Source organism: Bacillus sp. AFS029533 (assembly GCF_002585125.1).
In the GTDB taxonomy this organism is placed as follows: domain Bacteria; phylum Bacillota; class Bacilli; order Bacillales; family Bacillaceae_G; genus Gottfriedia; species Gottfriedia luciferensis_B.
On sequence record NZ_NUQC01000022.1, the window covers coordinates 115,344 to 173,014 of the forward strand.

Below are 57,671 nucleotides of genomic sequence, written 5' to 3' on the forward strand. Positions count from 1 at the left end.
ATTTTACTAAAAAAAGTTGTCTCTTATTATAGAAAAAAACTGCTTTTAAATAAAAACATATATTACGAATTCCCTACTCTCCCCAAAGCTCTGCCATATAAAAATAAAAAAGCTAAATGACATCCTTAAAAAAGAATGCACCTAGCTTTTTTACACACGTGTTCAATTAACAAGCGTTTCAAACCGATACCCTTTTCCCTTAATCGTTTTAATATATTTAGGATAATTCGGAAGTTCCTCAATTTTATGTCGTAAACTATGAATATAAATATCAATTAATCTTCTATTTTTATAAACAGAAATGACATCCATTAATTCTTCTCTTGTTACAATAAAGCCAGCCTTTTTTATTAAAAAAAGTAAAATTGCATATTCTCTTCCATTTAATTCAATCCTCATTTTGTTTTTATAAACCTCTTCTCGATTTAAATAGAAGGAAATCTCGCCAAAATTCAAAACTTTTTCTCGGTCTTCTTCAATTTTTTCGTTACCTGCCCTCCTCATTACTGCTTTTATTCTTGCGGATAAGTCTCTAGGATGAATCGGATATTTAACATATTGATCCGCTCCCGCTTCAATGCAAATCGCTGCTTCGTATGAATCGTAAGTTTCAACTAATAAGATGATTGGTATTTCTGTTATCCGTCTTATTCTCATGATTAATGGAATAAACTCGTCCAAAACTTGGCTTTTCATTAATACTATGCAACCTTTTAAGAAACCTAAATGAGTTTCTTCATTAAACTCTCCATATCGATATGTGCTGATTTTAATTAATCCGAATTGTTTACTTTGTTGAAGCACATGTTCAATCTCGTTTTGATCTTGGATGATGACAATTTGCTCCACCGTATATCTCTCCCATTTTTTACTGTTTATACGGTCATTTTAATTGGTTATTAACAAAAAAGGGGGACTTTCACTATACCTTTACAAATTCTTTACGTTGCGTTAAAAGCAAGTTAATCTTTGTGGGATATTGTAAGAAATGTAGCAAAAACAACGAAGGGGGAAACTGTAGATGTATCATAGAAAAATACTTTTATTAGTCGTCGTAATCACAGCTATGTTATCTTTAGCAGCTTGTGGGATTGCCTATCATCCTAATTCAAATACATCAGAAAAACAATTAACTGGTAGCATACTAATCGATGGTTCTTCTACCGTTTTCCCGATTATGCAAAAAATAACGAAACAATATAGATCTGCACAACCTGAAGTAACTATTTCATTAGGTAATAGTGGTACAATTGATGGCTTTAAAAAATTCGCAAATGGCGTAACAGATATAAATGACGCATCTCGCCCAATAACAAATAAAGAAGATGCAATCGCTAAACATAATAACATTGATTATATTCAATTAAAATTAGCTTACGACGGTCTATCAGTCGTAGTAAATAAAGACAATGATTTTGTTAATCAATTAACAGTTGAACAATTAAGAAAGTTGTGGTCAGTAAAAAGCAAAATAAAAACATGGAACGAACTAAACTCAGCTTGGCCAAAGGAAGAAATTAAATTCTTCAGCCCTGGTACTGAGTCAGGAACTTACGAATACTTTAATAAAACCATCTTAAATCAAACTGGCGAACGGAAAGATGCAAAAACGTCTGAAGATGACAAAAATCTTGCAGTTGATGTTGCTAGTGAAAAAGGTGCAATTGGATACTTTGGTCATGCTTACTATGAAGAAAACAAAGACAAATTAAAAATCGTACCAATCGTTAATCAAAAAACAGGTAAAGCAGTTTTACCAACTGAAGAGACAATCAAAAATGGGACTTACCCATTTTCTCGTGAACTCTACACATATGTAAATATAGACTCACTTAAACGTCCTGTTGTTTTAGACTATTTGAAATTTGCTAATGAAAATGCTCCAATATTAGCTGAGCAAGTTGGTTATATCCCATTAGAAGATGATCAATATGAAAGCAATATTAATAAGATAGAAGAAGCTAGACATAACTAAACTTACTTACCCCCCATTTAAATATAAAAAAAGCTACGATTCTTGTTTGAATCGTAGCTTTTTGTTTAATTTATAGATCAATTATCGTCTTCTTATTAACAATTCTCTCTTTAAGTTCTTCACAAAGTTCAATAACCCTTTGCGTTTTCTCTTCATATTTCATATTCAATACATGATAAAGTGTAAGATCACGACATTTTAAAAATGAAGGAATTCGGCTATACCATTCTTCATCTAATACATACTCGGTTTCATAACCTTTTCGAAAGATTTCTAACTGTCTTTTTGCGAATTTAGATTTTTCTTCAAATGATGCCTTACTACCCCAAGCAGTATAATATAAGACGATTGCGATATCTGAAATGAAATAATTATATTGCAAATCATCGAAATCAAATGCCGTTATTTCACCTTTATCATTTAGGAAGAAATTGTGGAGATGTAAGTCACTATGAATTAATCCATATGAATCTTTCTTTCTTTCATAAGCTTGGATTTCTTCAATTAAATCCTTCGTAAAAATGCCAAGTTCTTCATCAGCTAACATTTCATTTAAATACGCTTCTTCGTCCCAATGCTCACGAAGGTTTGTTACAGGGTAATCCACTGTTAAGGCGTGGAGCTTTCCGATCGTTTTTCCCCATGCGTACATTAAGTCATCATTCCACACAGCTGGGTTTGTACGATCAACTAATTGCCCGTCTGCCCATTCAAACATTGATGCATAAAAACTTGTGCCATCACTTGCATGTTGGACTTCTACTAAATTACCGTTTAATGAAGTTAAAGAACCTGCTGCATTTGCTCCGTTTTCTCTAGCATATTTTAAAAATTTAAGCTCTGCCTCAATTTCTTCCTTTGAGCGATGAGATGAATGCGTTAATCGTAAAATGCGATCCGTTCCATCTGCCAGCTTACCTTTAAATAGATAGTTCTCAAATTCTCCGACTGGTTTTTCATCTACTGTAATACCAAATTGTGCTGCTGCATTCGTTAAAATTTCTTTTGTAAAAACTCTTTCAACTGCCTGTTCCATTTTTTAATCCCCCGAAACGTAAGAATAAATATCTAAATTACTTATTCCTCAGTTTCCAAGGATTTCCTGCAACTTTTTTACTAATCATTCATATTTCGGTATTCATTTGGGGTCATCCCAACAATTTTCTTAAACACTTTTCGAAAGTATTTGTCATCCTGATAACCAATTTTCCCAGCTATTTCATAAATTTTTAAATTGGGGAACTTCAATAATTCCTTTGCTTTTTCGATCCTAATTGAAACAATATAATCTGAAATATTCACACCGTAAATTTGTTTAAACTTACGGGATATATATTCACGACTTAAATAAAATTTCTCTGAAAACTCCTGGAGTGAAATTTCTTCGGCATAGTTAAGCTGAATATAATTGGCGATTGCCTCGATACTATTTAGTTCTTGGTTCGTTTGATTTTTCTCTTGAATGATCGATTGCACTCTTTCCCTTTGAGTTGCTACATAATCACCAATTTCAAAATGCCCTCTCGCATTCCAGAACAATTCTAGATTCACTTCCTGAATGGTTTGAAGCGATAGTTTATTTATCCAGTGATTAAGGAAAATTAGAAACTCCTGATGTAATGAAAGTAACTGTGCAAAAGGAAGATAATTCTTCTGTGCGATTCGTTTACTAAACAGTTGAATGACTTCATCGTAAATATAAATATCCTGTTTCTCAACCATTTGTTCAAATAAGTTGATGATTTCTACTAGATTAATCGGATGATACTCCTTTATATCTTCATAAGAATAAACTGGTACATCTCGCTTTTCTAAAATATTTACATGCTGTAGAACATTTACAACTTCCTCATACCCAGACTGGATCGATTCAATTGTTAACTTTCTACTGATTGCAAAATGAAACGGAAAAGGCACAACTGTCGATAAAATTTTAGCAATATGTTGGATACTGTCAGTGACTTGTTCTCCCCAATATATTAAACAAATCTCCTTTGTGCCTTGTAAATTACGAAATGCAATTCCTCCATTTTGACTTTGAAGAACTTCATTTACAATATTCAATAGGGCAAAAAAGCATAAATCCTCTGGCCAAATATCTTTGAATGTCTCTAGATTTCGTAATTTTAGTAAAGAAACATGTAAAGTTTGCCCTTCTTCATATCCTAATTGGTTTAGCATATTCTGATTAAATTCTTTCCCGTAAATTGCATTTGTTAATTGTTTATCTCTGTAAACAGGTAAAACTTCCTGCAGCAAACGAAAATCATTTAACGCATCAATTCTCTCTTTTTCTTTTTCATTCCAATCTGATACAACTTTTACTAAAGTTTCATTCAATATATCCGGATCAATTGGTTTCAATAAGTAATCAGACGCACCGAACTGAATGGCTTCTCTCATATAATGATAGTCATCATATCCCGTTACAACGATTACTTTGCAATTAATATTTTCTGAATGAAGCCACTTTAATAATCCTCTACCATCTAGTTCTGGCATCATTAAATCAGTAAAGATAATTGTCGGTCTTTCCTTTCTAATGATGTCTTGGGCAATCGCTCCATTTTCTGCTTCTAATATTTCAGTAACACCAATTGCATCCCAATCTGCAAGAAGTTTTACACCTTCTCGTACATGCTTTTCGTCATCTATTAGTAGAACCTTCATGATTAACTTCTCCTCTTGTCATTTCAATCGGTAAGATTATCGTTACAACAAAGTTTTCATGCTTCACACTTTCTATTTTTACTTCTGCTTTTTTACCATAATAAAAATGAAGGCGATCAGAAATATTTTTTAACCCGATACTCTCGTTCGTATTTAATCCATCTTCTGATAGCGACGAATTGATGTTTTCTAATTCCTCTTCTGTTGCCCCTTCACCATTATCAGCAATGACTATTTTTAAACGATTATCTTGTTGTCTATGAATCGAAATATTTAATTCACCAAGCTTTTGTTGTTTTTCAAAGCCGTGTTTAAAGAAATTTTCTACGATTGGCTGTAAAATCATTTTTGGCATTTTTACTTTGTTTAACCCTTCATCCACTTCCAGGTTATAGACAAATTTGCCATCATATCGTTCATTTTGAAGCGATAAATAATCTTTTATATGGTTTAATTCATCCTTAAGCGTCACAAAATCCTCATTATTTTTCATGCTATATCTCATGATTTTCGATAGTGACATAATTAATCGATACACTTTAATTCCGTCATTTTTTAGTGAAAGAGTTCCAATTGACTGCAAGGCGTTGTATAAAAAATGCGGATTTATTTGAGACTGAAGTACTTTTAATTGATTCGTTTTATTCTCTATTTGAAGCTTGTACTCTTTTATATATAAATCGTTTAACGTATCGACCATTGAAGTAAAATGTTTACCTAACTGCCCAAACTCATCATTTCCTAACGTATCAAAGGAAACAGCAAGTTCTCCCTTCTCAATTCGCTGCATATCTCGAATTAAGATTCGTATTGGTCGTGTAAATCTGAAGGATACGATAATGGTTAAAATGATGACTAATAAGACTGAAATCGCTCCTAGTGTAACTGTAATTTTTAATAACTGATTTGAATTATGATAGAGATTTTTATAAGGAATGCTTTTAATGACCGTCCATTGTTGATGATTACTTGTGATTTTGTCATACACATAAACACCACTAAAGTCCTTATCCTTCCAATCAAAACTTGCTTCACCCGATCGATCTGAGGTTATTTTTTTATACCATTTTGTTTCTAGCTTTTTTCCAATTAGTCTTTTTTCAGAAGAATACAAAACAACATTCCCATCACCAACAACGAAAAGATGTTCCTCTCCTTTTTTATAAATACGATCGAAAATCTCTTTAATTCTACTTAATTCAATATCAATCGATAAGAAACCTAACCATTGGTCTGAAGTAACATTATTCAAAAAATAATGAAATGATACAACCTGTTTAACTGGCTCGATTCGAAAATCGGATAAATTATTATAGTTTTGAATCGGATGAGTCGGTTGAATATAATACGAGTCCCTCGAATAACTTAAATTACGATATGCAGGAATTTGATTAAAATTATACAATTTCCCACGACTACTCACCTTTGCATTGTAGACGGTGTAATCATCCTTACCTTTCGTTAAATACAAATGTAACTGCACGAACTCTCTTCTAGAAAAATAAAGTCCTAATAAACTGCGTTGAATTTCAGCAGAATTTTGTTCGATGTAAGCAGTAGCACCATTTTCTAACACGGACAAAAACGGTCTATTACTATAAATGGACAATGGAATACCGTAAATCTCATTATAATAATTCAATAAATCATTCCCACTACGTTTCAATAAATCATGGTTTGTATTTACAAATTCCTTTGTTACTGTGTTCTTTGTATAAAAATAATTTGCGATAATTGATAATCCAAAAGGAATAATCGTGGCGATTAATAATAAGATTATTAGCTTACTTCTAATACTGTTTTTCATGATAACATCCTTTGCGGAAACGTTTGCACTTTCTACTATCTAGTTTATCAGAAAGTTTAAATTTTAAATATAGAAAACTGGAGGTTAGCTCTTATTCTTGATACGTGCAAGAGGGGTTCATTTTAATGGGAAGGCTTTTTCGCGTGTCTACTAAAGGAGATAAACATAAACTTTTTTTCCAAGGCTTTTATGATAATTCGCTTCCTTCTTTGACTAACCTGCCAAATACATAAATAAAAAAGCAACCGAATGGCTGCTCTTGTTGTTCAACTTAATCACGTCGATAGTGCAAGAAATGATATTCTTATTGCAAATAATATGTTACCAATTTGGATTATTTAAGGACTTGTGTTCATCGACATTCCTTCCATCGTCTTTGGCTAGTCATTAATACACTGGTTATTCAATACATATTATTCGACCATCCACACGACAACAAAATACACCTCTAAACTCAAAACAATCAGTGGGATCTAAATTTTCAATATCGTCTTCATCTAGCTTTCTAAGTTTATTTAGTATTTCTTGCATTCGTTGTATATCTACCTTTGTCACCTTATTTCCACAAGAGCAATTACATTTTCTCTTTTTCATTTAAAATCACTCCTTTATTTCAAATATATGTTCGAAATGAAGGAGGGCTTGTACAAACTACTATTAATGAAAAAAAGAGTCTAAAAAATTTATTAACTTTTGTACTTAGATCGATCTTATTCGAAATACTAATTTATTCCTTAACAGGGCATAAAAAATTAAAAACCCACAAGGAATTAATTCCTTGTGGGTTGCCTTAATCTATAGGGTATTTCAGGGAAGCCTAAAATTAAGAACTTATTTTTTTAATTTCATCCAAGTATCTTCAAGAGATTTTAACATTTCGTCAGCAGATTTTTGCTTTCCAACGTAAGCTTGCATTGATGCACCAAACTCATTTGTAGCGCCATCTGGGTATTTGAACCAGTTCCAAGATAATGTTTTACCTTCAGCAGAGTATTTTTGTAAGTCGTCTGCGATTGGTCCTAAGTTTTTACCTTGAATTGTTTTTAAAGCAGGAATGAACTTGAATTTTTCTACAATGTATTTCTTACCTGTATCAGAAGTAACCATCCACTCTAAGAATTTCTTAGCTTCTTCTTTGTTTTTAGAGTTTTTGTTAACTACCCAGTTATTTGGTACTCCCATTGGTAATTTGTCCATAGCTGCTTTGTCATCGTTGATTGGAATTGGTAACACACCTAAGTTCATGTTTGGAGTAATTCCATCAATCATGCCTTGAATCCAGTTACCTTGTTGGATCATAGCAGTTTTACCTTGAGCAAAGTTTGTAACTTGAGTGTTGTAATCAGTTGTTAAAGGATTTTTATTTCCGTATTTGATTGTTAAATCAAACAGTTTCATAAATTGTTTGAATTTCTCGTTGTCTTGAATTTTCACTTTACCAGAATTAACATCAGCCATGAATTTATCTGGATCTTGCTGTTGAGCGAAAGGAATATTTAATAAGTGAATTCCTAGAATCCACCACTCACCGTATCCAACTGAGAATGGTGTGATACCTGCTTTTTGAAGCTTTTCAGCTGCAGCAGTTAATTCGCTTAACGTTTTTGGTGCTTCAGTAATACCAGCTTTTGCGAATAAATCTTTATTGTAAATAAATCCATAACCTTCAGTATTCATTGGCATACCGTAAAGTTTGCCGTCAATTGTCATTGGTTTTTCAGTTCCTGGATATAAATCTTTTACCCATGATTGATCAGAAAGATCTTCTAATTTATCTTTCCAAGTTACTGCTTCTTGGAATCCACCGTTGTTAAAGATATCAGGCTCGTTACCTGAAGCAAATTGAGCTTTTAATGCAGCACCGTAGTCAGCACCGCCACCAACAGTTTGAATTTTAACTGTTACGTTTGGATTTTCCTTATGGTAATCCTTCGCCATTTGTTCTAAATCTTTCGCAATCTCAGCTTTAAACTGGAATACGTTTAATGTTACTTTTTTATCCTTTGAATCATTTGAACCTTTGTCTGAAGATCCTCCAGAACAAGCAGAGAATAACATCACTGAAGTTGTTAATGCTGCTGCTACCTTTAGCATCTTTTTCATCCTAAAAACCCCCGTCTCAATATTCTATATTTTGAATACGCTTTCATTATACCTTTAAAAATAAACAACTATGGATAGCCTATATTGACATGATGGGTGGAATATATTGATAGCTTCCACCCAATCACATTATTTAATTGAACCGCTCGTAATACCTTTAATAATATGTTTCTGTGCTGCAAAGTAGAAAATTAATAGTGGCGTTATGCCTAAAACAAGTCCAGATAACGCTAAGTTCCACTGTTTTGTATATGCTCCAAAGAAGTAGAATGTAGCAAGAGGAATTGTTCTTAACTCCATATCTCTTAATACAAGTGATGGTAATAAGAAGTCATTCCAAATCCATAAAGTATTTAAGATAACAATTGTAACCGTAATTGGTTTTAATAGTGGGAAAACAACTTTCCAGAAAACCATAGTCGGTGAACAACCATCAATAATTGCTGCTTCCTCTAACTCAATTGGAATTGTTTTAATAAATCCATGATATAGGAAGATTGATAATGCTGATCCGAAACCTAAATACATTATGACTAGTCCCCAATGGCTATTCATTAAATGAAGCGTACTTCCAACTTTCACTAATGGGATCATAATTGATTGGAACGGGATAACCATTGTTGCTACAAAGATAAAGAAAATGATATTTGAAATCTTACTTTTTGAACGAACTAATTTATAAGCTGCCATTGAACAGAAAAAGACGATTACAACATTACTAACAATTGTCACGATTAACGAGTTCATTAGCGCTTTCCAGAAATTCATAACTTCAATTGCTTGTTGATAGTTTGTAAAATCTAAGCTTTTTGGAAGCGAAGATGTATTTTGTAAAATATCAGCAAATGATTTAAATGAGTTACCTAACACATAATAAAAAGGAACTAAGAAGATGAGAGCAAGTATAATTGCCGCTATTTCTAATATAAAAGTAAAGCCTGTATATCGTTCTTTTAGCATTATGCCTCAACCTCCCTCTTCTTCGTAATGTAAACTTGAATTACTGAAATTAACGCAACGACTACGAAGAATACGATCGCTTTTGCTTCACCTAATCCATAACGGTTATTAACAAAAGCTTCGGTGTAAATGTTTAAAGCTAACATCTCAGTAGACTTAAATGGTCCACCATTTGTTAATGAAAGGTTTGTATCAAACACTTTAAATGACCATGAAATTGTTAAGAATAAACAAACTGTTACAGCTGGTGCTACCATTGGAATAATGATTTTACGTAACACTTGGAATTTATTCGCACCATCAATTTGAGCTGCTTCAATTAATTCCTGAGGTACACCTTGCAGAGCCGCTACATAAATAACCATTATATAACCTGCACCTTGCCAAACTGCTACGATGACAATTGCCCAGAACGCACCTTTTTCTTCACCTAAAAGTGCTCTTTGTAAAAAGTCTGAATGCAATAATTGTCCAATTGAAATTAAACCTTTATTAAAGATGAACTGCCAAATGAAACCTAATAATAATCCACCGATTAAATTTGGAAGGAAAAAGACCGTTCTTAAAATATTGCTAGTCTTTAAGCTTTGCGTTACGATCAACGCTAAACCAAAACCAATCACATTGGTTAGGATTACAGCGAAAAATGTATATTTACCAGTTAATATAAACGAATGGATAAAATCCGTATCTTTCGTAAAAATGTATTTATAATTTTCAAGTCCGACCCACTTAGCAGAATCAGCTACACCATCCCACTGAGTAAATGAATAGAAAAAGCCGATTAAAAATGGCGTTAACACGATCGCTGCAAAAACAATAGTTGCTGGTCCTACAAACGTAAGATAATTTAAAAAATCTCTTAATTTTTTAGATGACTTCTTTGTCTTAGCATCTGTTAAATTTGTATCAATCACTTTTTTCGTTTCAATCATCTGTAACACCTCCACTATCATCATAAAATACCTCCGGGGTTGTGAAAACGTATTCATTTGAACAGTAGGGTGGAATATATTGACCAACTGAAAATTTAGCATGAAGACTCCAATTCTACCCTCCCTCTAAAATGAACCATATAAATTCTTTTAGATGCATTGCCATTCTTTCAAAATAGCAATCTTTAAATTAGATATTCATAGACAAATTCAGCTAAATTAAGTGATTTTTTTACAAATCTCTAGTCAACTTCAATAGAATTTTGTCAAAACTAAGTAAAATTATTAGATTTTTCAGAAAATGAAGGGTTTTTGTATTAAAATAGCGAAATCAGAATGTGTTAAGAACAAAATGGAAAATTTAGGAGGAGGAGAACCCATGAAACACACTTGGAAAGTAGTAGCACTTAGTAGTGTACTTGCACTAGCGTTAACAGGTTGTGGCAAAGCCGATAGTATCAAAGTTGGTCAAGACGGCCAAAAAACACATAAGTTAGTATTTGCTACAACTGCAGATGGTGGAGCGTTTGGAAATTTAGAAAATGGAAAGTTTACTGGATTTGACATCGACGTTGTCGAAAGCATCGCGAAAAAGGAAGGCTATACAATCGAATGGAAAGACATGAAGTTTGATGGTATTATCCCTTCACTGAAAACAAAACAAATTGATGGCGCGGCTGCAGCCATTACGATTCGTGATGATCGAAAAGCTGTTACAAACTTCACCGATAGCTATTTTGAAAGTGGATTGGTGCTCGTTGTAAAAGATGGTAGTTCAATTAAAGACGTATCTGACTTAAAAGGCAAAACCATTGTCGCGAAAAACGGTACCTCCGGCTTAGAAAAAGCAAATGAACTTGCGAAAAAGTACGGTGCGAAAGTGAAGATTTTAGAAGATGAGCCAACGCTTTATTTAGACGTTCAAAATGGACAAAGTGACGCATTGATCAATGATTATCCATTTGTGGCGGATAAAATGAAATCAGGGACTGCAAAAGGCTTGAAAATTGTTGGCGAGCGCTTAACAGGGGAAGATTACGGAATTGCAATCGCTAAAAATGAGCCTAAAGTTTTAAAAGACTTTAACGAAGGATTAAAAGAGTTAAAAGAAGACGGTACATACGACAAGTTACATAAGCAATACTTCGGTGAATAACCAACTTCACAAAAAAGGCGCATAAGACCTGCGCCTTTTTTCACATCAATTGAATAAGGAGTGAAAATATGAGAGGTTTTGAATTGGTTTGGGATGACATGCCATTTTTGCTAGATGGTGCCCTTCATACGATCGAAATTGCGATCATCGCGCTATTTTTCGCAACTATTTTAGGTTTAATGTTCGGTGTATTTGCCATTAGTGGGAATCGGGTGTTAACAAATATCACACGAGTATATGTAAGTATCATCCGCGGAACTCCTCTGTATGTACAAGTCATCTTTTTGTATTTCGCGATTTTCCCACTCTTATTTAAAGGTGGACTACCAGCAATGGTAGTTGGGTCACTAGCCTTATCTGTCAATGGTGGTGCCTATTTGTCCGAGGTATTTAAAGCAGGGATTCAATCGATTGATAAGGGGCAAGAAGAAGCAAGTCGCGCCATTGGATTTACGAATGCACAAACGTTTCGTCTTGTCATCTTGCCACAAGCGGTGAAACGAATGATTCCAGCTTTTTTAAATCAATTTAGTACGACCTTAAAAGATACTTCATTACTAGCAGTCATCAGCATTGTTGAGCTCATGTACAGTGCACAAATTAAGTATTCGAATAACTTCGAGATTTTTGCCTATTTATTCGTAATTTCCTTGATGTACTGGGTCATGGTAACTTCGATGAATATGTTCGCTGAAACCGTCGAAAGGAGAATCCTGAAATGATGATTGTATTAAAAGACATCGAAAAAGCATTTGGTGAAAACGTCGTGTTAAGAAATATCAATCTAACGATTCCAAAAGGACAAGTGGTGTGTTTAATTGGAGCGTCAGGGTCAGGGAAATCGACACTACTCCGTTGTATCAATCAATTAGAAATCCCGACAAAAGGAGACGTGTTTTTTGAAGGAGAGCTAATAACCGCTCCTAATCATGACATGACCAAAACGCGCCAACAAATGGGTATGGTATTTCAGCAATTTAATTTATTTCCACACAAAACGGTGCTTGAAAATATCACACTCGCACTTTGTCACATCAAAAAAATGGATAAATCGGAAGCTGAAAGACTGGCCCTTGAATACTTAGCAAAAGTAGATCTCGTTGAGAAAAAGGATACTTATCCACGCAGTTTATCCGGTGGACAGCAGCAACGAGTAGCTATTGCACGGGCACTGGCCATGAACCCAAAAGTAATGCTATTTGATGAACCAACGAGTGCGCTTGATCCTGAAACGGTTGGAGAGGTTCTAACCGTAATGCGTAAACTCGCTAACGAAGGTATGACGATGATTATTGTGACGCACGAAATGGGCTTTGCGAAAGAAGTAGCCGACCGAATTTTATTTTTACATAATGGTACAATCGAAGAAGACGACATACCAATAGCTATTTTTGGTGGGGCGAAAAGCCAACGACTTCGTGCATTTTTAGATAAAGTGTTGTAACGAAATCGAAAGGATGAAAAAACATGACAAAACCAATCATCGGGATTACAACATCCTATGTGAAACATAACAATAATATGGAAGGAGTGTATATCCACCAGGATTACCACCAAGCCATTGAACGTGGTGGTGGCATTCCACTTCTACTACCCACAATTAGCGATCCAGATGCAATCAATTGCTATGTAAATCTTTGTGACGGGTTCATTTTCAGTGGGGGTGAAGACTTGGACCCGGTCTTTTTCGGGCAAGATCCACATCCGAAAATCGGCTTTTTTAAAACCGATCGCGATGAATTTGAGCTCACTTTATTTCACGCCGTTCGAAAAACAGGAAAACCAATCTTTGGTGTGTGCCGTGGACTGCAACTTATTAATGTCGCATGTGGTGGGACGCTCATTCAAGATATCGAAACACATTGCTCGCACATGATGCGACATGAGCAGACAGTTCCGCGCTCCCTCCCTTTTCACACTGTATCAATTAGAGAAAGCAAGTTGCATGAGATCATTGGCACAAATGAGATCAAAGTGAACTCCCTGCACCATCAGGCAATTGATGAACTTGGTGACGGTCTGGTAATCACCGCACGATCAAATGACGGGATAATTGAAGCAATCGAAGGAAGTGACGATCCACATTTGGTGGCGGTCCAGTGGCATCCAGAATCAATGAGCGAGAAACACGAAACAATGCAGCGTCTGTTTGATACGCTTATCAAAACAGCTTGTGAAAAAAGAGAAAGAGTTGTCCATAAGTCAGAGTAACTGACTTATGAACAACCTTTTTTTTATAAATTTTACAATCCTATGAACACTAAAAAACCGCCTTTAACAAGGCGGTCATACTCTTTATAACCTATCGCTAATACTTAGGATTCGCCCCAAATCGATTATCTCCCTCTTCACTATCCAAACAGAAGAAAACTATAAGAATAATCGTACCAATAAACGGAATGATTCCAATTAACAGCCACCAGCCACTTCTACCTGAATCATGTAATCTGCGGGCCCCTACTGCTAAAGATGGCAATATCGTCAAAAGTCCGTAAATTCCAGTTAATATATTATCGATATCCGCAATGCTTTGTAAAATCGAAAGTATAATAGTGATAATGGCATTAAACAGGAAAAACATCCAATACTCTGTTCTTCTAGCTCTTCCGCTGAATACTACGTAATTCTTTAATACTTTTAAATACCATTCCACGATGGATCCCTCCTAAGAAGTAAATACGGTACATTTAAGTCTATTCTTAATACCCATGTAACATTATTAATTTTTAATAATAGGACAATCAATTTTGAATTAACACAAAAAACCGCCTAAAAATAGGCGGGTATTAAGCTTAGATTATTTCGGTGCTGGGCCAAAGCGATCATCATTTAATGAACAGTTTATTGAGGAAATTTAAAATTATTAATGTATAATAACTTATTATTAATTAAAACATTTTTTGGGAGATTTATTTTGAAACCTATTTTCATAAAATATTTACTGTTAATTTTTTCACTTTTGTTTATTTTTAGGTTTACATTTTTTCCAGTCGCTTCTTTAGGAATAGGTGTTTCTGAGGGTGGATTAAATTTAATCCCATTAATCAAACTGTTTAATGAGTTTAGCAGCATTAAACAATTTATCGTTAATATCTTTGGAAACATCATTCTTTTTGTACCATTTGGGTTTATTTTGACATCCATTAAGAGATCAAAAAAAATTATACTGATTGGCTTATTTTTATCCATAAGCATAGAAGTTGTCCAATTTATGATGTCTTTTAGAACCTCAGATATAGATGATGTTATTTTAAATACGATAGGGACATACATTGGGTATAAAATTTCAAAGATCAATTTATTTAAGAAGTAATACATTTAAGTCTTTTCCTAATACCCAATGAACATTATTAATTTTAATCTTATCTTGGAACTGGTCCAAAACGATTCTCGTGATCTTCACTTTTAAAACAAGCAAGTATTAATAAAATAATTGTTCCTATAAACGGAATTAAACTAATTAAATACCACCAACCACTTTTACCAATATCATGTAATCTGCGAACACCGACTGCAATTAGTGGTAGCAAAGTAAGCAAACCATAAATTCCTGAAATCATGTTATCTGTATTTGCAAAGTTATCTAATAAACTAAGTAAAAAAGTAATAATTGCATTAATCAAGAAGAACATCCAAAATTCAGTTCGACTCGCTCTACCATGAAATCCTACATAATTTTTTAATACTTTTAAATACCAATGCACAACTAATCTCTCCTATGAAATTATTTTATCCAAAAGCTAGTGTATACTTCTTTTTTAATATTCCCATAAAAAAATCAAATCACATATTTCTTTTAAAAAAATTGAAAGATAATCAGTGAACAAATAAAAAAGGAAGTCCAAAATCTCGGACTCCCTCATCAAATAACTTATTTATTAACATGTGTTAACGTCGCACCATACGGAGTTACATCAAAGAAATCTCCATAACCAACAACTGTTCCGCTGCCGTTCGCAATTACTGATTTTCTAGATTTCCAAGTTTCTCTCCATTGTTTATTTACATCTGCAGCACGACGATTTACGATAATATTCATTTTTTTCGTTTCGATTTGTTCTTTTGTCATGTTTTTTGTATCAATTTTTTTAAAGTCATTTAATATTAAATTTGTCGTTTTATCCGATATCGCACCACTTTGAACAAATATATCAAACATTAGTGCATATCCTCTTTTTGTCCATAATCCGAATGTTTTGTAATACTTTTCTGTTTGATCGAAGTACCATTTTGAAGCATTAATTTGTTCATCAATACATTCTTTACTCATACCTAGATTTTTAAAATAAGTCTTCCAAGGCTCTACAACTTGGTATTTATTATTAGGGTCACTTATTGAATCTCCCCAAGCTACCTGTTCTTTTGTCGATTTGTTCATAATGACATCTTTAAATGTATTATAAGAATCCGTATCTCCATTAAAAGCTTTTAAGACAACATCATTATGATTTGCGAACATATTTTTCATTATTGGTTGTAAAGTTTCTGTTCCAAAGTTTTCTTGAAGTGCGCCAAAAGATAATCCTGCTCCATCGAAATTACCACTTGTTGCACCAAATGCATCAGCTTCAGATGATGATGTTTCATACCATGAAGTGATTTCTAATGCCATCTTTTTTACTGATTCACTTGCTGGAAGCTTCACGGGACTAATCGTTTTTGTAGCTGGCTTTTTTGTAGCAACTTTATATTTGGTAGGAATAATTAATTTTTGTCCAATTCGAATTGAATTCGATTTTAATTTATTCTGCTTTTTAAGCTCTGTAACAGTTGTTTTATATGTTTTTGAAATTTTGTAAAGCGTGTCCCCTTTTTTAACTTTATAAACAACAGAAGCAGCATTAGCTGGTCCAACTACTGTTCCTAAAGAAATGACAATCGCAGTTGATAAAATAACATTTTTAATCGATTTTTTCATATTTGATTACTCTCCCTTACTATTAATCTATTGATCTAGGTTAAACTCAGGAATTTCATTTATATTCGCAACGATAATTACTATATCACGATAATTAATTAAGTTCATCACATAAAATCTTCCAATTGATAAATCTTCAACAAACAAAAGGTTTAAAAATGCATACAAAAAAGACAAACCTCATTCGAAATTATTTCGAAATAAGGTTCGCCTTGGTTTTCACTATTCTACTGTTTCTTTAACTTATCCCAAGTATCCTGAAGTGATTGTAGTAATTGCTGTGGATTTTTTTGTCCTCCAACATATGCTTGCATTGAAGCACCGAATTCATTTGTTGCTCCGTTTGGATACTTAAACCAGTTCCAAGAAAGTACTTTGCCTTCAGCTGAGTACTTTTGAATATCATCAGCAATTGGGCCTAAGCCTTTTCCTTCAATTGTTTTCACTGCTGGAATAAATTTAAACTTTTCAACGATATATTTTTTGCCTGTATCAGAGGAAACCATCCAGTTTAAAAACTTCTTCGCTTCTTCTTTGTTTTTTGAATTTTTGTTAACTACCCAGTTATTAGGTACACCTACAGGGATTTTATCCATTGCATTTTTGTCATCATTAATCGGCATTGGTAGAAGACCAAGTTTCATATTTGGTGTAATGCCATCAATCATACCTTGTGTCCAGTTTCCTTGTTGCATCATAGCTGTTTTTCCAGATGCAAAATTTGTAACTTGTGTATTGTAATCCGTTGTTAATGGATTTTTATTTCCATATTTAATCGTTAAATCAAATAATTTTATAAACTCCTTAAATTTATCATTATCAGGTATTTTTACTTTCCCTGCATTTAAATCGGCGATAAATTTATCTGGGTCAGGTTGTTGTGCGAATGGAATATTTAATAAATGAATACCTAAAATCCACCACTCACCATAGCCAACTGAAAATGGTGTAATGCCAGCGTCTTTTAATTTTTTTGCTGTTGCATCTAATTCAGTTAATGTTTTTGGCAATTGGGTTATTCCAGCTTTATCAAATAAGTCTTTATTGTAAATGAATCCATAACCTTCCGTGTTCATAGGCATTCCGAGTAATTTGCCATCAACTGTCATCGGTTTTTCTGTTTCCGGATATAAATCCTTTACCCAATCTTGATCTGACAGGTCCTCGAGTTTATCCTTCCAAGTAACAGCCTCTTGGTATCCACCATTATTGAAAATATCCGGTTCATTTCCTGATGCAAATTGAGCTTTTAATGCTGCTCCATAATCGGCACCCCCACCCACTGTTTGAACCTTTACCGTTACATTTTTATTTTCCTTTTGATATTCCTTTGCTAAAGCCTCTAGATCTTTTGCAATTTCAGCTTTAAATTGAAAAATATTTAATGTAATTTTTTCACCAGCACCAGGTTTTTTTGTTTCTTCTTTTTTATTATTACATCCAGTAAACAACAACATACTAGTTGATAAAACAGCTATCGACTTAAAAAATTTTTTATTCATATGATCCTCCTTTAACTTACTTTATTGAGCCACTTGTAATACCACGAATAATTTGCTTTTGGGCAGCGAAGAAAAAGATCAATAATGGCATAATGCCTAAAACTAATCCCGCAAGTGCTAAATTCCATTGTTTCGTATACGCGCCAAAAAAGTAAAAAGTAGCTAGGGGTATTGTACGGAGCTCTTCATCACGCAAAACTAGAGATGGTAACAAGAAATCATTCCAAATCCATAAAGTATTCAATATAACAATTGTTACGGTAATCGGTTTTAATAGAGGAAACACCACTTTCCAAAAAACCATATATGGTGAACATCCATCAATAATCGCTGCTTCTTCAAGCTCAATTGGAATACCTTTTATAAAACCGTGATAGAGAAAGATAGAAAGTGCTGAGCCAAACGCTAAATACATAACAACAAGTCCATAATGACTATTCATTAAATGAAGTGTACTTCCAACTTTAACAAGTGGAATCATAATTGATTGGAAAGGAATTACCATTGTTGCAACAAAAATAAAGAAAATAATCGTTGAAATTTTATGCCTTGTGCGAACGAGCTTATAAGCTGCCATTGAGCAAAATAAAACGATCAACACATTACTGGCTACTGTTACAATTAAAGAATTCAATAAAGCTCTCCAGAAATCCATGACGGCAATCGCTTGGGAGTAATTTGTAAAATCTAAGGATTTTGGTAGCGATGATGTATTTTGCAAAATATCTGCAAAAGATTTAAACGAGTTTCCTAATACATAGTAGAAAGGTACAAGGAAAAATATCGCTAAAATGATCCCAAATAGCTCAAGCAAAAACGTCAGTCCGGTATAGCGTTCATTTTCCACTATGCTTCAACCTCCCTTTTCTTCGTTAAATAAACTTGGAGAATTGAAATAGCTGCTACAACGACGAAGAAGACAATAGCTTTTGCTTCTCCTAATCCGTATCGATTGTTTACAAATGCTTCTGTATAAATGTTTAACGCAAGCATTTCGGTCGATTTAAATGGTCCACCACCAGTAAGTGATAAATTTTGATCAAATACTTTGAACGACCATGAGATTGTTAAAAATAAACAAACAGTTACAGCTGGTGCTACCATTGGAATGATGATTTTCCTTAAAGTCGTAAAACGATCTGCGCCGTCAACTTGAGCTGCTTCAATCAATTCCTGAGGTACACCTTGGAGTGCCGCTACATAAATAATCATGATATATCCTGCACCTTGCCAAATAGCTACAATAATAATTGCCCAAAACGCTCCGTTTGCAGTACCTAATAATGACTGCATTAGAGAATCGATACCTAGCGCAGCTCCTAATGAAGTGAGACCTTTATTAAAAATGAATTGCCAAATAAAACCGAGTAATAACCCACCTATTAAGTTAGGTAAAAAGAAAATCGTTCTAAGGATATTTCTTGATTTGAGCCCCTTCGTAACTAATAGGGCTAAGCCAAAGCCAATCAAATTCGTTAAGATTACTGCAAAAAACGTATACTTTGTGGTAATAATAAAAGACTGTTTAAAGTCTGCATCTTGCGTAAATATGTACTTATAATTATCAAAACCGACATAATGGATATTTCCGACTACCCCATTCCAATTTGTAAAGGAATAATAAAGACCCATTAAAAATGGAATAAGTACTAAAGCTGCAAATACTAGAAATGCTGGACCAACAAATACGATAAAACTTCCACTATTTCTACGTTTCTTTCGATAGGAGACCTTAAAGTCAGTAGCATCATCTACAACTGTTTCAACTTCTTTATTCATTGCTTTATCAAACTTTGACAACTATGTACCTCCCTTCATAACGATCTATAAAAAAAAAGCAACTCTACCTTATTATTAAAAAGTAGAGTTGCTTTTATTCGGGATGCATTCTATTCTAAGTCAAGATGCACTCTTCATATGAGTGCTTCGTTGATCCTTTTGATAATTCACAATAATAATACCTGACGTAACCATTATTAAACCAATAAACACAAGATAAGATAACACTTCATTCAGCATGATTGATGATAAAATAACACCAAAAACAGGAACTAAGAATAAGTACATTGATACTTTTCCAACCTGGTTATATTTCATGACATTGTTCCACAGTATGAAACCTACAGATGAAAGCACCGATAAATAAACTAGCATGCCAAACGTTTTTAAATCAAAGTGAAACGGTAAAAACCCTGCCGTTAATCCACCAATTAATAACAATCCAATTGAACCGATCATCATTTGATATGCCGTTAAATAGGCAACATCGACTTTCTTTGCAGCTTCCTTAGCAAGTACATTACCATAGCCACCAAACGCCATTGCAAACAATAATAAAATCTCACCAATTCCTAAATGTAAAGAAAGAGTGCCCTTTGTAATATTCACGATAATTACACCAGCAAACCCTACCGTTACACCAAGAATCTTACGCAAATTTAACCGATCATTTTTATACATAAAATGCGCTGCTAAAAGTTGAAAAAACGAAGTCGTTCCAGCAATAATTGAGCCTTGGACTCCAGTTGAAAAACTCAATCCAATATAAAACAACACATATTGTAAAAATGTTTGAAACAGACCTACTTTTCCTACTACAAAAAAAGTATCTCGCTTAAAAGTTAACTTTCTACCGATTATCGTAAAAAATATTAAAATTAATAATGAGGCCAAAAAGAAACGATAACCCGCAAAAATCATTTGTTTCCAAATCTCATTCTTCCCAATATGCAAGTGCTCATAACTTAGCTTAATAAACGGAAATGCGCTTCCCCATAAAAAAGTTGTAATAACCGCTGATGCAATCACTCCCAAAGGATGTGTAAAAAATCTCTTTGCAGACATTGTTTCCCTCCATAAGCCTTTTTCTCTCTATAGAATACAGTTTATTCTATCATCTATAGGACATTCCTTCTATCTGTTTGATTTTAAGATTGGCCTGAAGTTAAAGACAATTGTTGGAAATCTTTATATGAGATTTTAAATTATGATTTTAATCGCTTATACCCTAAAAAATGATTTTTCCAATATGAGTCATTTATATTGGAAATCGTAACGCCGGTACTGCTACCAGCTTGAATAAATTCATTTTTATTTATCATAATGCCCATGTGTGATGGTCCATACGTATATGTATTTTGAAAAAATATCAAATCACCGGGCTGTGAAGTTGTTACTTTTTGGAATAAGGTATTGTTATGCCAATAACCCGATACATTTGTTCTTCCATACGGCTTACCATTTTCCTTAAGGACATAATAAATAAAACCACTGCAATCAAAACCCGTAGGAGATACTCCTGCCCATTTGTAAGGAACTCCTAAAAATTGTTTTGCAAAAGAAATCATATTTTGCTCATTGTATGTCGAATCATTTGAATGATCAATTTCTTTTTTAGTATATCCAGCACTTATATAAGCGGTTTTTCTTTGAAAGATGATCTTGTGCCAACCATTTGAAGTTGAAATAACGTCTAATTTCTGATCTTTTATCGCACTACCTATTATATTGTAATTCGTTCCCGCTCCTGAGCGAATATTTACTGTAGCTCCAGTTACAATATATTTACTCGTATTTGATACTGGTTCTTCATCTTCAATTTTTCTTTGTTTTTGAACATAACTGCCGCTTATATATCCGGTTCTTCCTTGATAAGTAATCTTGTACCAACCATTTGAGGAAGATATGACATCTAATTTAGCATTCTTATTTACGCTTCCTAAAATACGATAATTCGTTCCTGCCCCTGAACGAATACGTACGCCGTCCCCTGTTGAGATATAGTGATCCACGTATGAAATCAATTCTTTAGGTTGATTTGTAATTGTAGTTTCTGCATCCGCTTCTAATAGATCCATAGAATTAATACATGAAACAGATCCTATAATTGCAATCGATTGTATAATTTTTTTTTTCAAAATCTCCACCAGCTTTTTATTTTTATTTATATTTGCTATACTTTTTTGAATTTGAAATAGATAAACTAGGATTTAATGTAGTAACAAATATGTATTTAATGTCCTTACTGTATAAATATCGGTTGGAAGCTTAAAATTCTTTAATGAACATCAGAAAATTTATTAATCAAAAGAACCGTTAAAATTAAATAAGCGGACTGAAGTCATGTCTGCCCACCCGTACCTCTATTTTCACAACTCGATCACATTCATTAAAAAATTTTTAATCTAAAAGTAAATTTTTTTCTACACATTTAAAGTAATGTGGTAATATATATTTAATAAGAATTATTTTAATTAAGAAATCTGTGAACTACACAACTAAGAGATTAAATAAATAGTAAGGTCTTATAAAATGTACGCTGCTGTCCTAGGACGGCAGCTTTCGTCGTTTTATAAGGATAGTGAATTTGATTATTTTTCTCAATTGAAAAAAAGAAAGGGGTATTTATTATGGAAGCAAGTCCAAAAGTTACTACGATTCATGCTACTTATGAAGCCGACCATGTAGAATCTACATCATTTCTTTCAAAACATGGAGAATTAATTGCTGCATTAGTTTCTGGTGTATTAATTCTAATTGCTTCATTCGTTAAAAACGATAATTCAATCATGTCGATCATTTTATATGTTTTAGCATTTTGTATTGGAGGATATGCAAAGGCAAAGGAAGGTATTGAAGATACGATTGCTGAAAAGGAACTAAACGTTGAAATGCTAATGATTATTGCGGCAGTTGGTTCAGCTGCAATTGGATATTGGACTGAAGGGGCAGTACTGATTTTCATATTTGCATTAAGCGGCGCACTCGAAACATATACGTTAAATAAAACAAATAAAGAGATTTCTTCATTATTATCTCTTCAGCCACAAACAGCAATTCGATTAGTTGATGAAGTTGAAGAAGTTGTCAGCATTAAAAGTTTAAACATTGGTGATTATATTTTAATTAAAGCTGGAGAACGTATTCCTGCTGATGGTCAGATCGTTAAGGGCGAAACATTAGTAGATGAAGCTGCTCTTACAGGCGAATCAATTCCAGTTGTTAAAAACTTAAATGATGAAGTGTTTGCAGGAACAATCAACATTAAAGGAACACTAGTAGTAGAAATTACGAAACATAGTGATGAGACTCTTTTCCAAAAAATCATTAATCTTGTTCAAACAGCTCAAAGTGAACAAACACCTTCTCAACAATTCATTGAAAAATTTGAAGGTGTTTATGTTAAAGGAGTATTAATTGCCGTAGTATTCATGATGTTTTTACCGCATTTTGCATTAGATTGGTCATGGACAACAACATTTTATCGAGCAATGATTTTACTAGTTGTTGCATCACCTTGTGCATTAGTAGCATCGATTACACCAGCTGTTTTATCTGCAATCTCGAATGGAGCAAAGTCGGGAATTCTTGTTAAAGGCGGTATTCATTTAGAGCGATTAGGTGTATTAAAAGCAATCGCATTCGATAAAACTGGTACTTTAACGATTGGTAAGCCAGAAGTAACTGGTTTTGAGAAAATAGAAGATTTTGATCGTACAGAGTTATTATCGATCGTTGCTTCAATTGAAAGATACTCAACTCATCCTCTAGCTTCAGCAATTGTTGAATACGCTACGAAACAAGGAATCACAGTATCTTCTTCATTTGAACAAATTGATGACCATCCTGGTTTCGGAGTATCAGCGATTTTAAATGGATCTGAGTATAGAGTAGGTAAAAAAGAATTCGTAACAATGAAACAAAATCCGCTAATTCATTTTGAACAAAAATGGGAACAAGAAGGAAATACAATTGTTTATGTAGGTACTCAAGATAAAGTTGTTGCGATTTTCTCATTAAAAGATTTAGTTCGTAACGAATCAAAACAAGCCTTATCTACTTTAAATAAATTAGGTGTTAAGACAGTCATGATTACAGGTGACTCTGAACAAACGGCCAAAGCAATTGCTGCCGAAAGTGAAATCAATGAATACTTTGCATCTTGCTTACCTGATGAGAAAGTTTCGATTGTTAAAAAGCTAAAAGACAACTATGGTCAAGTTGCAATGGTTGGTGATGGTATAAACGATGCCCCTGCTTTAGCAACTGCAAATGTAGGAATTGCAATGGGTGGAGGAACTGGAGTTGCTTTAGAAACTGCAGATGTCGTTTTGATGAAAAACGATTTAACAAAAATATCAAAAGCAATCACTTTATCTAAACGCATGAACAGGATCGTAAAACAAAATATTATCTTTTCACTAAGCGTAATAGCATTCCTGATCTGCTCGAATTTCCTACAAATCATTGATTTACCATACGGAGTAATCGGTCACGAAGGAAGTACAATTTTAGTTATTCTTAATTCATTAAGATTATTAAGAGATTAAAAAAAAGCATCGTACAAAATTGTACGATGCTTTTTCTTCTAAACTGAACTGTAATGAGCTTTTTAGCAGGAAAAGCAACTATTTTAGTCAGTTTATAAATTAATGGTAATCATTATGTCCGTTTGCCGAACCGCTAGTTTTGCCCTTTGGATGAGAGCTACTTTTTTGTTTCTTATTGGATTTATCATTATGGTTTTTCTTATTATTACTCATTTTAAAGTTCCTCCCTTTTTGAAGTCTTTTTTAGTTTACCTCTCTAAAATAAGACTACTCATGGAAGAAAACTCCATTTATATTATAGAAGAAATTATTTTGGATTTGGATTATTAGGGTCAATTAATTTTGGTTTTGCTTTGTGCTTACCATACTGTCTTTGCTTTATTAGTGCATTAAGCTCTCCACCAATAATCACAACCATTGCTGAAATAAAAAACCAAATCATCAAGACAATAATTCCACCTAAACTACCGTAATGACTTGTGTAATTACCAAAGTTATCAACGTAAAAAGCAAATCCAAATGAAGAAATGATCCATCCAAATGTTGCAAATAATGAACCAAAAAACACCTTTTTAATGTGAACTACTTTACTCGGTCCAATGGAATATAGAACAGTAAATACAATCATTAGAATCACAAAGCTTAGTGACCAGCGAATTAAGCTCCATGTATATAAGAAATCCTGAGATATATCTAAAAATTGAAATACAGACTTAGCAATTACTTTCCCGAACACTGGTATTAATAATGCAAAGACAATTACAAAAATCATAATAATTGTTAAAAGAATTGAAACTCCTCTTGTAACAAAATAATTCCGTTTATCCTCTACATCATACGCATCGTTTAGTGCTCGGATGATTGCATTAATCCCATTGGACGCAGCCCAAATAGTTGCAATTAACCCTACTGATAAAACTCCACCATGTGATTGCCCGATTATTAACTGCAAGTTACTTCGTATAATAGCCATAGCATCTGGCGGAGCATATTGACTCAAGAATGACAATATTTGATCAGTAGAAAGCGGTAAATAGGTTACGACTTGAGTTAGAACAAGTAGAAATGGAAAAAGAGATAGCATTAAGTAATATGCTAGCTCTGCTGAACGAGATACTATTTCGTCTTCCATACACTTTTTCACTAAATCCCAAACAAATGCTACAATAGAATTCTTTTTCTTAATCAAATTGACACCTTCAATTGTTATTCTTTAGATGTATTACCTGCCAATAAAATTGATTCTACTTTCTCTTGTACTTCATCTGCATTTTCATCAGTTAAATCTTCAATACCTTCAAGAGTAGCTTCTAACTGCTCGTCAGTTTCAGAAGATTCATTTTCATGGTTTACCTCAAGTGAAGTCGCTGAAATTTGTGATTTGCCTTCTTCTAAATCGATTGAATCTTCAATTTTCTCTTCAACAGCTTCAACTGCTTTTTCTGATACTTTAGAAGAGCCTTTATCAAACTTATTTAATGTTGAATCTTTAATTTCGATCCATTTATCTTTTACAAGCTGTACATTGCCTTCTAATTTCTCAACTGAGCTTTGTACTACTCTCAATTGATTTCGAACAGCACCTTTTACGATTTCTGGATCTTCTTTAATTTGATTTAATTTGTTTGTTACGCTTCTTCCTTTACGTGAGATTTTCTCACGATTTTCCTTGTTAAGTAGAGTAACTCCTGCACCAATTGCGACTCCGACTAGAATATTGCGTAAAGCTTTGTTACGTTTTGACATTCTACATCCTCCTCTAAACTGTTAATTGGTGTTGCTTTAAAATATGCTGAAGTAAATGAGAGCATCCTTCTGTAATGATGTCATATACTTCATTAAAATTACCCGTATAATATGGATCAGGCACTTCCTTCCACATTGATGCTGGAACATAATCTGAAAGTAGTGAAATCTCTCCTATACAATTATTTCTTGCTAAATTCATTAAATCCTCTTTATTCTGTGCATCCATAGCAACAATATAACTAAAATATTTAAAGTCATTTTCTGTCACTTTTCGAGCTTTCATACCTTCGCAAGTTATACCTTTTTCACCCAATAAACCTTGTGTTCCCTTATGAGGAGGGTGACCTAAATGCCAATCTCCAGTACCAGCTGAGTCTATCATAAATTGTTTATCTAACCCTTTTTCTGTCACTAAATGACGAAAAACAGCCTCAGCCATTGGCGATCGACAAATGTTACCTAAACAGACAAATAATACTTGAATCATCTCAATGTCTCCTTCAAATTATTTACACTTTCTGCCAAAATTTAGCTGTTTCTTTCGTATTCATTCTACACGGTAAATTTTAAAATGAAAAGCAAGCCATTGTGAATAATTTATGACCAGTATAAATAAGATAAAAGTTATAATGCTTATTTTTTACATAATAGCTATGATTACACTCATTTTTTAAAAATAATTTTAATGATTATCTAAAAAGTTATACCTGTTAATGTTTTTCGCGATTCTTACACAGATTCCATTAGCAGTACCCAAATTTTTAAAATTTTTATGATAAATTAATTGTATTTTCAAATGACCTTGACTATATTTAGTAAAGACAACTAAATGTAAGCTAAAACCACAAGGGGAGCCATTTGGCTGAGAGTGAATAGATTAGCTATTCTTACCCTCTGAACCTGTTAGTTAGTACTAACGTAGGGATGTGGCACGATGAAAGCAACGCCGGGATCATCATGCTACCCAGTATTGCTTTTTTTATTTATCTCTCCCTATTACGAAATGTGGAAGCGGCTCGCTTTTGCCCTGCCATCAGAAAGGGAAAAGCGCTGAAACTAGACAATACAAAATGTGTGCGACTAGTCGCTCAATCATCATTACTTACAAAGTGTTTCACTACATAAGTTGTCCACTAGATAAAGGGGGAAATATATATGAAGACATCAAAGATTCAATTAATGACAGAAATAGCGATGTGTGCAGCACTAGCAATCATTTTTGATTTTTTACCATTATTTACTGCACCTCAAGGTGGCTCTGTATCATTATCAATGATTCCAGTTTTTCTAATTGCTTTTCGTTGGGGATTAAAACAAGGTTTAATTACTGGCTTATTATTAGCAGCATTACAAATCGTTACTAAGTTATATTTTGTTCATCCAATCCAAGTATTTTTAGACTATATTGTCGCATTTACAAGTCTCGGGTTAGCTGGTCTTGTCTATAAACAAATAAAAAATAGTTTAGCAAATGATAATAAAAAAAGTGCAGCAGCTTATATCATTTTAGGAACTTTTATCGGCTCGTTAGCTCGTTTCATCTGCCATTTTATTGCTGGAATTGTGTTCTATGGTTCTTACGCTCCAAAAGGAACTCCAGTTTCACTTTATTCATTAGTATATAATGCTTGGTACATGGTTCCTTCCTTTATTATAAGTGCAGTTCTATTAATCATTTTACTTTCATCTGCACCAGTTCTTGTTCATGTTAAAAAGAACCGAAATCAAGCAGCTTAATTTAAAAAGAAATGAAAACCCCTTAAAGTAGAAATTATTGCCTACTTCAAGGGGTTCTCTTTTTATATTCGCAAATGGATTCTATTTCCGTTTATTTATAAGCCTTCTGTTTTTAGGTTATTTTTTTCCATTAATTGAAATACTCTTACATAATTTTAAAGTGGTGTATCTGCTAATGTCCAAGTTAATGACGTCTTATATTGTGCACCAACTACTTTATAAGCCGCGCCTGGTACGAAAAGTGCCACACTAGTCGCACCATCTGTTTTATTCTGTCCATATGCAATCGTCCACGTTCCAAGACCTTTACCTTGATCTGCAAAAGCTACATCTTGTGGAGCTCCATTTGGATCTAATATGACTGTATTTGCTTCTGGTTTATATTGAACAGCAGTGGTTGAATTTAAAAATGGATTCGTTAATTTTAATTCCGCACCCGTTAACTCATTAACCCCACTCTTGAATTGGCCATTTTGTTGAACTGTTAATTTCCATCCTGTATTTGTTCTACGATGGTCAGTTACTTGAATGAAATTTGGTACTTGAATAATCGATTCATTTGAAGCTTGCTTTACTTGATCTAATTGTGCAGTATAAACTTTGTTTTGACCTGAAATTTCCTGCTCGCCAAAACGGAAGTTTGATACATAGTCAATACTTAATGCACTCTTTGTCCCTGGTTCATGAGGGTCTTCAGGATCTGTTGGATTTACTGGCATTACAGGATTCGTTGGATTCATTGGATCGACTGGCATTTTTGATTCTGCTGTTACCGTTACATTTGTTTCTGTACTCGTATTCCCTGCTACATCAGTTGCTGTTACACTCACTACATCTCCTGCATACAATGTCTTTGGTGTAACATTTGCCGTGTATGAACCATCTGCTCCGGCTGTAGTAGTTAGAATCGAATTGTCTTGTAATTTTATATTTACAGTACTATTCGGTTCAGCAGTTCCAGTTATCCTTGTACTCACATCTTTAATTGGGTTCACCTCTGGAGGTAGAATTGTTTTGTCCACCGTAAAGCTAATATCCTTTTTATTACCAGCATGATCAGTAATCACTAAGTTATGAGCCCCATCTTGTGGATTGACTGTCCCAGAAGTAATACTTATACCATCTAAAAATGCTGTGTTTATCCCACTTAGAGTGTCACTAAAAGTAATGTTTTCTGCGGTAATATTGTTATATAATTCCCCTTCAACATAGTTGGTAATAGGTGCCTCTTTATCAATCCTAACTGTAAACTTAGAACCTGTATCTGTTCCTGGATTACTTTGGTTTCCAGAATCATCTTTTACTCGTATTTGAATATTAGTTGTACCTTCGTTTGTAACCGTGTAGTCTACTCCGGTTATAGTACGATTACTTAAACCATTTGTACTCCATGTGTTACCATTATCTGTTGATACTTCGTATGTTGTTGGATCGATTCCATTATCGTCAGTTGCTGTAAAATGAATCGACGTATTTTTATTGGTCCATGCTGTGCCACCTGTATACCCTTCTGGAGTGGTCACATTTGCACCCGTTATTTTTGGTGCCTCTGTATCTAATAACGTTACAGAAACATCTACAACTTTAAAGATTGAATAGCCATCAATAGGACCTAGGGCATAATCATCGAAACTAATAACTAAATTAGATTCATTCCCCATCGCTGTGAAAGTAGTGGTTGCGTCTTGAGGCCCTGTGTATTCTCTAAATCCTCTGTCAGTTAAATTGGTAGATGTTTCTCTGTCAGTTACAAACCAGTCGTATCTTAGTTTGTCATTAGTATTTTCAATAAGTTTAAAAGACAAATTAACAGTATATGTTTTTCCTGGAATTGTTTTGACTCGTTGTCTCATCGCTATATACTCTTGAGATGAAGCAGTGTTCAATAGTTTTAATAAAATTCCATCGCCAGAAGGTTTAACATAGGCTTTTGATTTAGGACTACCAGATACTTTATACCAACCATTATCTTCTACCAAATCAAACAGATAGGGTTCAGAAGGCTGTCCCTCATTAAAATACCCCGTAAATGCCCAGAATGGAATAGTTGTGGTTTGATGATCTAAATTAAATGTAGGGTTTTCTACTAAATTTGGAAGTGTTGCTGCTTCAACAATATTATTTTTGAACAGCCCTTGTAATTCGGCTGATTTTGGTAGAATACCACTTACTATCACTCCAAAAATAGAAGCAAAAACAGTTGCTGTAAAAAGTATTTTTCTTTTTCTAACCAATCTATTTCTTCCTCTCCAATTTAAATATTTTATTTATTTCATTTTCTTAGAACGTCTAGCCAAAAAGTATACAAATATAATCAGTAAAAAAAACAGACACCCTCCAATGAAATACCTAATTGAATAGTCATTTTCTACGTCTATAGCAGTAGTATTAAGTTTCTCGGCTGTATTGTCCTTTATGGTAAATGTTCTTGTCCAATCCCAAGTTTGTTCTCCGTCGGTAGCTTTCATTTCTAAACGGTAAGTACCTGATTCAAACGCTTGGCGATCCCAACTAATTGCATAATCAAAGTTTGAATTAGGTGCCATCCTTAGATTCTCTTTTTTTGTTTCATGTAGGATTTTTTTCCCTTGTTCCGTATATACTTTCGCATCTACGCTCAAATTTTTTAGCATAGCTGGCTCTATATTTTGTAAGTTAGCAGTTACAACATTGCGTGCATTGATTTGTGTTGGTTTAATTTCATTTAATTTTAAATCTGGCTTGATTACTTTATCGGTTTCTCTTAATAAAACACCAATAACATACGCATATTTATTTTTTATTTGAATGCTTCCATCTTCTTTTTTAGCTTGTCCCCCGTCTTCTTCCTCACTAAAATGGAGTCCACCCAATATAACACCATAGAATTGCTGCTTAGGCATCTCAATCGTAATCTCTACTGTTGCTTCACTTTTTGCTTGAATTTTCGTCTCTTTTTTTACCTTAGCTATATTAGTAAAAGGAATATCTAACGTATTGTCTACTTTTGGATTTGAAATACTGTAATCCGCAATTCCATTACTATTTGTAATCGCTGAATTAGCTTTTGCTTCAACAACTATATTTTTATCAGTATTATTTTTTATTTGAACTTTCAAGATCTGTTTTTGGCCTGGCTTCATTTTCAAATCAAAATAAGTTTTGCTTTGATCAATTTGATTAGTTGGAATAACAGGCGATACGGCAAAATTCATCTCAGCTGCACTTGCATGAAAATTATTAATATTAATTAGAAATAAAATAATCATAAATTTTTTTAGTACATTCATAGATAGCTCCTTTTTTTGATTTTGACTAAAAAATTTCATGCAGTTTAGGTAACTGTTATTTTATTGAACTTACAGTTAAATATGTGAAAAATGTAACATGATTAACTTCGATGGTTCAACGACATTTTTTACCTATGTCAACGGTAATCACGCTGAGTTTTAACTGGTTTTTTGTTTTGGTTGTTCTTCTTAATATTTTAGGTTTAACTGCTACAAATGCTGATGTCACTTACTTTTAATTAAATTAATCCAACTAAATAGTAAAAGCATTCTATCCACATTTTAAATATGCATTTAAATTTTGAACACTTTGTGAATTTTGGTTATCTGTCCTTTTCTTCAGTCATATATATGAATACAGAAAAGTTTCGAAGGGGGTTTTAACATTGGTCTATGATGTAATCATCTTTTTCTTTTTTGTAATTATTCTTCTTGGTATGATTGGGTCACTATTTTTATTATTGAAAAATGCTTTAAATGAGGATGATGCACTTAGAAATGATGCACTTAGAATTGATCCGAAACTTTCCCTGCCTAAAGAAAATGATCATTCATAGAATAACCCCCATCCTTAGGGATGGGGGTATTTCTTTTGAGAAGTGAGGTTGTCAGTTAGTGTTAATACAATCATTGCCAAGTATGAACCCTTTATGAGTAAGTATTTTTCATCATTTTGCCATTTTACTTACTCATGAACCCTTTATGAGTAAGTACTTTTCATCATTTTGCTATTTTACTTACTCATGAGCCCTTTATGAGTAAGTACTTTTCATCATTTTGCTATTTTACTTACTCATGAACCCTTTATGAGTAAGTATTTTTCAACTTCTTACTATTTTAATCATGAATCCTTTATGCTTAAAAATCATTTAAATCCAAGTTACAAGGACGGAGATTTTTATTTCAATATAAAGCTATTTACAATTTAACGTTAATTTTACTAATTGTTGTCTTAGCTATCAAATATTACCATGACTATTTTTACTCAATATCAGTTAAGATGGGTTATATGGTTTTTTAATCTTTTACATCATTTAGAGGAGGGATTTTAATGGATACATCATCCATCTCAAAAACGACTGTTGATGTGCTAAATAAGCAAATAGCAGACTGGAATATCCTATTTGTAAAGTTACATAACTATCATTGGTATGTAAAAGGTCCAAATTTTTTCACTCTACACACTAAATTTGAGGAATTTTACAATGAGGCAAGTTTACATATTGATGAGCTAGCAGAGCGAGTGTTAATAATTGGTGGAAAACCACTAGCTACAATGAGAGAGTATCTTGATACTTCAAGCCTTAAAGAAGCAAATAAGAATATTACTTCTGATGAAATGGTCCAGGACATTACTAAGGACTATCATTATTTAATTGAAGAATTAAAAGATGGTATGGAAATTGCAGAGTCTGAAAATGATTCAGTTACTCATGATTTACTATTAGCCATTCGAGAGCAACTTGCAAAGCATGTTTGGATGTTAACAGCCTACTTAAATTGAGTTAAAACTTAAGATTAAATTAAGAAAAGCAGTGTAAAATAAAATGGATTATTCATCCTTTTATCTTTATACTGCTTTTTTCTTTCATGATTTATCTAAAATTAAAGTTTAGTAGACATATATTTTTTAATCTATTTCTTATTTTTTAGTGTAAAAACAGGCAATTTGAACTAGGAATTTAAAACTACAAATTGTACATCGAAAATATATTTTCCACTAAATTAATTCAATTTCCGACAAAAACCTCTTTTTTTCTTCTTTATTTTCAAACACATCTTTTTATCTACGCTATTTACCATTTTGTAAACGTTTTCATTCCGTGTTTTCCTTACTCTCCCTTATTTTATTTAATCTATCAACCTTTCTATCGAATCGTAATGACATTTTTTCCCTATTAATTTACTAGTTAATCCGAATTTCGAATTAATTTTAGTCAAAAAGGACTATATATTACAGAAAATGTTTTCATATTGAAACATTCGCGTAATAATATTATACTTATGAAAATTCAAAATATATCAACAATTTTGCTCATGAAATCTCGAAAGGAGACACGAAATGTCAAAACCTCTTTTGGAAATCGAACATTTAACGACATCGTTTCGTATAAACAACCAATACTATCCTGCTGTGGATGATGTATCACTGACTGTCCATGAAAATGAAGTTCTTGCAATTGTGGGTGAATCAGGCTGCGGTAAAAGTGCTCTAGCCCTATCAATCTTAGGACTACATTCAAATAATCGTACAAAAATGAATGGATCGATCTCTTACAAGGGTACAAATTTACTAACGCTAAATGATAGTAAGTTGAATAAAATTCGAGGCAAGGAAATCGGAATGATTTTCCAAGAACCCCTTACCGCTCTAAATCCGTTAATGACGATCGGTAAACAAATTGAAGAAAATTTAGATTTTCATACTGATCTATCACGCTCACAAAAAAAGGAGCGTGCATTAGAGTTACTAGATCAAGTTGGAATTCCAAAGCCAGAGGTTACTTATAAACAGTACCCGCATGAATTATCTGGTGGTATGAGACAACGTGCAATGATTTCAATTGCCATCGCATGTAACCCTTCGTTTATTATTGCAGATGAGCCAACTACTGCTTTAGATGTAACGATACAGGCTCAAATATTAGATTTATTAAAAGAAATACAAAAGAAAACGAAGCTAGGCATCATTTTAATTACGCATGACTTAAGTGTTGTTGCAGAAGTAGCAGACCGTGTTGCAGTTATGTATGCTGGACAAATTATTGAGACTGGTTCAGTAGAAGAAATACTAAATAATCCATTACACCCATATACGCGCTCATTATTAAACTCTATTCCTACTACTCATTCAAAAAATCAACGACTTCATATTATTGAAGGTACAGTTCCACCATTAGACAAACTTCCTAGAACAGGCTGCCGATTCAGCCACCGTATTCCTTGGATTCAAAATTATGCACATGAAAATCAACCTATCTTGCACGAAGTTACACCAAATCATTATGTACGTTGTTCTTGTTATAAGCATTTCCATTTCAAGAACGAGAAAGGAGCACCGATCATAAATGTCTCTATTAAAGGTTGATAACTTAAAAGTACATTACCCTATTCGCGGTGGTATTTTTCGAACAGTTGTAGATCATGTTCGGGCTGTTGATGGAATTTCATTTGAACTAAACGAAGGCGAAACATATGGCCTTATTGGAGAATCAGGTAGTGGAAAATCTACTGCAGGTAAGGCAATACTTCAATTGACACAGGCTACTAATGGAAGTATTAAGTTTTTAGACAATGACTTAATAACACTAAATAAAAAGCAAATGCGAGCATTTCGCCAAGAGATTCAAATGATATTTCAAGACCCATACTCTTCTTTAAATCCTAAAAAGAGAATTATCGATTTAGTTGCAGAACCGCTAAGAAACTATGAAACGTTAACTGCTGAAGAAGAACGTGAAAGAGTACTTTACTACCTTGATAAAGTTGGATTATCTCCAGAATCACTATATAAGTATCCACATGAATTTTCTGGTGGGCAACGTCAACGAATTGGAATTGCTAGAGCTTTAACTTTACAACCTAAGTTAATAGTTGCAGATGAGCCTGTTTCTGCTTTGGATGTTTCAGTACAAGCACAAGTACTTAATTTCTTACAAGATTTACAAGAAGAGTTCAAACTAACTTATTTATTTATCGGTCATGACTTAGGCGTTATACGCCATTTATGTAATCGAATTGGTGTTATGTATAGAGGGAGACTTGTTGAGGAAGGCACTACTGAAGATATTTTAAATAACCCACAACATATATACACTAAACGCTTAATTGCAGCAATACCAGATATTCGTCCAGAAGTTAGAGAAGAAAAAATTAAAGAAAGACAAGAAGTTAGAAAAGAATATCAACAAAATGCTTCTTCTTACTTTGATGAAAATGGTCGACCATTTGATTTAAAACCAATCTCTGATACTCATCGAGTAGCATTACCTTAGAAAGGAGTAACGAATATGTTAAAATTTGTCATTCGCCGTATACTCATCATGATTCCTCAGCTACTTATCTTGAGTATACTAATCTTTGCACTAGCTAAAGCAATGCCAGGTGATGCACTAACTGGACGATCGATTAACCCAAAAGCTAATCCACAAGAAATTGAAAAAATTCGTGAAGAAATGGGTTTAAATGATCCAGCTTATGTTCAGTATTATCATTGGATTAAAAATGTTGCAAAAGGAGATTTTGGTGTTTCCTATACACACAAAATCAATGTAGTCGATGTAATCGGCGATCGTATTGGAAATACTGTATTACTTGCTCTCTGCGTGTTTCTTGTAACTTATTTACTGGCAATTCCACTTGGTATTATTAGTGGACGCTATAGCGACACGTGGGCAGATAAGCTGATAACCGGATATAACTATTTAGGATTTGCTACCCCTCTATTTATTTTTGGAATTGTTATGTTGTTTGTTTTTGGATTTTATTTTGATCTTTTCCCTACGGGCGGTAGCGTAGACCCTCAAATTGCTGACGGAACTTTTGCTTATTATGTAAGCAAGTTAGATCATCTTGTTTTACCAACTTTATCAGGTGCACTTATTTCAACTGTTGGAATTTCACAATATTTACGCAGTGAAATTATTGATACAAAAGTAAAAGATTTTGTAAGAACAGCTAGATCAAAAGGTGTTCCTGAATCTAAAGTTTATTCTAGACATATTTTACGTAATTCATTTTTACCAATCGCTGCATTTTTAGGTTATGAGATTACTGGTTTAATTGCTGGTTCTGTATTTTTAGAATCAATTTTTGGCTATCCAGGAATTGGGCAACTGTTCGTCAAATCCGTTATGTTACGTGATTTTACTGTTGTAAATGCGCTTGTTTTAATGACATGTCTTGCAACACTTTTTGGGACATTAATCTCAGATATTATTCTAAGCATCGTAGATCCACGTATACGGATTGAATAGGGTAGGTGAAATTTATGGAATTAAAAATCGAAAATCAAACTCATATTACTGAGCAACGAAAAAGTCCATCAGGATTTAGTGTCATTTGGGCTGAATTTAGACGAGATAAGTTAGCTTTAGGTTCTCTTATCGTGCTTGGTCTAATAATAATAAGTGTGTATGGTACTTCGCTTATTCTAGATCAAGATCAAATTGTTAAAGTAGACTTTCTATCAATCTATCAACCTCCTTCCTCTACTCATTGGTTAGGTACTGACTACGGGGGACGCGATATATTTGGACAACTAATAATTGGGACAAGAAATTCCTTTACTATTGGATTTTTCATCACAATTATTACAAATCTACTAGGCCTAGCATTAGGTTTAATAGCTGGTTATTTTGGTGGTTGGGTAGACAGTGTCGTAATGCGTATTATTGACTTTTTCTTATCCTTACCAACATTAATGTTAATTATTGTATTCGTAACAGTTGTACCTAAATTCTCAATCATAAATTTTGTCCTTATTATGAGTCTTTTTTTATGGACAGGTAAAGCAAGGTTAATTCGTTCAAAAGTATTATCAGAGAGCGAATTAGATTATGTGGCAGCAGCTAAAGCAATTGGCACACCGAATTGGAAAATCATTATCTCACACGTTTTACCAAATGTAAGCTCTTTAATAATCGTTGCATTCACTTTAAACCTAGCAGGAAATATTGGAATTGAATCTGGTCTTACCTTCCTTGGATTTGGTTTACCAGAAAGTACGCCAAGTTTAGGAACACTAGTTAGTTATGCAACAAATCCTGATGTTTTACAAAATAAGTTGTGGATTTGGTTACCTGCATCGTGCATGATTTTAGTGCTCATGCTGAGTATAAATTTCATCGGTGAAGCGCTAAAGCGTGCAGCTGATGCTAGACAAAGAAGAGGTTAATTAAAAAATAAGGAGAGTGGAAATATGAAAAATGCAAAAAGCTTTACTAAAGTATTAAGCGCAATGGCAGTATCTATGATGATTCTTTCAGCATGTAAAGGTGGCGACACAAAGACTTCAACTACTACTAAGCAAATCGATCAAGCTGCTTTTCCAATTAAAGTTTCAAATAACAAAAAATCGATTTCAGGTGGCATTTTAAAATATGGTTTAGTTTCAGATACGCCATTTGAAGGTATCTTAAATACAGTTTTCTATGAAGGCGATCCAGATTCTCAAGTTCTTCAATTCTTTGATGAAGCACTTCTTTCAACAGATGAAAACTATATTTATGACCAAGATGGTGCTGCTACATATAAATTAAGCGATGACAAAAAGACAATCACATTAAAAATTCGCGATAATGTAAATTGGACGAATGGCGATCCAGTTACAGCAGAGGATTTAGAATATTCTTATCTTGTAATTGGTAACCCAAAATACACAGGTGTACGTTATGACTCACAAATGTCTATGATTGAAGGTATGGAAGATTACCATAACGGAAAGGCAAAAAACATTTCCGGCGTTAAAGTAATTGATCCTAAAACAATTTCAATTACATTTAAAGAAGCTAACCCATCTGTACTTACTGGATTATGGACTAACCCACTACCTAAAAAATATTTAGGCAATGTGCCTATCGATAAATTAGCATCATCTGACCAAATTCGTAAAGCTCCTATCGGCTTTGGACCATTTAAAATTAAAAAGATCACTCCAGGTGAAGCTGTAGAGTTCGAAGCGAATAAAGATTACTGGAACGGTGCTCCAAAACTTGACGGTGTACTTTTAAAAGTTGTTAATCCAACTATTGCTACATCTTCTCTAGCTAACGGAGATATCGATATCGCTTCTGTTTCAGCTGACCAATATGATCAAGCTAAAAAATTAAAAAATATCTCATTAATCGGTAAAACTGAGTTAGCTTACTCTTACATTGGATTTAAATTAGGTCATTACGATGCGAAAAATGGTGTAAACGTAATGGATAATCCAAAATTCCAAGATAAGCGTGTACGTCAAGCAATGGCTTATGCCCTTGATAACAAATCAGTTGGGGAAAAATTATACAAAGGATTACGAGTGCCTGCAACATCTGTAATTCCACCATCATTCCCTAAATACTTTGATAAAGCATTAAAAGGATATACTCATGATCCTGAAAAAGCTAAAAAATTACTAGACGAAGCTGGTTACAAAGATGTAACTGGAGATGGCTTACGTGAAGATCCGAACGGAAAACCATTTAAAATCAACTTCGCTTCTATGAGTGGTGGCGATATCGCTGAACCATTAGCACAATTCTACTTACAATCTTGGAAAGAAGTTGGCTTAGATGTTCAATTATTAGATGGACGTTTACATGAGTTCAACTCATTCTACGATATGGTAGAAAAAGATAATCCAAAAATCGATATTTTCGCAGCAGCTTGGGGAACAGGTTCTGACCCAGACCCATCTGGAATCTGGGCGAAAAATGCACCATTCAACTACGTTCGTTGGGTAAATAACGACAATGATAAACTATTAAAAGAAGGTATTTCAGCAAAAGCATTTGATGAAAAATACCGTCAAGAAGTATACGATAAATGGCAAGAGCTTGTAAATGACGAAGTGCCAGTTATCCCTACTCTATTCCGCTTCGGTTTAGATGGAGTTAATAAGCGCGTTAAAGGCTACGACTTAACAGCTGGTCAAGGCTTCCAAGGTCACTTACAAGACATCACTGTAACAAGTAAAGAGTCTGAAAAAAATAAATAAGCTGTAAAAAATGTAACTGTCCCTTAAGTCAATGTACTTTTGGGACAGTTCTTTTTTGTGTATAACTCATAATGAATACATAGCCATAACAGTAAATATGTGGATAAGTAACCACCCTCTTCCTTTCTCTATTGATTTACTAAAAGTTATTAACAAGACCTACCAACATTTGTTGATATTTAATGCAGGATCAGTTAAAAACAGTATTAAGATTATCAAAACAGTGGATAAGTAGCCGCTTTCCTCTTTAAAATCAAAAAAATAGTAATGAAAATATGCACACTGTTGATAAAATTGTGAACTTTGTTAATAAAGTAGTAATTTTTATTCAATACGCTAAACCCGATCAACAATTCAAGAAAAAAAAACTCGCTAGTAGTAACTTACTAGCGAGTTTTCAGAGTGTTGAAATTTAAAATGTTCAATAGGGAAAACGAACATTAAATTGAACTTATTTATATATAATCATTTTTTGGATGATATATCATTGGTTTTAAACGTTAATATTTTAAGCATTTTTATGATTCAAAATCACTAGTAATGATTTTTTTCTGAAGTTAAAAATATTATGAGCAAATTTTAGAAAACAAATTCAGTTGATTGGTTTAATTAAAGTTCGATATTAGTTGACCTACAAGCTGATTAATACACAACGGTTAGGTTACTCTAAGTAAAGGATTTTGGATTAGGGTTTATTGCAGACTTTTTTTTATGAATAAGTTGATTGGAACGAAAGGGTGCTCGACTCCTATGGGATTTGCGGGAAGGCTGAGACCCCNNGTAGTGGAAATCAACATCACTCTACTCCTTTTACGAAAATTTGGTAATTTAATTGACAAGGTTTTTTTTCAACAGCGTAAAAAACTCGCTAGTAGTAATTTACTAGCGAGTTTTCACAAACTATTGAGACAATCTCAAAAAAATTATTAACTTACTTTTTTACTCACTTCTTGCTCATGTTTTTCAATCTTATGCTTAGCAGAGAAATGATAATAGATTAAACATGCAATCATAAATGGAACACCACAGTACAATGCAATACGTTGGTCTGGGATAAATGCAAGGCTAATAATTACAGCCACATTTAAAACAAAAGCAACGATTGGAACGATTGGATAAAGAGGCGTTTTATATTTTAAATCCTCTAATTTTCCACCTTCTTGAATGTATTTCTTTCTACCTAAAAGATTTGATAATGCAATGCTTGCCCAAACGAATAAGCAACCAAATCCTGCAATTGATAGTAGCCATAGATAAACCGTGTCTTCAGCATAAATACCACATAATAGAGATAAGCATCCAAAGAACATACTAAAAGTTAAAGCGTTTAATGGTACACCTCTTTTAGATAGTTTTCCTAATTTCGAACTAACCATTCCTTTTTGAGCCATTGAATACATCATACGAGATGTTGCATATAAACCTGAGTTAGCAACTGATAGCACTGCTGTAATAATAACAAAGTTCATAATATCAGCTGCATATGGAATACCGATGTTATCAAATACTACTACGAATGGACTATCTACTAAGCCAGCTTTCTCCCAAGGGAATAAGCCTGCTAAAACAAATATTGATAAAATAAAGAATACTAGAATTCGCCATACAGTGTTATTAATCGCTTTAGGTACAGCTTTTGCTGGATCTTCACTTTCACCAGCTGCAATTCCTACTAATTCACTTCCCTGGAATGAGAAGTTAACTGCAACCATTGTAATCATAATTGCTAGAAAGCCATTCGGGAAAAGTCCACCATGGTCTGTAAAGTTAGAAAGCATTGGAGCCTTTGTCCCTTCCATTGGTACAAAGCCAAACATTACTGCTCCACCTAAAATAATAAAAAGAACAATTGTTACTACTTTAATACTTGCAAACCAAAACTCAACTTCAGCAAAGGATTTCGTTGAAAGTGCATTTACTGCGAATAATAATACCCCAAATACTACACACCAGATCCAAGTCGGTACATCTGGAAACCATCTCTTCATTAACATACTAACTGTAATTAACTCTAAACCGATTGTTACCGACCAGTTTAACCATGCCATCCATCCAACTACATAGCCTGACGCTGGTGAGATATATTTAGTTGCATAAGTTTGATAAGAACCAGCATCTGGTAAATTAACTGCTAATTCTCCTAAACATAGCATTGTTAAATACATTACGAATCCACCTACTAAGTAGGCTAATATTGCTCCACCTGGGCCAGCTTCACTAATTGTATAACCTGATCCCATAAACAATCCTGTCCCAATTACTCCCCCAAGAGCAATCATAAACAAGTGTCTGCTTTTAAGCTCTTTCTTTAACCCCTGTTCTTGTTGTTTCATGAAAGTCCCTCCTCTAGATGTAAATTGTGCGTATAAGTTAAAATATTCTGATATAACAGAATATAAGTTCCCATACTTCCCTTAACGAACACTAAAACGCTTTAAACCAACGTATTTTAAGACTAAATTTTCAGATAATATCTGTAAGCGTATACAAATTTATTGTAACGAAATAATATCTTAATTATAAAAATAGATTTTATTATCTGTCAATACAATATAAGTGCTCCAGATGGAATTTCCACCTGGAGCAAACCTATTAGTCTATTAAACCCATCCACGGAAACGAGATGCTTCCGCCATTTTGCGAATACCAACCATATATGCAGCTAATCTCATATTAACTTTGCGGTTAACTGAAGTTTGGTAAACACTATCAAATGAACGCACCATTTTTTCACGAAGTTTTTGAGCAACTTCTTCATCTGACCAGTAGTAACCTTGGTTATTTTGAACCCACTCAAAATAAGAAACAGAAACTCCACCAGCACTTGCTAGTACGTCTGGAACTAGTAAAATTTCACGCTCTGTTAATATTTTAGTAGCTTCTAGAGTCGTAGGACCATTTGCAGCTTCAACTACGATTGATGCTTTAATATTGTGAGCATTTTCAATTGTAATTTGGTTTGAAATTGCAGCTGGAACTAAAATATCACAAGGTTTTTCAAGTAATTCTTTATTCGAAATTACATCAGTAAATAAATTAGTTACTGTTCCGAAGCTATCTCTTTTTTCTAGTAAGCTATGAATATCTAAACCGTCTGGATCGTATAATGCGCCAAGTGCATCAGAAATACCGACTACCTTTGCACCTGCTTCAACCATGAACTTCGCTAAGAAGCTACCCGCATTTCCAAATCCCTGAACAATGACACTAGCACCCTTTAAATCGATTCCCTTACGTTTAGCAGCCTCTTCGATACAAATCGTAACACCTTGAGCTGTAGCTGTTTCACGTCCTTCTGATCCACCTAATACAAGTGGTTTACCAGTAATAAATCCAGGAGAATCAAATTCTTGAATTCTACTATATTCATCCATCATCCAAGCCATAATTTGTGGGTTAGTGTATACGTCTGGAGCAGGAATATCCTTTGTTGGTCCAACGATTTGACTAATCGCACGAACATATCCTCTACTTAAACGCTCTAACTCATAAATTGACATTTTTCTTGGATCACAAATGATACCGCCTTTTCCCCCACCGTATGGTAAATCAACGATACCGCATTTTAAGCTCATCCACATTGATAAAGCTTTTACTTCGTCCTCATTAACCTCAGGATGGAAACGAATTCCACCCTTTGTAGGACCTACAGCATCATTATGTTGTGAACGATAGCCAGTGAAAATTTTCACTGAGCCATCATCCATTCTTACCGGTATTTGAACTGTTAAAAATCGTAATGGTTCTTTTAATAACTCATAAAGTTCTTTTGAATAACCAAGTTTATGAAGTGCTTCTGAGATTACTTCTTGAGTAGACTCAATTAATTCTCTGCCTTCTTCTTTGATTTTGTTTTGTACTTCATTTTGTGGGATTGTAGTTGTCATTTTTATCGCTCCATTTATACAGTTGCTTTATATTGGCTAAATACTTCGTTAATTTGTTGAATTGACCAGTCTAAATCTTCTTTTGAAATAATTAATGGTGGTGCAAAACGAATTACTGTATCATGTGTTTCTTTACATAATAAACCTTGTTTCTTTAATGCTTCACAATAAACACGTGCTGGTACATGAAGTTCAACACCAATAAATAATCCACGTCCTCTAACTTCTTTAATATGAGGATGATCGATTTCTTTTAATTTTTCCATAAAGTAGTTTCCAAGCTCATTTGAACGCTCAGCTAACTTCTCTTCTTCAAGAACTTCTAAAGCAGCTACAGAAACTGCACAAGCTAAAGGATTGCCACCAAATGTAGATCCGTGAGAACCTGGCTCAAATACGCCTAAGATTGAACGATTTGCAGCAACACATGAAATTGGGAATACTCCGCCACCAAGTGCTTTACCTAAAATGTACATGTCAGGAGTTACTCCATCCCAATCACACGCAAAAGTTTTACCAGTTCTACATAAACCTGTTTGAATTTCATCTGCAATAAATAATACGTTTTCGTTTTTACAAACTTCAGCTACTTCAGGTAAGAACCCTTCTTTAGGGATATTAATTCCAGCTTCACCTTGAATTGGTTCGATTAAGAATGCAGCAGTATTAGGCGTAATTGCAGCTTTTAATGCTTCAATATCGCCATACGGAATTAACTTAATTCCTGGTAAGAATGGTCCAAATCCACGTTGATAATCTTTTTCTGATGATAAAGAAACTGCAGCCATCGTACGTCCGTGGAAGTTTCCAACACAAGCAATAATTTCAGCTTGGTTTTCTTCTACCCCCTTAACATCATAAGCCCATCTTCTAGCAGCTTTAATAGCTGTCTCAACAGCTTCAGCACCAGTGTTCATAGGTAAAATCATATCTTTGTTAGTAACTTTTGCTACCTTTTCATACCACTCACCCATGTTTTCACTATAGAATGCACGAGAAGTTAATGTAACTTTGTCAGCTTGATCTTTTAAAGCTTGGATAATTTTTGGATGACGATGCCCTTGGTTTACAGAAGAATATGCACTTAACATATCTAAATATCTGTTACCCTCTGGGTCTGTAACCCAAATACCTTCAGCTTTAGAGATTACTACTGGAAGTGGATGATAGTTATTTGCGCCATATTGATTTGTTTGGTCAATGATCTTTTGAGAATTAGTTGTCATTTGAGTTCCCCCAATATTATTGATTAATTTTTTTAGTTTCTTACTAAAATAATAAGCAATTTCCGTGCCAAACATGTTAAATAAATTAAAATTCACAAAATGTACTTATTCTAAGCGTTATACATCCTTCTGTATGTTACCGTTTTCAATTTACTGCAAAATATTTTTGCATTCAGGCGCAAAATTAATTAAAATATGCATAGAATATTTGCAGCAAAAAAACGATTAACAAAGAAAATTAGCACATTCGGAAAAAAACTGCCTTTTTATCTTACCAAAAATAGTTAGAAGTGCAAATTTTTTCTATTGTTACTATGAAAAGAGAGAATTATATGAAAAATGATAAGCAAAACTTTTTAGCTGTTGATGAATTATTACAATTAATATTAGAAGAAATAGATATCGGTATACATGTAGTTGATCAAGATGCAAATACAATGGTGTATAACCGGAAAATGATGGAAATTGAAATGATGAATGAAGAGGATGTCTTACATAAAAATCTTTTAGATGTCTTCACGTTTCAAAAAAACCAATCGAGCACCTTACTTGATGCCCTCCAAAAAGGTAAAGTACGAAAAAATATTAAACAATCTTATTTTAATAATAAAGGAAAAGAAGTTACGACAATCAATGATACTTACCCAATAATGAAAGAAAATAAAATTATTGGAGCGATCGAAATGGTTCGCGACGTGACGGAATTGAAGCAATCTGTGCAAGAAGGTATACTTCAAAACCGAAATACACGTTATACATTTGAACAATTAATCGGAACATCCGAGTCATTTAAAAACATAATAGAAGATGCAAAAAGATCTGCCAAAACTTCTTCCTCCGTATTAATTGTTGGAGAAACTGGAACAGGTAAAGAACTATTCGCTCAAAGTATTCATAATGCCAGCAAAAGAGCAACAAAGCCATTCATTTCTCAAAATTGTGCCGCACTTCCAGAATCCTTAATTGAAAGTATTCTTTTTGGGACAAAAAAAGGAGCATTTACTGGGGCAATTGATAAGCCTGGATTATTTGAAGAGGCAAATGGTGGAACATTACTATTAGATGAAATTAATTCACTTAGCCCTAACTTACAGGCTAAACTTTTAAGGGTTATTCAAGAACGTAAAGTTAGAAGAATAGGTGATATTAACGAAAAAGAATTAGATGTCCGAATTATCGCTACGATCAACGAAGACCCTATTGAAGCAATCGCGAATAATCATTTACGTAAAGACTTATATTATCGTCTAAGTGTCGTATCATTATTTCTACCGCCACTACGTGAACGCTTCGAAGATATATTGTTGTTAGCAAACTTTTTTATTCAAAAATATAATCGTCTTTTTGGCCATCGGGTAACTAACTTAGATGAAAATGTAACAAACTTTTTCCTTAATCATAACTGGCCAGGTAATATACGCGAACTTGAACATATGATTGAAGGTGCAATGAACTTAGTAGAAAATGAAACAACTATATCTGCAACTCATATACCATCTAGGTTTTTTAATGAAAATAGAAATACAAGTACTACTCCAGTCGTTCAACGACAAAAAGACGTTACATTACAGGTAGAATCAATAGATGAAAAATCAAATTTAAAAAATACTTTATTGAACAAAGAAAAACATCATATTATGAATGTTTTAAATGAACATAACGGCAACATTACTCAGGCTGCAAAACAATTAGGCATCAGTAGACAAAACTTACAATATCGAATTCGTAAGTTTAATTTATTGAATGATTAAATTTTAATAAATAGAAAGATTTGTATTAAATAACTTTAATTTTTAAATTCAGTATAAAATACATTTTGCCCAAACCTTCCACTTTTGTCCTGCATATTTTGGTTATGTAAGACTCATAAGTAAAGGAGGTTTTTTATATGTCGAATGAACATGAGTATCGTCCACATGGATTTGGTGGCGGTGGCTTTGGACACGGTGGCTTCGGAGGTTTTCATGGAGGATTTGGCGGATTTGGTAGACCTGGATTTGGATTTGGTAGACCTGGATTCGGATTTGGATTTGGACGTCCATTTTTCCGTCCGTTCTTCCGTCCATTTTTTCCATTTTTCCCATTTTGGGGCTTTGGTGGTTATGGTTATGGCTATGGCTATCCTTACTCTTATTGCCCACCAGGTTACTATTGTCCTCCCCCTTATTACTACTATTAATGTAAAAATAAAAAATATAAAAGAGAAGGTTTTTATACCTTCTCTTTTCTTATAATGAGATTGTTGAGTAACTTCCTAAAACTTCTACACTAAAGCCTAAAGCCTCTAATTCTTGCTTTACTCCAGGTAATAATACGTCATCATAGCCCATCTCAACATCAACAATGAAAAAGTAATTTCCTAATCCAGTTTTCGTCGGGCGGGACTCAATTTTTGAAAGGTCAATCTGTCTCCAAGCAAATGCTGAAAGTACTTGGTGAAGCGCACCAGCACGATTCTCCGGCATATTAATAACTAGAGTTGCCTTAGTATGTTTAGGTTCAAAATAATTCGTTTCCAGTTTCGCATTATGTCTTTGTAAAACAATAAATCTCGTGTGATTATATGAATTTGAATGAATATCTGAAGCAACAATTTCTAACCCATATTTCTTTGCAGCAAATTCGTTAGCGATCGCAGCTATACACTCATTAGATTGCTCACTAACCATTTTAGCCGCAGCACTTGTAGAAGTAACTGGTTCTAATTTTGTATATTTATATTGATTATGCAAAAATGTGTGACACTGAGCTAACGCATGAGAATGAGAATAAATCACCTCAATATCTTTTACTCGATGTGCTTGTCCTTTTGCCATCAATAAATGCTGTCTTATCGGTATAATAATTTCACCAACCATTTTTAATGGCTGTTCATGTACAAGATAATCAATTGTTGTAGTCACAGATCCTTCAACCGAATTCTCTATTGGAACGACCACTAAATCAACTTCCCCTTCAGCTACATTATCCATACAAACAGGAATACTAGAATAAGCAATATGTTCATCATTCTTAAAAACAGACCGAACAGCAACATGTGTAAAAGTCGCCTCAGGACCTAAATACCCAACCTTCACGTTCCCACTCCTTTTAATTTTTAATTATACTAAAAAGAGTTAAGATTAAAAGTAAAAAGTTTAATTTTTAGAAATTATCTTACAAATTTCGCAAACACCTGCATTAAAGGCTACTTTGACGAATCTTTAACGTTGTAGGAACAATCACTTTTTTGGCTACTTTCCTACCTAAAAGTCTTTCCATTAATAAATCCACTGCAGATTCACCCATCAATTCAGTGTATACCTTCAAAGTACTTAAACTAGGAAAAAGATATTTTGAAAACACGAAATCATTCATCCCAATTAGATTTACACGCTCTGGCACTGATATTTTTGCTTCATGAAGTGCTCTTAAACATCCGACAGCCATCGTATCACAACCTATTATAAATGCTGTTGGCAAATCTCCACCTTGTTCTCGTATTGCTTTGTTCATCAAATTAAACCCTGCTTCAGCTGTAAATTCACTTAAGTACAGATTCTCTTTTCGAAAGAGCCCCTTTTCCTCTAAATAACTTTTATATGTTTTTACTCGAGAATTAATTTTTTGACCTTGCTTCTTATCATACTCGCGTCCACCAATATATCCGATTTTTTGATGTCCATGCGATATAAAATGATCTAAAACTTTTATAATAGCATTCTCATAATCTGTAACAACAGAATCGTATTTCTCTTCATCTGGTGAAAAATCAACAAAAACGATATTTTTCGATACTTTTTTCAATGAACTAATTTGCTGATCATCAAACTTACCTAATGCAATCACACCAAGTATTTGCTCATCTAACATCCCCTTTTCATTCCCACGAAAAAAAGTAGAAATGTGCAGGGAATTTTGTTCACACTTATTTTCAATTCCAAAACGAATTAGCATATAAAAGAGATCACTTAATTCTTCATTTCCATTATCACCTTTAACAAGTGCGATTTTTGCAATATTCTTTTTTACTTTCGATTTTTTCTTATATGAAAGCTTTTCTGCTGTTTCAAAAATTCTTTGTTTTGTATCGTCACTTACTGATAGTGCTGGGTCATAATTAAGCACTCTTGACACAGTCGCAATCGATACACCTGCTTTTTCGGCAATTTCTTTAATTGTAGTCATTACAACTCTCCTCGTAACCTTCCAATCTGAATTGTTTTCGAAACTATTACTTTAATTTTAACAGTTCAAGGTTGTACGATTATTCATTAAATATGGAGAATTTTTTACATATTTTATTTTCTTTAAATCAAGATCGTATAATTAAGTTTTATTTAAGCAAATTTGAAATATTATAATTTACAGGAGGAGAATTTAATTTTCCGGAGTAATCTTAGTTGTTTTTTACTTGTTGAAAATATTGATGTGGTTTCTCGTTTCTATTCGTATAAAGTTTTTAACATTGTATCTGTTAAAGCTTCAACTGATTTAGTTGAGGATAGTCCGACTTCATTTGGAAGATTACTGTAAATCAGTATGTCCATCCCCCTATTAATACGATACCCTGCTTGTTTTAAATAACTTATCACTTTCTTTAAGTAGCTAGTCCAGTCATGCTTTATTTCGTCACCTAAATCATTTAAAGAAATTTCAATGATTCCTAAATCTTCAAAGTTTAAGGATACTAATTTAATTAATTGTGTCTCTGTTCTAGATAAAAGCACATAAATGCCTAATGATTGTGAAGCATGGTGACCTTTTCCATCAAAGTCTGTAATTTCTTCGATTTCGTCAGTATGGCCAGATACAAAAAAAACGCGTAAATTAGAATGACTGTAATACTGATTGTAAACTGTTACTAAGTCTTTAACATTCATTTCCTTATCACTCCTATAAATTAAAATTTACTAAAATGGAAGGATTTTTTACTTAGTTTTTTATTCTGTCACAATTAATGTTCATATAAGAAAAATAACGAAATTCCCAATTGGTTTAAAGCTTTTTGGGCAGTAGTTCTATTAGATTATTAATAGTAATTTTTTTACATTTTTTACTAGTCGGATCATTTTTAGAGTTATACCTAAATAATAATAGAAATAAAATTCACTAAAAAACTCGAACGTTTACAATACCGCACCAATTTTATTTACTTGTTGAAAGAAATAAGTTTATTACTTTCAGAAAATTTAATAAACTATATATAGAGAGTTCGATTTGATATAAAAAGAATTAAGAAGTGTAAGACTTACAATTTATTAAAAGGGGGTCTTAATCATGTCAGGGTTTGATGCAGGTTTTGATATTTTTAAAATTATCGCTTTCGTATTTCCAATCATTTTCGTCTTCGTTTTTGCAGGTATATTTTTTGCACTAATAAAAGGATTAAAGCAATGGAATTATAATAATAAACAACCCAAATTAATTGTCCCAGCAAAAATAGTTACTAAAAGAATAGATTATGTTCAGCGTGCTAATACGAACCAGTTCGCTCATTCCTCTACACATTATTATGTTACACTTGAGGTCGAATCTGGAGACAGAATTGAATTTCAAATTGATGGATTCATTTATGGTCAATTAGTAGAAAATGATACAGGAAAGCTAACTTTCCAAGGAACGAGATTCATAAACTTTGAGCGACAATAATTTCTTTTCGGGGTGGAATAATGAATGTTTTCATAAGTGGTGCCACGGGTTTTTTAGGAAAACATACTACTAAAAAATTAAGTGAAATGGGCTATTCCGTTATAGCCTTTGGAAGAAATGAGGAAGCAGCTAAATTTTTCAATAAGATGGAAAATGTCACCTTTGTTAAAGGAGATTTGAATGACCCTGTCTTATTAGAAGAAAAAATAAAGAATGTAGACTATGTAATCCATTGTGCTGCACTTGCAGCACCTTATGGACGTTTTTCTGATTTTGAAAAAACAAATGTTGAAGGAACAAAAAATATTGTTCAAGCTTCACTTTCAACAGATTTAAAAAAGTTTATTAATATTTCGACCCCGAGTGTGTACTTTACTAGTGAGAGTCGTAATGATGTTAAAGAAAGTGATCCGCTGCCATCAAAACACTCTAATTTCTACGCTAAAACAAAACATATGGCAGATTTAATCATTGAAGATGCAATCGAAAAAGGACTACCTGCAATCTCACTAAGACCTAGACAAATTTTTGGTCCCTTCGATCATACGATTTTCGGAAGATTTATACAGATAAATGAAAATGGCGGAATTCCATTAGTTCATAAAGGACAAGTTCTAATGGATTTTACTTATATCGATAATGTTGTCGATATGATTATCGCTTGTATGAATGCAGATGATGCCTTTAATGGTAAATACTACAATATTACAAATGATCAACCTATTTATTTAATTGACGTGCTTAAACAGCTCTTCTTCGCCTTAAATAAAGAGTTGAATACAAAAAACATCTCACCAAAACTACTATCATTTATCGCCTTGAATTCAGAAATAATTGCGAGGATTACGAACAAGCCACCAAAGGTTTCCAAGCATATTGCCAACTTCTTAAGCTACGACTATACACTAAACATTGAAAAAATCAAAAATGACTTAAACTATGAACCTAAAGTTTCAATTAGTGAAGGTATTAAGCGTTATGCTGACTGGTACTTAACGACAAATGATCGAAAGTAAGTAAAAACTAAAAACAAGCTAAAGTCACCTAAATTAATTATATTTTAGTGATTTTAGCTTGTTTTTGATCGGACTTATTTGAATCTAGTAAATTTATATTGATTTGGCCATTGATTAGAAGGTCTAGGCGGTTTATTTGTAGTTTTGTCATTTTTATTTGCAGTTTTAGGATTTTTAATTGCAGTTTCGAGGATTTTATTTGCACTTTTACCACTTTTATTTGCAGTTACTTTTTCTACGCACCCAACTAAAGCAATGTTAATATCAATCTCAAACTATCTTATCTTTATAAAAAACTCGATACAAATCTATTTAATAGACGTTTGTATTTCCTTAATATTTAAAGACCATAATCCACTATTTAGAATTGTATCTGCCTCTACTATATTTAAGCGCTCTTTGAATATTGGTCCATCAATTACAAACGTATGATATTCGCCGCTCTCGCCCATTAAACAGATTTCTTTGCTAATGAACAGTTGTTTTAAATCTTTATTTAAGCTCTTACCTACGATTGTAGAATCGAAAATATTCTCTCTTGCCCTACAAATAATTGCATCGTATCCAGTCGCAAGCCATTGGTCCAGTAAATTAGTAGTTTCACTTTTCTTAATCCACACCGGGAACATCGGTTCAAGTCCCGCCTTAGTTGCAACTAGTTCATTCCATTGTCGATCTTCCTCGACATATAAAGTACCAAATGCAATCGCAGAAAGGTCAAATTGATCTTTTATTGTTTTAAGTCCATTAATCATTGACTCCTCGTATTTACCTGCTGAGTCAATCATGACAAGAGGAATTCCCATTGCATCTGCTTGCATTTGCAAGAAATCAAGTGGAGTCCCGTGCGCATGATTCCTCTCATCCTTTTTCGATACCATTGATACTAGACATGCCACTTCATATTTATTTTTAATTAGTAAATCTAATGCTAAACAACAATCCTTCCCACCACTCCAAGAAACTGCTACTCTACGGTTGTTCACTTATATCATTCTCCCTTAACATTAAAGCGATAGAAATAATTAAATTTCCATCCATAGCTTATCAAAAACAAATTTTTAGTTATTAATTTTTTAGTAAACTTTTAACGTATGTCATACCTTTTATTGCATAATCAAACCACTGTTGATCCCCGTATGGAATTTCAACCCATTCTCTCATAGGTTTCCCACCCATTGGGTCAAAGTTTTTTGCTCCGCTTAATTTTAAAGCTGTTGCAACATCTTCTGGCTTTAACTTTACAACAATATTAGGTTCATTATAGAACACAAAAACTTTACCTTGAATTTTTAATCCTTTATGGCCAAAGATACTTCCTTTTGATGCTTCATAGTGATTGATTAATTCCGTTCTTAGGCTTTCAAATCTTACTATTGTATCTTCCATTTTCACCATTCCTTTTTATCTAACGCTTTTCTTAATAAAAATATCTTATTAATGCCAATAACTTATTGATATAATTCAGTGTAATATCATCGTCTATACTAGTATATAGAAGCACCTGATTCAAATTTGGGGAGGTAATTAAATGGCCATCAACTTCCACGATGCACAAAATAATAAGACTTACACAACTAGAGAGGCTGATCAATCTTGGACTCAGTTAATGAGGGATAACATTGATTTGCATGGAAAAGACGCAGTTGATATAGGCTGTGGTGGAGGGATCTATTCGAAAGCTCTCACTAAGTTAAAAGTAAACCACGTTACGGCGGTAGATTTTTCAGAGGAAATGCTTAAAGGAGCTGCTGAAAACTGTATAGACTACAGTAACATTTCTTTTCGTAAAGGAGATGCATATCATACTAAACTTCCATCTTCAAGTTATGATGTAGTTTTGGAAAGAGCTTTAGTCCATCATTTAGATAATTTAAATACCTGTTTCAATGAGGCAAATCGTTTACTAAAAAAGAACGGAATATTAATCGTACAAGACCGGACGCCAGAAGATTGTTTACTTCCTGGAGATGATAGCCATTTACGAGGTTATTTTTTTGACCTTTATCCAAAATTGAAAACGAAAGAAATATCAAGAAGATATGATTCACAAGAAATGCGCACAGCATTAGAATCATCTGGATTTCATATAGAAAATACAGTAAAACTTTGGGAAACAAGACGCATTTATACTGACCTAGAATCACTTCGGAGTGATTTATTACTTAGAACAGGTCGATCAATTCTTCATGAACTCACTGATGAAGAGCTAAATCAATTAGTAAAATTCATCGATAATAAGCTTCAGCATCAATCTCGTATAATTGAAAAAGACTGCTGGACAGTTTGGTTTGCTAGAAAGAAATAATATTATGGACACAACTAATATTAACAGAAACGCTTAGTCTACTTCTAAGCGTTTTTACATTTTTGCATTAAAGTGTTACCATTTTAAAAATATAATCAATTATCCATTCACTTTACGTTCTTTAGGCTCAACCTTTGGTAGTTTAATTGTTACTTTTGTTCCTTCATCAACGCTACTCTCGAAAGTGATTGTTCCATTCATTGCTTCAATGATTCGAACAGAAACTGTTGTCCCTACGCCAGTTCCCTTTTCTTTCGTTGAATAGAAAAGTGTACCAATACGTGAAAGCTGTTCTTTAGTCATTCCTTTTCCATTATCTCTAATCGTAATAACCGTTTTATCTTTTTCTTCGTGTAGCTTCGTATGTACATATCCCCCTGAGCTAGTTGCCTCAATTGCATTTTTAATTAGGTTTATTAGTGCTTGTTTAAATTGATTTTTATCTGTATTGATAAATGTTTCGACTTCTGTATCCCCTTTTAATTTAACATTTTGCTTTAATGCTAAAGGAACTAATAAGGTGACTACATCTGAAACACATTGCTTTAAATTGAACGTTTCTACTTTTTCAAATTGTGGTTTTGCAAAGTTTAAATAATCATTAATGATTCCTTCTGCTCTACCTAATTCGCTTAATACTAGTGGCAAATATTCCATAGACTGATTGTCTTTGCTTTCTTGCATTAATTGTAGGAAACCTTTAACAACTGTAAGTGGATTCCTAACTTCATGAGCAATAGAAGCTGCCATTTCACTTAACGTATTAAGTTTCTCAGCTCTTTGTATTTCTTTATGAAGTATTTTATTTTCAATTAGTGTTTCAATCAGTTTTGCTCCTAAAGTAATTGCGATTAACTCTATAACAATAAAAATCAAAACTAACCCAAATAGTCTGTAATCGCTTTTAAAACTAATCTTATTTACGATTAAAAAAGTAAATAAGATTCCTAGTTGAACTAAAGCAGGCCATAAACTAATAAGAGCTGTTGCTAATATTCTCTGTTTAGGTTTAAATGTCCAAAACCATTTGAATAAAATTAAAGATCCTAGTGAGGATAAGGTAATACTGATGATACCAAATATGGTAGCGTCTCCACCTAAAATTAATCTAGCTAATAAGATCGCTAAAAAAGTCACGATCCCCCAGCGATAACCGCAATAAAGAAACGCAATCGTTAGTGGGATATATCTTAAATCCCAAAACAACCCATATGCTGGATATGGAAAGGCCATGCAAAAAAAACCGGCTACAGCCTGAAACATACCAAAAAGATAAATTTTATCTTTATAGCCATGCCTTTCATAAATAATACTGTATATTAATATTGGACTTAATATGATTAAAACATGTAGCAAAAGTTTTTCGATTAACACGTTTTTATCCTCACTAGATTCGAAATTTTCGAAATATAACTAACATAAATATAATACGACAATAATTCCAAAAATCCTTTATTTTCCCCTAATAACACACACTATTTTTCATATTCTGTCGATTAATATTTTTACAATTTGATTAATATTTTTACAATTTATAGATAGTGAAAAAGGTGCGTTTATAAGTTTAAACATTTATACTAGAAGTACCTTACCACTATCGTATGAAAGGGATCACTATGAATAAAAGAATCGTATTAAATATTATTTTGGTTATGATTTTCTTTTTCCTAATTAATTTTTACATAGGTATTAATGGATGGATTTATATTAATGCTTTGCTAAGTAAATGGATGAATCCAACAATAAAAGTAATCTATTGGATCGTATTTCTGTTAATAACTTTTGCGTACATTCTTTCAAGAGTTCTAAAAAGTAAGCTTCCTACATCATTCTTTAAACCGATCCATAAAATTGGAGCATACTGGTTAGCCATCTTTTATTATTTAATTTTCTTTGTCATCGTTGCTGATTTAGTTGGACTGATTTTAAGAGAATTTACATCTTTCAAACCAAGTAGTATAACTGTGATACTTGGAACAATTGTCATATTATTTGTCGCAAGCCTTATCGCAAAAGGTAGAAAAAGTGCGCTAGATACACAGATTGTACATTATGACATCAATGTTGAAAAAACAAATGAAAAGTATAAAGAACTATCAATTGTACTAGTTTCAGATTTACATTTAAGCACATTAGTCACCAATAAAAGATTAGCGTTTCTTGTTGAAAAGATTAATAAACTTTCCCCTGATTTAGTCTTAATTGCTGGAGATATTATTGATGAAGATATTACTCCATTTGTTGAGGAAAATATGATTCAAACGTTGAAAAAGTTAAAGCCAAAAATTGGTACATACGCAGTACCTGGTAATCATGATTATTATGGTGGACATTTAGATTTACTTGCCAAGCATTTAAAGGACGCTGGAATTCATATTTTATTAGATGAAAAAGAACTCGTTGAGAACAATTTCTATATCGTTGGACGTAAAGACCTTGCAAGTAAAAAACGCTTAGATTTACATGAACTACTTGAAGGAATCGATCATACAAAACCAATTATCTTACTTGATCATCAACCCTATCATTTAGAAATTCCAACACAATTAGGCGTAGATTTACAAGTGTCTGGTCATACACATCGCGGACAGTTTATGCCAAATCACTTAATTACCCGTCGACTTTATGAAATTGATTGGGGCTATTTACAAAAAGAACGCTCACACTTTGTCGTTTCATCAGGATTTGGAACTTGGGGACCTCCAATTAGAACAGGTAACCCTTCTGAGATTGTAACGATCACTGTTTCATTTTCTAATTAATTTAAATTAAGAGACCAAAAAAAACACTTTTTTGGTCTTTTTTTAATTAATTTTGTCATAATTTATCTATAAATAATTTTCTGAAAAGTGTAAAATATTATTGAAAGTTTCTTTTCAGAACGGAGATTGAAGCATGAAAAATACAGAGTACTACAACAAAAGGAGCCGTCGAATTTATATTTTCTTTATGGCTTCAATCACTTCCTTATTATTAGTAGGAATTACACTCTCTCCTTTAACTTTTAAGGATCATCCAATTGAACTTATTATTCAAATTATCTTAATGTTCATTGTTATTTTTGCTTTATTCAATTTTATTAAAAGAGATAATACTTTTTCGAAAGTATTATTTACGACCATTTCATCACTATATGTGTATATTAAATTTTGGACATACCCAGACACATCAACAATGTATAGTTTTGTAGCAATCATTCCAATTTTCACGATTTTTTTATATAATCGGATAGCATTTTATATCGGTTGGGCATTAAATATAATAATTGGCCCTACTTTTGTATTACTAATCTCATTCACCGATCTAAAAGAAAAATATTCTTATATAGCATTAGACCCTATCGGCAATATATTAGAATTCCTTTCCATACAATTAATACTCTTATTTGTATTTTTGCAAACAGAGACGAAGGTAATAGCTTTAGAAGCCAATTACAAGGAAATACAACAAGCGAAACAATTAAATTCGATTGGTCAACTAGCTGCAACGATTGCACATGAAATTCGTAATCCAATTACCGTCGTAAAAGGTTTTGCACAACTTTTTCAAAAAACAAAAACAATGAACCCAGACGAAAAATACTACGTAGATGCAATGCTAAAAGAATTAGAATACGCTCAAATTATTATTAATGATTATTTATCACTAGCAAAACCTCAAACTGAAACGCTACAAGTTGTAGAAGTAAATAAAGAAATATTGAAGGTAACTGATTTGCTTGCCTCCATGGCAAATAGCCAAAGCATCGGTTTCCATTTAAACTTAAACCAAATACTTTATACAAAAATAAATCCAATTGAATTTAAACAAGTTCTCGTTAACTTGATGAAAAACGCAATCGAATCGATGCATGATGCCGGTTTTATAACGATCAATCTCTTACAAGAAAATGAATATGCACTTATTGAAATCATAGACACAGGAATTGGAATGTCCCAAGAAACAGTTGATAAGCTCGGCACTCCCTTCTACTCACTAAAAGAAAGAGGCACAGGGATTGGGCTAACAGTTTGCTTCAATATAATCGAAAAGTTTAAAGGTAAAATTAAAGTAAGTAGTAAAGAAAATGAAGGATCCATATTTCGGATTTATTTACCTATTTGGCAAGGTGAAAATGAATGAAGAAAATTTGAAGTAGTCGACTCATGAGGACTTATAAACGCTAATATTTGTAATTAACTTACCCATAACAGTTTCATGAATAAGTTAAAATACTAGAAGACGATAATTCCTGAATATAACTAAAAAGAACAAAAAACTCACAAAAAAGTGAGTTTTTTTGTTGTACTCATATTAAAAATCCTTTGCAGTTTCCTTAGCTTTTTGAATTGCTTGTTCTTTAATTTCTTGTGCTCGGTCTGGGAATTGATTTTGACCTTCTACAAAAATTCCATTAAAGTCTTGAACACCTAAGAAGCCCATTATCACTCCAATATAACGATGTCCCATTTCTAGACCTGCAGCTGGTCCTTCTGAATAAACTCCTCCACGTGCCTGGATATGCAATGCTTTTTTACCACCTAATAATCCTTGAGGACCATTAGAAGTATATTTGAAAGTTTTACCAGCAACGCAAATTGCATCAATATAGTTTTTCATAATTGGAGGGAATAAAAAGTTCCATAAAGGTGTTACAAATACATATTTATCTGCTTCAGCAAATTGAGTAACAATCTCATTTAGTCTGCCTACTTTTGATTGCTCTCCTGAAGAAAGTGTATCAAAAGATCCTCCAGATTGAAGTTTCCCCCAGCCTGCAAACACTTCAGCATCAATATGAGGAATCGTTTCATT

The 57,671-nt window shown here is 33.2% G+C and carries 53 protein-coding genes and 1 riboswitch (1 of these 54 only partly in view); of the genes, 22 read left to right on the forward strand and 31 right to left on the reverse strand.

What is annotated here, in order from left to right; translation table 11 throughout:
- Window positions 1–162 precede the first annotated feature (162 nt).
- Window positions 163–849, reverse strand: coding sequence for a winged helix-turn-helix domain-containing protein (locus tag COE53_RS13710; RefSeq protein ID WP_069032771.1), 687 nt, complete (start codon window positions 847–849; stop codon window positions 163–165).
- Window positions 850–1,021: 172 nt separating this feature from the next.
- On the opposite strand from COE53_RS13710, the gene COE53_RS13715 reads away from it, so the two are divergent.
- Entirely contained in the window at window positions 1,022–1,975 is a 954-nt protein-coding gene (locus COE53_RS13715) for a PstS family phosphate ABC transporter substrate-binding protein (protein ID WP_098948278.1), read from the forward strand.
- Between the two features lie 70 nt (window positions 1,976–2,045).
- On the opposite strand, the gene COE53_RS13720 is transcribed toward COE53_RS13715, so the two are convergent.
- From COE53_RS13720 to COE53_RS13750, 7 genes are all read right to left on the reverse strand, one after another.
- Entirely contained in the window at window positions 2,046–3,011 is a 966-nt protein-coding gene (locus COE53_RS13720) for a phosphotransferase enzyme family protein (RefSeq protein ID WP_098948279.1), read from the reverse strand.
- Between the two features lie 80 nt (window positions 3,012–3,091).
- Window positions 3,092–4,645 (reverse strand): response regulator transcription factor, encoded by a 1,554-nt coding sequence (locus COE53_RS13725; protein WP_098948280.1) that lies wholly within the window; start codon window positions 4,643–4,645, stop codon window positions 3,092–3,094.
- Window positions 4,623–6,452: a sensor histidine kinase gene (locus COE53_RS13730; protein ID WP_069032767.1), complete on the reverse strand. Its 1,830-nt coding sequence runs from the start codon at window positions 6,450–6,452 to the stop codon at window positions 4,623–4,625. The genes COE53_RS13725 and COE53_RS13730 overlap by 23 nt, the downstream gene beginning before the upstream one ends.
- 399 nt (window positions 6,453–6,851) lie before the next feature.
- On the reverse strand, window positions 6,852–7,046 hold the full coding sequence (locus COE53_RS13735) for a hypothetical protein (protein ID WP_069032766.1): 195 nt from the start codon (window positions 7,044–7,046) through the stop codon (window positions 6,852–6,854).
- Between the two features lie 237 nt (window positions 7,047–7,283).
- Window positions 7,284–8,555, reverse strand: coding sequence for an ABC transporter substrate-binding protein (locus COE53_RS13740; RefSeq protein WP_069032765.1), 1,272 nt, complete (start codon window positions 8,553–8,555; stop codon window positions 7,284–7,286).
- A 129-nt stretch (window positions 8,556–8,684) separates the two neighbouring features.
- Window positions 8,685–9,515 carry a carbohydrate ABC transporter permease gene (locus COE53_RS13745; RefSeq protein WP_069032764.1) on the reverse strand — a complete coding sequence of 277 codons (831 nt, stop codon included), beginning with the start codon at window positions 9,513–9,515 and terminating at the stop codon, window positions 8,685–8,687.
- A complete protein-coding gene (locus COE53_RS13750; RefSeq protein WP_069032763.1) occupies window positions 9,515–10,450 on the reverse strand; it encodes a carbohydrate ABC transporter permease in 936 nt (311 codons plus the stop codon). The genes COE53_RS13745 and COE53_RS13750 overlap by 1 nt, the downstream gene beginning before the upstream one ends.
- A gap of 379 nt (window positions 10,451–10,829) precedes the next feature.
- Between COE53_RS13750 and COE53_RS13755 the strand changes: the two genes are divergently transcribed.
- From COE53_RS13755 to COE53_RS13770, 4 genes are all read left to right on the forward strand, one after another.
- Entirely contained in the window at window positions 10,830–11,606 is a 777-nt protein-coding gene (locus COE53_RS13755) for a transporter substrate-binding domain-containing protein (protein WP_069032762.1), read from the forward strand.
- A 68-nt stretch (window positions 11,607–11,674) separates the two neighbouring features.
- A complete protein-coding gene (locus COE53_RS13760; protein WP_098948281.1) occupies window positions 11,675–12,328 on the forward strand; it encodes an amino acid ABC transporter permease in 654 nt (217 codons plus the stop codon).
- Entirely contained in the window at window positions 12,328–13,050 is a 723-nt protein-coding gene (locus tag COE53_RS13765) for an amino acid ABC transporter ATP-binding protein (RefSeq protein ID WP_069032795.1), read from the forward strand. The genes COE53_RS13760 and COE53_RS13765 overlap by 1 nt, the downstream gene beginning before the upstream one ends.
- A gap of 23 nt (window positions 13,051–13,073) precedes the next feature.
- Window positions 13,074–13,817, forward strand: coding sequence for a gamma-glutamyl-gamma-aminobutyrate hydrolase family protein (locus COE53_RS13770; protein WP_098948282.1), 744 nt, complete (start codon window positions 13,074–13,076; stop codon window positions 13,815–13,817).
- Window positions 13,818–13,914: 97 nt separating this feature from the next.
- Here the strand turns inward: COE53_RS13770 and COE53_RS13775 are convergent, their stop codons facing one another.
- Window positions 13,915–14,259, reverse strand: a complete 345-nt coding sequence (locus tag COE53_RS13775; RefSeq protein ID WP_069032759.1) for a DUF805 domain-containing protein — start codon at window positions 14,257–14,259, stop codon at window positions 13,915–13,917.
- Between the two features lie 213 nt (window positions 14,260–14,472).
- On the opposite strand from COE53_RS13775, the gene COE53_RS24495 reads away from it, so the two are divergent.
- The gene (locus COE53_RS24495; protein WP_098948283.1) at window positions 14,473–14,919 is read left to right on the forward strand and encodes a VanZ family protein; all 447 of its coding nucleotides are present in this window, start codon (window positions 14,473–14,475) and stop codon (window positions 14,917–14,919) included.
- 49 nt (window positions 14,920–14,968) lie between these two features.
- Here the strand turns inward: COE53_RS24495 and COE53_RS13785 are convergent, their stop codons facing one another.
- The 7 genes from COE53_RS13785 to COE53_RS13815 all read right to left on the reverse strand — a co-directional run bounded on the left by COE53_RS13785 (window position 14,969) and on the right by COE53_RS13815 (window position 21,943).
- On the reverse strand, window positions 14,969–15,310 hold the full coding sequence (locus tag COE53_RS13785; protein WP_098948284.1) for a DUF805 domain-containing protein: 342 nt from the start codon (window positions 15,308–15,310) through the stop codon (window positions 14,969–14,971).
- A 167-nt stretch (window positions 15,311–15,477) separates the two neighbouring features.
- Complete coding sequence (locus tag COE53_RS13790; RefSeq protein ID WP_098948285.1) at window positions 15,478–16,524, reverse strand: LysM peptidoglycan-binding domain-containing protein; 1,047 nt, start codon at window positions 16,522–16,524, stop codon at window positions 15,478–15,480.
- A 227-nt stretch (window positions 16,525–16,751) separates the two neighbouring features.
- Window positions 16,752–18,026, reverse strand: coding sequence for an ABC transporter substrate-binding protein (locus COE53_RS13795; protein WP_098948286.1), 1,275 nt, complete (start codon window positions 18,024–18,026; stop codon window positions 16,752–16,754).
- A 16-nt stretch (window positions 18,027–18,042) separates the two neighbouring features.
- Window positions 18,043–18,873 (reverse strand): carbohydrate ABC transporter permease, encoded by an 831-nt coding sequence (locus COE53_RS13800; RefSeq protein ID WP_098948287.1) that lies wholly within the window; start codon window positions 18,871–18,873, stop codon window positions 18,043–18,045.
- Entirely contained in the window at window positions 18,873–19,805 is a 933-nt protein-coding gene (locus COE53_RS13805; RefSeq protein WP_029715291.1) for a carbohydrate ABC transporter permease, read from the reverse strand. Before COE53_RS13805 ends, COE53_RS13800 begins: the two co-directional genes overlap by 1 nt.
- Before the next feature lie 120 nt (window positions 19,806–19,925).
- Window positions 19,926–20,870, reverse strand: coding sequence for a DMT family transporter (locus COE53_RS13810; RefSeq protein WP_025568574.1), 945 nt, complete (start codon window positions 20,868–20,870; stop codon window positions 19,926–19,928).
- Between the two features lie 140 nt (window positions 20,871–21,010).
- Window positions 21,011–21,943: a C40 family peptidase gene (locus tag COE53_RS13815; protein WP_098948288.1), complete on the reverse strand. Its 933-nt coding sequence runs from the start codon at window positions 21,941–21,943 to the stop codon at window positions 21,011–21,013.
- Between the two features lie 492 nt (window positions 21,944–22,435).
- On the opposite strand from COE53_RS13815, the gene COE53_RS13820 reads away from it, so the two are divergent.
- Window positions 22,436–24,355 (forward strand): heavy metal translocating P-type ATPase, encoded by a 1,920-nt coding sequence (locus COE53_RS13820; protein ID WP_069032752.1) that lies wholly within the window; start codon window positions 22,436–22,438, stop codon window positions 24,353–24,355.
- A 307-nt stretch (window positions 24,356–24,662) separates the two neighbouring features.
- Here the strand turns inward: COE53_RS13820 and COE53_RS13825 are convergent, their stop codons facing one another.
- The 3 genes from COE53_RS13825 to COE53_RS13835 are packed head-to-tail and all read right to left on the reverse strand — an operon-like array spanning window position 24,663 to window position 26,591.
- On the reverse strand, window positions 24,663–25,544 hold the full coding sequence (locus tag COE53_RS13825; protein WP_254664549.1) for a YihY/virulence factor BrkB family protein: 882 nt from the start codon (window positions 25,542–25,544) through the stop codon (window positions 24,663–24,665).
- Window positions 25,545–25,561: 17 nt separating this feature from the next.
- Window positions 25,562–26,101, reverse strand: coding sequence for a hypothetical protein (locus COE53_RS13830; protein ID WP_098948289.1), 540 nt, complete (start codon window positions 26,099–26,101; stop codon window positions 25,562–25,564).
- A gap of 13 nt (window positions 26,102–26,114) precedes the next feature.
- On the reverse strand, window positions 26,115–26,591 hold the full coding sequence (locus tag COE53_RS13835) for a low molecular weight protein-tyrosine-phosphatase (RefSeq protein WP_025568569.1): 477 nt from the start codon (window positions 26,589–26,591) through the stop codon (window positions 26,115–26,117).
- A 350-nt stretch (window positions 26,592–26,941) separates the two neighbouring features.
- A riboswitch (TPP riboswitch) is annotated at window positions 26,942–27,046 on the forward strand.
- A 213-nt stretch (window positions 27,047–27,259) separates the two neighbouring features.
- Between COE53_RS13835 and thiT the strand changes: the two genes are divergently transcribed.
- Entirely contained in the window at window positions 27,260–27,841 is a 582-nt protein-coding gene (gene thiT, locus COE53_RS13840) for an energy-coupled thiamine transporter ThiT (RefSeq protein WP_098948290.1), read from the forward strand.
- A gap of 155 nt (window positions 27,842–27,996) precedes the next feature.
- Here the strand turns inward: thiT and COE53_RS13845 are convergent, their stop codons facing one another.
- Both COE53_RS13845 and COE53_RS13850 read right to left on the reverse strand, forming a co-directional pair.
- Entirely contained in the window at window positions 27,997–30,075 is a 2,079-nt protein-coding gene (locus tag COE53_RS13845; protein WP_098948291.1) for a WxL domain-containing protein, read from the reverse strand.
- A gap of 33 nt (window positions 30,076–30,108) precedes the next feature.
- Complete coding sequence (locus COE53_RS13850) at window positions 30,109–31,110, reverse strand: WxLIP family cell surface protein (protein WP_098948292.1); 1,002 nt, start codon at window positions 31,108–31,110, stop codon at window positions 30,109–30,111.
- A gap of 386 nt (window positions 31,111–31,496) precedes the next feature.
- Between COE53_RS13850 and COE53_RS24000 the strand changes: the two genes are divergently transcribed.
- The 7 genes from COE53_RS24000 (at window position 31,497) to opp4A (ending at window position 38,809) form a co-directional block, all read left to right on the forward strand.
- Window positions 31,497–31,667, forward strand: a complete 171-nt coding sequence (locus tag COE53_RS24000) for a hypothetical protein (RefSeq protein WP_175403452.1) — start codon at window positions 31,497–31,499, stop codon at window positions 31,665–31,667.
- Between the two features lie 509 nt (window positions 31,668–32,176).
- Window positions 32,177–32,614 carry a Dps family protein gene (locus COE53_RS13855; protein ID WP_069032793.1) on the forward strand — a complete coding sequence of 146 codons (438 nt, stop codon included), beginning with the start codon at window positions 32,177–32,179 and terminating at the stop codon, window positions 32,612–32,614.
- Between the two features lie 558 nt (window positions 32,615–33,172).
- A complete protein-coding gene (locus tag COE53_RS13860; RefSeq protein WP_025568565.1) occupies window positions 33,173–34,198 on the forward strand; it encodes an ABC transporter ATP-binding protein in 1,026 nt (341 codons plus the stop codon).
- Entirely contained in the window at window positions 34,179–35,105 is a 927-nt protein-coding gene (locus COE53_RS13865) for an ABC transporter ATP-binding protein (protein WP_025568564.1), read from the forward strand. Before COE53_RS13860 ends, COE53_RS13865 begins: the two co-directional genes overlap by 20 nt.
- A 15-nt stretch (window positions 35,106–35,120) precedes the next feature.
- The gene (gene opp4B / locus COE53_RS13870) at window positions 35,121–36,086 is read left to right on the forward strand and encodes an oligopeptide ABC transporter permease (RefSeq protein ID WP_069032749.1); all 966 of its coding nucleotides are present in this window, start codon (window positions 35,121–35,123) and stop codon (window positions 36,084–36,086) included.
- A 14-nt stretch (window positions 36,087–36,100) separates the two neighbouring features.
- Window positions 36,101–37,006, forward strand: coding sequence for an ABC transporter permease (locus COE53_RS13875; protein ID WP_069032748.1), 906 nt, complete (start codon window positions 36,101–36,103; stop codon window positions 37,004–37,006).
- 24 nt (window positions 37,007–37,030) lie between these two features.
- Complete coding sequence (opp4A, locus tag COE53_RS13880; RefSeq protein ID WP_069032747.1) at window positions 37,031–38,809, forward strand: oligopeptide ABC transporter substrate-binding protein; 1,779 nt, start codon at window positions 37,031–37,033, stop codon at window positions 38,807–38,809.
- A gap of 926 nt (window positions 38,810–39,735) precedes the next feature.
- Here the strand turns inward: opp4A and COE53_RS13890 are convergent.
- From COE53_RS13890 to COE53_RS13900, 3 genes are all read right to left on the reverse strand, one after another.
- Window positions 39,736–41,142 (reverse strand): amino acid permease, encoded by a 1,407-nt coding sequence (locus COE53_RS13890; RefSeq protein WP_025569072.1) that lies wholly within the window; start codon window positions 41,140–41,142, stop codon window positions 39,736–39,738.
- A 267-nt stretch (window positions 41,143–41,409) separates the two neighbouring features.
- Complete coding sequence (locus COE53_RS13895; protein ID WP_025569073.1) at window positions 41,410–42,696, reverse strand: Glu/Leu/Phe/Val family dehydrogenase; 1,287 nt, start codon at window positions 42,694–42,696, stop codon at window positions 41,410–41,412.
- A gap of 14 nt (window positions 42,697–42,710) precedes the next feature.
- Window positions 42,711–43,922, reverse strand: coding sequence for an ornithine--oxo-acid transaminase (locus tag COE53_RS13900; RefSeq protein WP_025569075.1), 1,212 nt, complete (start codon window positions 43,920–43,922; stop codon window positions 42,711–42,713).
- 332 nt (window positions 43,923–44,254) lie between these two features.
- Between COE53_RS13900 and COE53_RS13905 the strand changes: the two genes are divergently transcribed.
- A complete protein-coding gene (locus COE53_RS13905) occupies window positions 44,255–45,673 on the forward strand; it encodes a sigma-54 interaction domain-containing protein (protein ID WP_025569076.1) in 1,419 nt (472 codons plus the stop codon).
- A gap of 137 nt (window positions 45,674–45,810) precedes the next feature.
- Window positions 45,811–46,101, forward strand: coding sequence for a hypothetical protein (locus COE53_RS13910; protein WP_025569077.1), 291 nt, complete (start codon window positions 45,811–45,813; stop codon window positions 46,099–46,101).
- Between the two features lie 49 nt (window positions 46,102–46,150).
- Here the strand turns inward: COE53_RS13910 and pheA are convergent, their stop codons facing one another.
- The 3 genes from pheA to COE53_RS13925 all read right to left on the reverse strand — a co-directional run bounded on the left by pheA (window position 46,151) and on the right by COE53_RS13925 (window position 48,784).
- Entirely contained in the window at window positions 46,151–46,999 is an 849-nt protein-coding gene (gene pheA / locus COE53_RS13915; protein WP_098948294.1) for a prephenate dehydratase, read from the reverse strand.
- Window positions 47,000–47,102: 103 nt separating this feature from the next.
- A complete protein-coding gene (locus COE53_RS13920) occupies window positions 47,103–48,089 on the reverse strand; it encodes a LacI family DNA-binding transcriptional regulator (RefSeq protein WP_069032743.1) in 987 nt (328 codons plus the stop codon).
- A gap of 257 nt (window positions 48,090–48,346) precedes the next feature.
- Complete coding sequence (locus COE53_RS13925) at window positions 48,347–48,784, reverse strand: galactokinase (protein WP_025569141.1); 438 nt, start codon at window positions 48,782–48,784, stop codon at window positions 48,347–48,349.
- Between the two features lie 397 nt (window positions 48,785–49,181).
- Between COE53_RS13925 and COE53_RS13930 the strand changes: the two genes are divergently transcribed.
- Together COE53_RS13930 and COE53_RS13935 are read left to right on the forward strand one after the other, a co-directional pair.
- Window positions 49,182–49,553, forward strand: coding sequence for a DUF2500 domain-containing protein (locus tag COE53_RS13930; RefSeq protein WP_025569142.1), 372 nt, complete (start codon window positions 49,182–49,184; stop codon window positions 49,551–49,553).
- Window positions 49,554–49,573: 20 nt separating this feature from the next.
- Entirely contained in the window at window positions 49,574–50,569 is a 996-nt protein-coding gene (locus COE53_RS13935; RefSeq protein WP_098948295.1) for an NAD-dependent epimerase/dehydratase family protein, read from the forward strand.
- Window positions 50,570–50,877: 308 nt separating this feature from the next.
- Here COE53_RS13935 and COE53_RS13940 read toward each other — a convergent pair whose 3' ends face one another.
- Entirely contained in the window at window positions 50,878–51,555 is a 678-nt protein-coding gene (locus COE53_RS13940; RefSeq protein WP_025569145.1) for a Dph6-related ATP pyrophosphatase, read from the reverse strand.
- 82 nt (window positions 51,556–51,637) lie between these two features.
- Window positions 51,638–51,958, reverse strand: a complete 321-nt coding sequence (locus COE53_RS13945; RefSeq protein ID WP_069032740.1) for a hypothetical protein — start codon at window positions 51,956–51,958, stop codon at window positions 51,638–51,640.
- Window positions 51,959–52,100: 142 nt separating this feature from the next.
- Here COE53_RS13945 and COE53_RS13950 point away from each other — a divergent pair, with 142 nt between their 5' ends.
- Entirely contained in the window at window positions 52,101–52,877 is a 777-nt protein-coding gene (locus tag COE53_RS13950; RefSeq protein ID WP_098948296.1) for a class I SAM-dependent methyltransferase, read from the forward strand.
- 99 nt (window positions 52,878–52,976) lie between these two features.
- On the opposite strand, the gene COE53_RS13955 is transcribed toward COE53_RS13950, so the two are convergent.
- On the reverse strand, window positions 52,977–54,251 hold the full coding sequence (locus COE53_RS13955) for an ATP-binding protein (RefSeq protein WP_098948297.1): 1,275 nt from the start codon (window positions 54,249–54,251) through the stop codon (window positions 52,977–52,979).
- Window positions 54,252–54,493: 242 nt separating this feature from the next.
- On the opposite strand from COE53_RS13955, the gene COE53_RS13960 reads away from it, so the two are divergent.
- Together COE53_RS13960 and COE53_RS13965 are read left to right on the forward strand one after the other, a co-directional pair.
- Window positions 54,494–55,639 carry a metallophosphoesterase gene (locus tag COE53_RS13960; protein WP_069032737.1) on the forward strand — a complete coding sequence of 382 codons (1,146 nt, stop codon included), beginning with the start codon at window positions 54,494–54,496 and terminating at the stop codon, window positions 55,637–55,639.
- A 133-nt stretch (window positions 55,640–55,772) separates the two neighbouring features.
- Complete coding sequence (locus tag COE53_RS13965; protein ID WP_069032736.1) at window positions 55,773–56,999, forward strand: sensor histidine kinase; 1,227 nt, start codon at window positions 55,773–55,775, stop codon at window positions 56,997–56,999.
- 171 nt (window positions 57,000–57,170) lie between these two features.
- Here the strand turns inward: COE53_RS13965 and COE53_RS13970 are convergent, their stop codons facing one another.
- On the reverse strand, window positions 57,171–57,671 hold the 3' portion of the coding sequence (locus COE53_RS13970; protein ID WP_069032735.1) for an FMN-dependent NADH-azoreductase. 135 nt of this gene lie beyond the right edge of the window; only the last 501 of its 636 coding nucleotides appear in the window; its start codon lies off the right edge, out of view; its stop codon occupies window positions 57,171–57,173.

Bases quoted from the DNA above. Each gene is read 5' to 3' on its own strand.
- COE53_RS13715 (WP_098948278.1), top strand. From the start codon at position 1,022: ATGTATCATAGAAAAATACTTTTATTAGTCGTCGTAATCACAGCTATG.
- COE53_RS13720 (WP_098948279.1), bottom strand. From the start codon at position 3,011: ATGGAACAGGCAGTTGAAAGAGTTTTTACAAAAGAAATTTTAACGAAT.
- COE53_RS13725 (WP_098948280.1), bottom strand. From the start codon at position 4,645: ATGAAGGTTCTACTAATAGATGACGAAAAGCATGTACGAGAAGGTGTA.
- COE53_RS13730 (WP_069032767.1), bottom strand. From the start codon at position 6,452: ATGAAAAACAGTATTAGAAGTAAGCTAATAATCTTATTATTAATCGCC.
- COE53_RS13735 (WP_069032766.1), bottom strand. From the start codon at position 7,046: ATGAAAAAGAGAAAATGTAATTGCTCTTGTGGAAATAAGGTGACAAAG.
- COE53_RS13740 (WP_069032765.1), bottom strand. From the start codon at position 8,555: ATGAAAAAGATGCTAAAGGTAGCAGCAGCATTAACAACTTCAGTGATG.
- COE53_RS13745 (WP_069032764.1), bottom strand. From the start codon at position 9,515: ATGCTAAAAGAACGATATACAGGCTTTACTTTTATATTAGAAATAGCG.
- COE53_RS13750 (WP_069032763.1), bottom strand. From the start codon at position 10,450: ATGATTGAAACGAAAAAAGTGATTGATACAAATTTAACAGATGCTAAG.
- COE53_RS13755 (WP_069032762.1), top strand. From the start codon at position 10,830: ATGAAACACACTTGGAAAGTAGTAGCACTTAGTAGTGTACTTGCACTA.
- COE53_RS13760 (WP_098948281.1), top strand. From the start codon at position 11,675: ATGAGAGGTTTTGAATTGGTTTGGGATGACATGCCATTTTTGCTAGAT.
- COE53_RS13765 (WP_069032795.1), top strand. From the start codon at position 12,328: ATGATTGTATTAAAAGACATCGAAAAAGCATTTGGTGAAAACGTCGTG.
- COE53_RS13770 (WP_098948282.1), top strand. From the start codon at position 13,074: ATGACAAAACCAATCATCGGGATTACAACATCCTATGTGAAACATAAC.
- COE53_RS24495 (WP_098948283.1), top strand. From the start codon at position 14,473: ATGTATAATAACTTATTATTAATTAAAACATTTTTTGGGAGATTTATT.
- COE53_RS13790 (WP_098948285.1), bottom strand. From the start codon at position 16,524: ATGAAAAAATCGATTAAAAATGTTATTTTATCAACTGCGATTGTCATT.
- COE53_RS13795 (WP_098948286.1), bottom strand. From the start codon at position 18,026: ATGAATAAAAAATTTTTTAAGTCGATAGCTGTTTTATCAACTAGTATG.
- COE53_RS13805 (WP_029715291.1), bottom strand. From the start codon at position 19,805: ATGAATAAAGAAGTTGAAACAGTTGTAGATGATGCTACTGACTTTAAG.
- COE53_RS13810 (WP_025568574.1), bottom strand. From the start codon at position 20,870: ATGTCTGCAAAGAGATTTTTTACACATCCTTTGGGAGTGATTGCATCA.
- COE53_RS13820 (WP_069032752.1), top strand. From the start codon at position 22,436: ATGGAAGCAAGTCCAAAAGTTACTACGATTCATGCTACTTATGAAGCC.
- COE53_RS13830 (WP_098948289.1), bottom strand. From the start codon at position 26,101: ATGTCAAAACGTAACAAAGCTTTACGCAATATTCTAGTCGGAGTCGCA.
- COE53_RS13835 (WP_025568569.1), bottom strand. From the start codon at position 26,591: ATGATTCAAGTATTATTTGTCTGTTTAGGTAACATTTGTCGATCGCCA.
- thiT (WP_098948290.1), top strand. From the start codon at position 27,260: ATGAAGACATCAAAGATTCAATTAATGACAGAAATAGCGATGTGTGCA.
- COE53_RS13850 (WP_098948292.1), bottom strand. From the start codon at position 31,110: ATGAATGTACTAAAAAAATTTATGATTATTTTATTTCTAATTAATATT.
- COE53_RS13860 (WP_025568565.1), top strand. From the start codon at position 33,173: ATGTCAAAACCTCTTTTGGAAATCGAACATTTAACGACATCGTTTCGT.
- COE53_RS13865 (WP_025568564.1), top strand. From the start codon at position 34,179: ATGTCTCTATTAAAGGTTGATAACTTAAAAGTACATTACCCTATTCGC.
- opp4B (WP_069032749.1), top strand. From the start codon at position 35,121: ATGTTAAAATTTGTCATTCGCCGTATACTCATCATGATTCCTCAGCTA.
- COE53_RS13875 (WP_069032748.1), top strand. From the start codon at position 36,101: ATGGAATTAAAAATCGAAAATCAAACTCATATTACTGAGCAACGAAAA.
- opp4A (WP_069032747.1), top strand. From the start codon at position 37,031: ATGAAAAATGCAAAAAGCTTTACTAAAGTATTAAGCGCAATGGCAGTA.
- COE53_RS13890 (WP_025569072.1), bottom strand. From the start codon at position 41,142: ATGAAACAACAAGAACAGGGGTTAAAGAAAGAGCTTAAAAGCAGACAC.
- COE53_RS13895 (WP_025569073.1), bottom strand. From the start codon at position 42,696: ATGACAACTACAATCCCACAAAATGAAGTACAAAACAAAATCAAAGAA.
- COE53_RS13900 (WP_025569075.1), bottom strand. From the start codon at position 43,922: ATGACAACTAATTCTCAAAAGATCATTGACCAAACAAATCAATATGGC.
- COE53_RS13905 (WP_025569076.1), top strand. From the start codon at position 44,255: ATGAAAAATGATAAGCAAAACTTTTTAGCTGTTGATGAATTATTACAA.
- COE53_RS13910 (WP_025569077.1), top strand. From the start codon at position 45,811: ATGTCGAATGAACATGAGTATCGTCCACATGGATTTGGTGGCGGTGGC.
- COE53_RS13920 (WP_069032743.1), bottom strand. From the start codon at position 48,089: ATGACTACAATTAAAGAAATTGCCGAAAAAGCAGGTGTATCGATTGCG.
- COE53_RS13925 (WP_025569141.1), bottom strand. From the start codon at position 48,784: ATGAATGTTAAAGACTTAGTAACAGTTTACAATCAGTATTACAGTCAT.
- COE53_RS13930 (WP_025569142.1), top strand. From the start codon at position 49,182: ATGTCAGGGTTTGATGCAGGTTTTGATATTTTTAAAATTATCGCTTTC.
- COE53_RS13935 (WP_098948295.1), top strand. From the start codon at position 49,574: ATGAATGTTTTCATAAGTGGTGCCACGGGTTTTTTAGGAAAACATACT.
- COE53_RS13945 (WP_069032740.1), bottom strand. From the start codon at position 51,958: ATGGAAGATACAATAGTAAGATTTGAAAGCCTAAGAACGGAATTAATC.
- COE53_RS13950 (WP_098948296.1), top strand. From the start codon at position 52,101: ATGGCCATCAACTTCCACGATGCACAAAATAATAAGACTTACACAACT.
- COE53_RS13960 (WP_069032737.1), top strand. From the start codon at position 54,494: ATGAATAAAAGAATCGTATTAAATATTATTTTGGTTATGATTTTCTTT.
- COE53_RS13965 (WP_069032736.1), top strand. From the start codon at position 55,773: ATGAAAAATACAGAGTACTACAACAAAAGGAGCCGTCGAATTTATATT.